This is a genomic window from Pseudomonas sp. MS19 (assembly GCF_013277615.1).
GTDB lineage: Bacteria > Pseudomonadota > Gammaproteobacteria > Pseudomonadales > Pseudomonadaceae > Aquipseudomonas > Aquipseudomonas marincola.
Window position 1 is genome coordinate 571,277 of the sequence record NZ_VBTO01000005.1, and the last position, 56,296, is coordinate 627,572.

Sequence of the window (56,296 nt, forward strand, 5' to 3'; positions counted from 1 at the left end):
TCTCTTCTTCAGATCGACTATGACTACGCAGCGTTTGCTCCTTTTGGCACTTTTGGCCCCCTTACTCGTTGCCTGCGAGCAAGATTCAGCGCCGAAAAAGGTGGTGAAACCGGTCGCGACTGTTCCAGCCGAAAAGCCGCCAGAGCAAACTGTAGTCGTGCAACCGCCGGTGCCTGAAGAGGCAGAGCTGGTGCCCGAGGCGCTGCCAGACCCAGCAGGTGCCATCGAGCCTGAAGTCAGCGAGCCACTGGAACCAGTCGAGGCTGCGGATTCCCCCGAGATCACTTACCAGCCGCCCGTCAAACCCAAGCCGAAAGCGCCGATCAAGCCCAAAGAGCCGGAAAAGCCCAAGCTCGACCTGAGTTTACCTAAAGACCTGCTCAAGGAGCTCAATGAGGCCGCTGTCGATGAGCCGACCGCAGACCCACTGCTGCCACCGTTGTTCGTGCCCGAAGACGATCAACCGAGCAAATATCAGCTAAGCGGCAAGCTGCACACCAACGATGATGACGATGAGTATTTGCACTCGATCGACGGCGCTGAACTGCAAATCGAGATCAAGCAGTAACGCCTTAAGCGTCGCTCTCGCAGAGTTTGTGCTGTGGTTTGCAATTAATTGTGCACACTTTGCTTTGCGTTTTTTCTGTCTTTTCGCGCTTAAATGTCTGATTTGACTGGTAAGTCACGCGAGGTGTATCTCGCGCTGACTCTACTAAGGTTGGGCTCTCAATATTTATTGTATACAAGTGGAAAAAATCGACGCATATTATTGCCAGCGTCGTGAATACAATAAAAAGCGAGAGACTCCCTATGACTACATCTGTAGATAGCAGTACTTCAGCGCCACGCCCGGAAGATGAGAACCTAGGAGCCCCGGCCAATATGGCCTACGGCCTGCAACACGTACTCACCATGTACGGCGGCATCGTTGCCGTACCGCTGATTGTCGGTCAGGCCGCCGGCTTGTCTCCCAGTGATATCGGCCTGCTGATTGCCGCCTCACTGTTCGCCGGTGGTCTGGCGACCATGCTGCAAACCCTCGGGCTGCCATTCTTCGGTTGCCAGTTACCGCTGGTACAGGGCGTTTCATTCGCCGGTGTCGCGACCATGGTTGCGATTGTCACCACAGGGGGGAGTGGCGGCATCCAGGCGATCTTTGGCGCAGTCATAGCCGCCTCGCTGATTGGCTTATTGATAACCCCGGTTTTCTCCCGAATAACCCGGTTCTTCCCGCCGCTGGTCACCGGAATCGTGATTACCACCATTGGCCTGACGCTGATGCCGGTCGCGGCGCGCTGGGCAATGGGCGGCAACAGCCGTGCGGAAGACTTCGGCAGCATGGGCAACATCGGCCTCGCAGCCATCACCCTGGTTATCGTGCTGCTGCTGAGCAAAATCGGCAGCGCAACAATTTCGCGTCTGTCGATTCTGCTGGCCATGGTCATCGGCACATTAATCGCCATGGCGCTGGGCATGGCGGACTTCTCGAAAGTCGCTGAAGGCTCGATAGTCGCCTTCCCGACGCCGTTCCACTTCGGCATGCCAACCTTTCATATCGCAGCGATCATCTCGATGTGCATCGTGATCATGGTGACGCTGGTTGAAACCTCCGCCGACATCCTCGCCGTCGGTGAAATTATCGGCACCAAGGTTGACTCCAAACGCCTCGGCAATGGCCTGCGCGCCGACATGCTGTCGAGCATGCTCGCGCCTGTCTTCGGTTCATTCACCCAGAGCGCATTTGCGCAGAACGTGGGTCTGGTTGCTGTTACCGGCGTTAAGAGTCGCTTCGTGGTTGCTACCGGCGGTTTGATTCTGGTTACTCTGGGCCTGCTGCCGATCATGGGCCGCATTATCGCCGCTGTGCCGACTTCGGTGCTGGGCGGGGCGGGGATCGTGCTGTTTGGTACTGTGGCGGCGAGCGGTATCCGCACGTTGTCCAAGGTTGATTACCGCAACAACATGAACCTGATCATAGTTGCCACCTCAATCGGCTTCGGCATGATCCCGATTGCTGCGCCGACTTTCTATCACGCGTTCCCAGACTGGTTCGCCACCATCTTCCATTCGGGTATCAGCTCGTCGGCCATCATGGCGATCATCCTCAATCTGGCGTTCAACCACTTCACCACCGGTAACTCCGATCAGCAGTCGGTGTTTGTTGCGGGTACTGAACGTTCGCTGCGTTTCACCGACATTGCCTGCCTTAACGACGGCGATCACTTCGTAGATGGCAAGCTGTACGACTGTGAAGGTAACGAGGTGCCGGTGATTGCCGAAGACGATCACGGCGCTGCGACACCACCCGCGCAAGCCAAGGCTCCGGCAGCCGTGCGAACAGACCATGCCTGAGTGACTGGCCTGGGCTAGAAATGAAAAGGGCGGCTCCAGAACAACTGGGCCGCCCTTTTAAATTGCAGCAGGCTTAGCGCTGAGTCACCCAGTAATCGTGCAGGGCAATCGCGGCCGGCTTGATTGCTGCCAGCTGCTGGTTATGCTGATCTGCATCGAAATTGGCTGGCAACTCGAAATTGTCTTCTTCGGCGCACTGGGCAATCAGTTCAAGTTGTGCGGCCTGTTGCGCCGGCAATTCAGGCCAGTTGCTGACGCTGATTCCGCGCAGGTAACCGAAGCACCATTCTTCAGCCAGCGTTACGCTCTGGCCATGATCGTCGGTGGTCTCGAAGCGCGGTTCGAACGCCTGCACATCAGTACCCAGTTGTGCGGCCAGAGTGTTGAGGTGACGTACGCTGAGGTCGATGAATTGCTTGGCTTCGTCCGGGCTTTGCCAGTCCGGATTCTCTCCGCCCCAGATAGCCGGGAACCACTCGGCAATATCCACCTGAACCGGGCCAGACGCGAGTGCGGTCAGGTAGCCATCGAGTTCGGAGACGTTGAGTACGGAGTTGTCGTCGCCGTATTTCAGCAGTGCATCTTCGAGGAACTCGTAATCGTTGGCAGCCAGAGGTGCATTTTGCATAGCAATGATCCTTAACTTATCGGGCGGCGAAAAAACTGCGCGCCGCTAAAGAGCCAAGGATGGCGCTTGCTCGGAATTTTAGCCAGCGCTGCAGGTTGGATAGGGCAAATATATCTGCCTGCAGTGCCGGCTTTTGGCTCAACTGAAATCAGTCGACAAACAAATCAGGGATCAGGTCGCCGCCTTCGGGATCAAAGCGATAGTGCTCGAATTCGGTCTGGCCGTTCTCGCGCAAAATCTCTTCGTCGATCAGCAGGCGGCCGCTGATGCTGCGTTGCTTGCTGTTAAGAATGGCGTAGGCGGCGTCGGCCATGATCAGCGGCGAGCGGGCACGTTTGAAGGCGTCACGGCTGCCCAGTTCAAACTCAATGGCGGCGGTGGCGATCATGGTTTTCGGCCACAGCGAGTTGACGCTGATGGCGTACTTCTTGAACTCGGCGCTCATGCCCAATGTGAGCATGCTCATGCCATATTTGGTCACGGTGTAGGGGCCGTGTTGGGCAAACCATTTTTCGTCGAGATTCAGCGGTGGCGAGAGGTTGATGATGTGCCCGTTACTGCTTTTTTTCAGGTACGGCAACGCGGCTTGGCTGCAAACCATTACGGCCCGGGTGTTGATCTGATACATCAGGTCGAAGCGTTTAGCCGGCAGGTGTTCGACGCCCATCAGCTTGATTGCGCCGGCATTGTTGATCAGCGCATCGATGCCGCCAAAGTGCTCAGCGGCTTTGGCCATGGCCACTGCCACCGCATTTTCATCGCGCACATCGAGTTGCAAGGCCAGAGCCTGGCCACCGGCTGCGATCACTTCCTCGGCAACACTGTGGATGGTACCCGGGAGTTTGGCGTGGGCTTCGGCGCTCTTGGCTGCAATCACGATATTGGCGCCATCGCGGGCCGCACGCAGGGCAATTTCGCGGCCGATACCGCGGCTGGCGCCGGTGATGAACAGGGTCTTGTTATTCAGTGACATAGCGGCGTTCCGTTCGGTAGATGAAGTGATGTGTTTCAGCCGGTAACGGCCTCGGCGTCTGCATGTTCGGGCTCGATCTCAATCAGCACCTGGCGATTGCGTACCTGATCCCCTTGGCGCACCTGAACGCTGCTGATGATTCCGTCGACGCTGGCTTTGAGCGGGTGTTCCATTTTCATCGCTTCCAGCACCAACAGCAGTTGGCCCTTGCTGACGCGACTGCCCATCTCAACCTGCACATCGACGATCGCGCCATCCATTGGCGCCTTGACGGTGCCGGTGGTGGCGCTGGCCGCTGCGGTGACTTGGGCGTGGGTGACGTCGGTGAAATGCAGGTTGCCACTGTGCCCGTAAAGCCACAGGCTGCCGCCCTGCAGATGAAAGGCAACACGTTTGCGCACGCCGTCGATCACAACTGTGGCGCGCCCCTGATGCAGTTCCAGCAACTGGATTTCCAGCTGTTGGTCATTGACGGTGACAGCCAACTGCGCCTGATTGCCGGCTTGCTTAACGGCCACTTGCAAGGCCACGCTTTGCTCCAGCACTTGCAGTTTCAGTTGCAGCGGTGAGCTTGCAACATTGCGCCAGCCAGACAAACCATTAGCGCCGCCGGGTTGCTGTGCGCCTGCTTGAAACAACAACGCGCCAGCCAGCGCGATTTCAGCATTACCTGGCGCTGCAGGGCTCAGGCTTGGGTCCTGTTGAAAATGCTCGGCAATAAATGCGGTGGTGGCATTGCCTGCTGCAAACTCAGGATGCTTGAGTAGATTGGCAAGGAACCGCTGATTGGCATTAACGCCAAGCAACACGCATTGCTCTACTGCGCGCACCAACTTGCGCCGCGCCTCTTCACGGGTTGCGCCGTAAGCGATGATTTTCGCCAGCATGGGATCGTAGAACGCCGAGATTTGCTGGCCTTCGCGCAGGCCGTGATCGATGCGGATACCGTCGAGCAGCTCCGGCGACCACTGCAATACCGCGCCGGTTTGCGGCATGAAGTTATGCGTAGAGTCCTCGGCGTACAGGCGCACTTCCATGGCATGACCGTTGAGCTGGATCTGCTCTTGTTGCAGCGGCAATGCCTGACCTTCGGCGACCATGATCTGCCATGCCACCAGATCCTGCCCGGTAATCAGCTCGGTGACCGGATGCTCAACCTGCAAACGGGTGTTCATCTCCAGAAAGTAGAATTCGCCACTGCTGCTGTCGAGCAGGAACTCGACCGTGCCAGCGCCGACGTAATCCACCCAGCCAGCGGCTTTGATGGCGGCTGCGCCCATGGCGTTGCGCAGCGTTTCGGTCATGACCGGGCAGGGCGCTTCTTCGACCACCTTTTGGTGGCGGCGCTGCACCGAGCAGTCACGCTCACCGAGGTACACCAGATTACCGTGCTGATCGCCAAACACCTGCACCTCGACATGGCGCGGGCGAATCACGGCTTTCTCCAGAATCAGCTCATCGCTGCCAAACGCATTCAGCGCCTCGGAACGGGCCGTGCGCAGCTGCTCGCCGAGCTGCGCCGCAGATTCCACGAGGCGCATGCCACGTCCGCCGCCACCGGCGCTGGCCTTGATCATCAGCGGATAACCAATTGCCTCGGCCTCGCGCGCCAGCGTGGCATCATCCTGCGCGGCACCCTCGTAGCCGGGGATGCATGGCACACCGGCTTCGAGCATGGCGATTTTCGACAAGCGTTTGCTGCCCATCAGGTGAATCGACTCGACGCTCGGGCCGATGAACACAATGTCCGCAGCCTTGCAGGCCTCGGCAAATGCCGCGTTTTCCGAGAGAAAGCCATAGCCCGGATGAATGGCATCGGCGCCGGTTTGTTGGGCAGCACTGATGATCGCGTCGATTTTCAGGTACGACTGACTGACCTGCGCGGGGCCGATACAAACCGCTTCATCGGCCAGCTCAACGTGGCGTGAGTCGGCATCGCTGCTGCTGTAGACCGCGACCGTGCGATAGCCTAATGCCTGAGCGGTATGGATGACCCGGCAGGCGATTTCGCCACGGTTGGCGATGAGAATTTTATTGAAAGCGGGCATGCGTGCGGCTCCTGCTTATTGCGCCCAGCTCGGGGCGCGTTTCTGGACGAATGCCAGGGTTCCTTCGGCACCTTCGGCGCTCACCACCGACTCGGCGAATTGCTCTGCTGCCGCATCCAGCAACTCACTCAGCGGCTCCTGCTCGGTGCGCAGCAGCAAGGCTTTGGTTGCCGCATTGGCGGCCGGTGCGCAACGTTGAATATTCGCCAGTGTTGCCGCCAAACGCTGTTCCAATGCCGCGTTGTCGGGTTCGCTGAAATGCACCAGACCCAGGCTGACGGCTTCTTCGCCGCCGAACCGGGCGGCTGTCAGGGCCAGCCGGCGCGCTTGCGTCAGGCCGATACGCTTGGCCACAAACGGGGCGATTTGCGCGGGCAGGATTCCCAGTGTGGTTTCGGGCAAGCCGAACTTAGCAGCGTGGCAGGCAATGGCGATGTCCGAGACGCACGCCAAGCCGAAACCCCCGCCGAGTACCGCGCCTTCGAGCACGGCAATCACCACCTGTGGCAACTGCTGGGCTTCTTCAAGCATGCTGCCGAACGCCCGGTTCAGCTCGCGGTAGGCATTTACGCCAACGCTGCGTGCTGCCGCCATGTCCTTGATATCGCCACCGGCGCAGAAATGTCCGTCTGCGCCGCGAATTACCACCGCGCGTATTGCAGTCTGCTGGCGCAGCAGACTGAACACCTCGCGCAACTCGGTGACCATTTCCAGACTCATGGAGTTGCGGCTGGCGGGGCGGTTAAGGGTAATGCGCAGGCTGAAGTCGCAGACCTCAAGCAACAGCGTGTTGGTACTCGGCAGCTTCATGGGCGTTCCTTTGACAGAGGGGTTTGCCGTGATTGAGTCATCATCGACTCAAGCCTTCTTCTTGCCGGGCAAAATACCCATCAGCTTGCAGATGATGCCGAGCATGATTTCGTCGGCGCCGCCGCCAATCGAAACCAGACGCACGTCGCGATAGGCGCGCGACACCGGGTTGTCCCACATGAAACCCATGCCGCCCCAATATTGCAGGCAGCTGTCGGTCACTTCACGGCCCAGGCGGCCGGCCTTGAGCTTGGCCATCGATGCCAGCTTGGTGACATCCTTGCCGCTCACATACAGCTCTGTGGCGTGGTAGACGAGGGCGCGCAGGGCTTCGATTTCAGAGGCCAGTTCGGCCATGCGAAAGTGAATGACCTGATTGTCGATCAAAGGATTGCCGAAGGTTTTGCGCTCTTTGCAGTACTCGATGGTGGCGTCTACGCAGTGCTCCAGCCCCTTGATCATGTTGGCCGCACCGAACAGGCGTTCCTCCTGAAACTGCAGCATCTGCATCATGAAGCCCGCGCCTTCGTGGCCGATGCGATAGCGCTGCGGTACACGTACCTCATCAAAGAACACCTGAGCGGTTTCCGAGCTGCGCATGCCCAGTTTGTCGAGGTGCGGGCTCAGGGAAATACCCGGCGTATTCATCGGCACCATGATCAGCGACTTGTTGACGTGTGGCTTGTCGTCCGAAGTGTTGGCCAGCAGGCAGATAAAGTCGGCGCTCGGCGAGTTGGTGATCCACATCTTGCTGCCATTGATCACATAGTCGTCGCCGTCCTTGCGTGCGGTGGTTTTCAAACCGGCAACATCGGAGCCTGCGCCCACTTCGGAGACACCAATACAGCCGACCATGTCGCCGCTGATGGCCGGGCGCAAAAACTCGTCACGCAGCTCGTCCGAGCCAAAGCGGGCGAGGGCGGGCGTGCACATGTCGGTCTGCACGCCAAATGCCATCGGGATGCCGCCGCAGTGAATGGTGCCGAACTCTTCAGAGGCAACAATCGAGTAGCTGTAATCGAGGCCCATGCCGCCAAATTTTTCCGGTTTGGAAATACCCAGCAAGCCAAGATCACCGGCTTTTTTGAAGATTTCCTTGATCGGGAAACGCCCGTCCTTTTCCCACTCCTCAACGTGCGGGTTGATTTCCTTGTCGACGAAGTTGCGTACGGTGCGGCGCAGTTCCTGATGTTCTTGAGTGAAGATCATTTTTTATTATTCTCCGGATCAGAGGCGGGCGACGCCAAAGGTGTTGGATTTGAGCGGGCGCACCTGCGCTTCGGCGCAGATATCCAGCAAGAAACTCAAAAGGGTGCGGGTGTCGCGTGGGTCGATCAGGCCGTCATCCCACAAACTGGCGGTGCCGAACAAGGCTGTAGACTGGCTGTCGAGCTTTTGCGCGGTGACCTGTTCCAGCATGTCGAGCATCTTCGGATCTGCTTCCTTGCCGTCCTTGGCGTGTTTGGCTTCGGTGACAATGCGCAGCACCTTGCCGGCCTGCGCGCCGCCCATGACCGCGGTTTTGCAGTTGGGCCAGCCAAAGATAAAGCGCGGATCAAGACCGCGGCCGCACATCGCGTAGTTACCGGCGCCGTACGAGCCACCGACGACAAGCGTCAGCTTGGGCACCGTGGCGTTGGCGACAGCCTGGATCATTTTCGAGCCGTGCTTGATCACCCCGAGCTGCTCGGATTCGCTGCCAACCATGAACCCTGTGGTGTTCTGCAAGAACAACAGCGGCGTGTTGCTTTGCTCGCACAGCTGGATGAACTGCGCGGCCTTGCTAGCGCCTTGCGGGGTAATCGGGCCGTTATTGCCAATCACGCCACAGGGCTGGCCGGCGATGCTCAGGTGGCCGCAAATGGTCTGATTATCGTAGTTGTGCTTGAAGTCGAGAAACTCCGAGCCATCGGCAATGCGCGCAATAATCTCGCGCACGTCGTAGGGCTTCTTGGCATCGGATGGGACTACGCCCAGCAGCTCTTCTGGCGGATACAGCGGCTCGCGATAGGTGCGTTGCGGGCGCACCGGCAATTGCTGGTTCCACGGCAACATGGCCATGATCTCGCGGGTAATGCGCAAGCCGTCGGCGTCGCTTTCAGCCAGATACTCGGCCGTGCCCGCTACCTCGGCGTGCATCTGCGCACCACCAAGTTCCTCGTCGGTGGCAATCTCGCCGGTGGCGGCCTTGAGCAGCGGCGGGCCGGCCAGAAACATCTTGGCCTTGCCGCGAATAACCACCACGTAGTCAGACAACCCCGGCTGATACGCACCGCCCGCCGTGCTGGAACCGTGCACGACGGTGATCTGCGGCAACCCCATCGCGGACATCCGCGCCTGATTGGCAAAGCCCCGCGCGCCTTCGATGAAAATCTCGGCGGCATAATTGAGGTTGGCGCCGCCGCTTTCGGTGAGGGCGACTACCGGCAGTTTGTTTTCCATCGCGATCTGCTGCAAACGCAGGGTTTTCTTCAGGCCGGTTGGCGAAATGGTGCCGCCTTTGATCGCGCTGTTGCTGGCCGTGATCAGGCAGCGGATGCCGGCGATATAACCAATCCCGGAGATAATCCCGCCGCCTGCCTGGCTGCCATCTTTATCGTCATGCAGTTTATAGCCGGCCAGAGAGGCCAGCTCGAGAAACGGCGCGCCCGGATCAAGCAGCAGATTGAGCCGCTCACGGGGCAGCAACTGGCCGCGCTTTTCGAACTTGGCCTTGGCCTCGCAGGCTTTCTCCAGGCAATTGCGTTCGACTTCGCGAAAGCTCGCAATGGCGCTGAGCATGGCCTCGCGATTGCTCGCAAAGTCTTCGCTGTGCGGGTCTATTTCGGACTGGATCACCGGCATCGGTTATTCCCCTTTGAGAACGTCAGGCATATAGGCGCGATGGAAGCCATTGAACGGCTGGCTTTGCCCTGCTTTGGCTTTGCTCAGCGGGAACGCCCGGCCGCCCTGGCTGGCGGCGCCGTCGATGCGCACGGTGGTGCCGCTGATGAATGAGGCGCCCGGGCTTAGCAGGAAGACGATCGCCGCCGAAACCTCAGATTCAGTGCCGATGCGCTTTAGCGGAACATGCTCGCGCAGCAGCGGAATCGCCGCCTTGAAGGCGCCGTCGTAGGTGTCCATGCCGCTGGAAGCAATCCAGCCCGGCGCGACGGCATTCACCCGCACGCCTGCATGCGCCCACTCGAAGGCGGCGGTTTTGGTGAAGTTTTCCATGCCAGCCCGTGCCGCGCCCGAATGGCCCATGCCGGGCATGCCGCCCCACATGTCGGCAAGCATGTTGACGATGCTGCCGCCGGTTTTATTCATGCTCTGATTGAACACCTCACGGGCCACCAGAAAACCGCCGACCAGATTGGTCTTAACCACGGCCTCGAAGCCTTTGAGGGTGATTGAAGCCAGTGGCGCCGGGTATTGGCCACCGGCATTGTTGACCAGATGATGGATGGCGCCGTGCTCGGCGATTGTCGCCGCGACCATTGCCTTGACCGACTCCTCATCGCGAATGTCGCAGGTGTGCAAGCTGACGCTGCCACCGTCCTGACTGATCTCGCCTGCGGTCTTTTCAAGCTTTTCAAGGTTGCGCCCGACCAACACCACATGTGCGCCGAGCGCCGCCAGTTCATGCGCGGTGCAGCGCCCGATGCCACTGCCGCCACCGGTAACCATGATGGTTTGCCCGGCGAACAACCCTGCTGAGAAGATTGATTGATAACTCATGCTGACAAATGTCCTGTGTTTTGCGCGCGACAAGCTGCGAGCGGGCAACGGGTTAATCGGAAATTGGCAGGGCTTGGCTTTAAGCCAGCTCAGCGGCCAGTTCTGCTGGCACCGGTATTGGAATCTCCAGCAGTTGCTGGGCAAACGCCTTGCCTTGCGGGTCTATCCGCAGGCTGGCAACACCGCCGCCACCGAGGCTGTTTTCAAGCAGGAAATTCAAGCTATGGGTGCCAGGTAAATACCAGCGCGACACTTTGCTGTGCGGGCTGTCGAGTACATGCGAGAACCATTGAGCCACGGCTTCCGGGGTGAGAGCAGCCGCTATCCATGCCAGGTATTCGGGCTTTCTGGCCATGACACCAATATTGCTGTGGTCGCCCTTGTCGCCGGAGCGGGCGACGGCCAGACGCACCAGTGGCACGCGTGTAGTGCCGGTTTCGTTAGGCAACGGCGCAGTGGCTGGCGTTGCTGGCTGGGCGGGCGTTGCGCGGTCTGGCAGCTGCACGGTGTGCTGCTGATCGCCGATGGCCACGTGCAGTTGGCACAGGCTTTTATCGGTCAGGAAGGAGAACAGACGGATCACCGGATACACCGTCGGGCGGCCCCCGACAATCCCGGTCAGGCCTGGCGCCATACCGGTGGCGGCTTGGGCAATCTCACGCGAAAACAACACCAGCGCCTCTTTCTTGGCGTGACGCACACCGATCTTTATTACCACCTCACGCGTATCGTCACGCAGTGCATGGCTGCCATACGTGGCTTCGCTGCCGAGCAATTCGATGCACACCTGTGAATAGTCGCCCCAACCGCGCTCGGCGAACATTTCGCTGGTCTTGTCGATAATTGCCTGACTGACCCGCTGGGCTTTCTTGACCGCATCAATGCCTGCCATCAGGCAGCTGGCGGTGCAGCGGAAGCCGTCTGGATAGGTCGCGCTGACTTTATATTGGTCCGTCGGCGGCAGACCTTTGGCGCCACGCACGGACACCACGTTCTCGGCTGTTTGCTCAAGCGTGACCTGCGAGAAGTCGCAGATGACATCAGGCAGTAAGTAGGCCTGTGGATCGCCGATTTCATAGAGCATCTGCTCGCCGACTGTCCAGGGCGTCACCAGCCCGCCGCTGCCTTGAGGTTTGCTAACGGTGAAATCGCCATTGGCGGCGACCTCGACCACAGGGAAGCCGATGTGGGCGTAATCAGGCACGCTTTGCCAGTCGGTGAAATTGCCACCGGTGCACTGCGCGCCGCATTCAATGATGTGGCCAGCCAGGGCGGCTTGGGCGAGTTTGTCGTAAGCGTCCCAAGGCCAATTGAATTCATGCACCAGCGCGGCGCTGACTACGGCGCTATCGACCACACGGCCGGTGATGACGATGTCTGCGCCATGCTTTAGCGCCTCAACAATTCCCGGCGCGCCCAGATAGGCGTTGATTGATACGCAGAACGGCGGTAAAGGCTCGCCGCTGAACATCTCGCGAACATCACTGTTACGCAGTTCGCTGTGTTTGGGTTGCAGGTTGTCGCCATGCACAACGGCAATTTTCAGCTCGACCCCGGCTTTTTCGCATGCCGCTGCCAGCGCTTGCGCACAGGCTTGTGGATTAACCCCGCCAGCATTACTGATGACCTTGATCTGTTTGGTCGCCAGTATTGGCAGCAGCGGCTCGAGCACCTCGACAAAATCTCGCGCGTAGCCAGCGTCGGGCTGCTTCATGCGTGCGCCGGCCATGATCGACATGGTCACCTCGGCCAGGTAATCGAAAACCAGATAATCCAGTTCGCTACCGTTGACCAACTGCGCAGCGGCGGTGGAGGTGTCCCCCCAAAATGCCGAGGCACAGCCAATGCGGATGGTTTTACTCATGCTCAGGCCCCTGAAACAATTGCGCTAAAAATTGCTGGTTGACGCTGGCGTCTTCAGCTTTGTTGTTATTGCCAGCGGATTTGCGGGTGCAGATACCGGCTGTGCGTTAGCGTTTTGCAATGGTTTCAACACTACCAAGCAAGCGCTTGGTTGAAAAGTCTTTGTGCGCAAATTTCAGAAAATTTAGCCAAGCGCTTGCTTGGTGGGCCTGCGCAGAATAAATTCCTGCCTTACAACTGTTGGGCTGAGAAGGCGCTGCAGGTCATGCAGCAGTGAGCCGGTGGAGAGAATGTCGCGTGAATGAACAACAAGCCCATGCAGTTATGCAGCAATTGGTCGCCAGTGGTCAGGTCACAGACCCTGAAAGTGCTCGCGGTAAATTGCTGCAAATGGCTGCGCATCTGTTTCGCAGCAAGGGTTTTGATCGCACCACAGTGCGTGATCTGGCGGGCGCTGTAGGGATTCAATCAGGAAGTATCTTTCATCACTTCAAGAGCAAGGATGAGATTCTGCGCTCGGTGATGGAGGAAACCATTCGTTATAACACCGCCTTGATGCGCGATGCGTTGGGGCAGGCCGCGAGCACCCGTGAACGCATGCTGGCGCTGATTCGTTGCGAGTTGCAGTCGATTATGGGCGGCACCGGCGAGGCGATGGCAGTGCTTGTGTATGAGTGGCGTTCGCTATCGGACGATGGCCAGCAGTTTATTCTGGCCTTGCGCGACGAGTACGAGCAGATCTGGCTCGATGTGCTCGAAGAGGCGCGCGTGCAGGGCGAGTTCAGTGGCGACCCGTTCATCATCCGCCGTTTTCTTACCGGCGCGCTGAGCTGGACCAACACCTGGTTCCGTTCAGAAGGCCCGATGAGCCTCGATCAGTTAGCCGAACAAGCGCTTACCCTGGTGATTAAACCGGCGTAAGCCTCGCTTATGGCGCAGTGCTGAAATAGCGCTCGAGCAACAACGGATCATCGAAATGCGCACGGCCGATAAAGGCTGTCGCATGCCGGCCCCATTGGCGCATGCTGCCTGGCGCGTGTACGCCGGATGGCCAGAGTACCCAGCGCTCCAGTCGTTCAGTGCCGCTGATTAAGCCGTCCGGTTGATAGAGGCTCTTAGTGCCTTGGCCGTGGTCAAGCTGGCGCAGCTGATCCAGCGAGGCTTGCTGATAGATGATCGGCACGCTGGCGCTGGTTCGCTGGTCCACCCAGACCAGCGCATGCTCTCTGGCGCTTAACCACAATGTCGCGGGCTTGCTGGCGTCAACAGCCACCAACCGATGTGGACGGCTTTCTTCATCCTGCGCTTGGCTGAAGCGTAGGGCAGAGCTTTGCGGCACAAAGAAACTGTGCCAGCAGCCACAGGGGTGAATGCTGTCGTACAACAAGGCAGCGCCTTGATCATCAAGGGTGACGCGCCAGATCAGCCCGTCGAGATCGCCGCCGAGCATGTCCAGCGGATTGGATTTGGGGCGCTCGCGGAACCACATCTGGTAGATCAGTTGCAGATGCCAGCGACCGTCAATCCGGCTCCAGCCCGTATGCTGATAAATCACCGGCAACGGGCTGAACTGGCGCTCGCCTTGCGCATTGAAACGCGGTTGACCGATACGATCCGCCGGGCTTGCTTGTTCAACATTTATCAGCGGCGCGTGCCTGGCAAATAGCGCCTGCAATTGCTCAGCGTCAACTTGCGGCAAGCCCAGTGCGTCAAGCGAGAACTTTATCGGCAGCGCTGAAGTATCTGTGGCCACTGGCTGGTAATTCAGCCAGCGGGCAGAGTCTTGCGGCGCGGTAGTGGTGGCGGCCTCCGCTTGCCACTGGGCAATACCTTTGCGGTACAACGGTTTGAGCAGAGGGTAGAGGCCCAATGCGCGCGCCCAGTGCGAATAGTCATCGGCAACTGCGCTGGCGTTGCGCAGTTGATCCAGCGCCGATGGATCGCTCAAAAGCTGTTGAATCTGATTGTTGCGGCAGGCATTCAATTGCGCTTGGAAGGCCGGATTATCCAGACCGTTGCGCGCAGAGGCGGGCAGGTTGCGTTGCTCAATGGCACTGGCGGCGATGTCGTTGGCGGCCAGTCGTTGCAGCCACAGCCGCTGTTGCTCCGGGCTTATGGCCTCACTTGCGAGTAGCGCATCGAGGCGACTGCTGCGCAGGCCGTAAAAGCCTCTAATCTGCGCAAACTGGCCATCGCGAGTGGCCTGCGTGAGCTGATCGCGCGTGGCAAACAGTTGCTCGCAGGATTGTTCGGACGAGACAGGTTGCTGGCTGCAGCCAGCCCCTGTCAGCAGCAACAGTGACGTGAGCGCGATGCGCAGGCTGGCAGGCGTTATTGCCAGAAACGCTGCGCATTGGCCGGGCTGCGTAGAAACCAAGATGCGCTCAGGCGTCGCGCTGGTCCTTGGCATCTTGTTCGGCATTACGCTCGTGTATCCGTTTCAGTTGCTCTTCATCGAGTGGCAGGGGTTTGGCGGTGTCACGCAACACCATCAAACCGCCAACAATGGAGCCGAGCACCACGATGATTAACAGCCAGATATACCAAGGCATACAGAAACTCCCTTTAGGCTTGAGTCTGCAGCTTACTCCGGCGCTGGCGGGCTGTCAGGTTGTTCGCATGTGCAAGTTGCAGCAAGCGCGCCTCAGGAACTGATTTTCAGCTGGTTGCTGTCATCCTTGAGTGACACGCCGGAGAGTTGCAGGCGCAGCGACTCGCGGGCCAGATAGTCCAGTTTCAGCGCGGCCTGCGCATACGGCAAGCCTTCGGGGCGCACGTTGGAGATGCAGTTGCGTTGGCTGTCCATGCTGCCGTGCGCAGGTTGATAGGTCAGATAAATGCCTAAACTGTCGGGCGAACTCAGGCCGGGCCGCTCACCAATTAACACGATCAACAGACGCGCGCGTAAAGCCACGGCAATGCCATCGCCAATTGCAACGCGGCCTTGTTCGGCGATGACCACGGGCGTGTTGGCCCAGTCGGTGCTGAATCGTTCGCGAAAGGCCTTGAGCAACGGCAGCGAATGACGCTGGGCGGCAATCGAGGACAGGCCATCGCAGATGACTACAGCCAGTTCGGGTGCGGGCAGCGCGTGTTCCAGATAAATGCGGCTTTCATCGTGTAGCTGCCGGCCGTAATCAGGGCGCAGCAAATAGGTTTGGCGATCCTGCGCATTGCTGTGCACGTGCAAGGTGCGAAAGCCTTCGGCATGCAATTCGTGCTTGAGGTGGGTGAAGTCCAGTGGCCGGTGCACTGCATCGCGCGCCTGCGCATGGGCCAGGCCAAATTTGAGTACTTCGCGGGTCGGCAGGCTTGAGCCGACACGGCCCAGCGCGATGCGGGCATTGGTGTGGCTGCGCAGTTCATCCCACGGATTGGCCTGAATCAGGGTTTTATCGTCATTGTGCATGCGTACAACTCCTCAGGCGGCACCGGAAATAAAGGGCAATTGCTTGAGCAGGTGATGGCCGCGGCCAATTTCGCGCAGCTGGCCGGTAGTGTCGGTAATAGCCATTTTGGCCAGCCATGCATCGAACTCGGGGGCGCGTTTGAGGCCGAGCACGCTGCGCAGATACAGGGCGTCGTGGAACGAGGTGCTCTGGTAGTTGAGCATGATGTCGTCCGCGCCGGGAATGCCCATGATGAAGTTGATTCCTGCCGCGCCAAACAGCGTCAGCAAGGTGTCCATGTCGTCCTGGTCGGCTTCGGCGTGATTGGTGTAACAGACGTCGCAGCCCATCGGCAGGCCCAGCAATTTGCCGCAGAAATGATCTTCAAGTCCGGCGCGGATGATCTGTTTGCCGTCGTACAGGTATTCCGGGCCGATAAAGCCGACCACCGTGTTGACCAGTAATGGCTTGAACTCACGGGCCACGGCATAGGCACGTGCCTCGCAGGTTTGCTGGTCGACATCGTGGTGGCCGCCTGCCGAGAGCGCGCTGCCCTGGCCGGTTTCAAAGTACATGAGGTTGTTGCCCACTGTGCCGCGCTTGAGCGACTGCGCCGCGTCGTGGGCTTCACGCAATAGCGCCAGATTCACGCCGAAACTGCTGTTGGTTTTTTCGGTGCCGGCGATGGACTGGAACACCAGATCTATTGGCGCCCCGGCCTCAATCGCCTGTATCTGGGTGGTGACATGGGTGAGTACGCAACTCTGCATGGGGATATCGAAGTGCTCGCGCACCTCATCGAGCATTTGCCACAGGCGCATCAGCGTCGATAACGAGTCGCTGGCAGGATTGATGCCGACCGTGGCATCGCCCGAGCCGTAGAGCAGGCCGTCGAGCAGGCTGGCTGCAATGCCGCGCACATCGTCGGTGGGATGATTGGGTTGCAGGCGCACCGACAGATGACCGGGCAAACCGATGGTGTTGCGAAACGCAGTGACCACGCGGCATTTTTTGGCCACCAGAATCAAATCCTGATTGCGCATCAGCTTGCTCACGGCAGCGGCCATTTCCGGGGTAATGCCGGCAGCAACAGCGGCCAATGCCTGGCTGTCGGTGCTGTCGAGCAGCAGCCAGTCGCGTAAGTCGCCGACGGTAAGATGGCTGATCGGGGCAAACGCGGCCTTGTCGTGAGTGTCGATGATCAGGCGGCTGACCTCGTCCAGCTCATAAGGAATCAGCGCCTCCTGCAAGAACTGCTTGAGCGGCACATCGGCGAGGATGATTTTCGCCGCCATGCGTTCCTCGTACGTGGCCGCAGCCAGACCTGCCAGATAATCCCCGGAGCGCGCCGGGCTCGCCTTGGCGAGTAAGGTCTTGAGGTCGGCAAAACGGTATTGCAGCGCACCTACAGCGGTTTGATAAAGCAAAGCCTGCACTCCAATTGCGAGCGGTTGCGGCTGTAGTGTCTGCCAGCAACCGGCGTAATCAATAGCGCGCCGATGTTGGGGCGCCGCGTTGTTGCAATTACCTGCAGCCAGCATGCCACAGCGCTGCAAGCCAGCGATTGCCTGCCTGCTGCAGTTAAGGCGCAGGTTGAAATCGGTGTTAGTGCTGCGTGCTGGTGCGCGTCGTGCAGCAGCAGTGCATGGCGCCACAGGTAAATGGCGTTCATGCCTACGCTACGCCCGGAGCAGGGCGGTTGGCGAGCACAATCAATTAGAGAGGATGCAGAGAGGCGGACGTGGCGGCGAATAGCAGGGCGCTATTCGCCGTCAGTAATTAACGGCGTACTTGCTTGAGGGTTTCCGCGATCATGAAGGCCAGCTCCAGCGACTGGTCGGCATTCATGCGTGGGTCACAGTGGGTGTGATAACGGTCAGACAGGCCGGCTTCGGTGACAGGGCGCGAGCCGCCGATGCATTCGGTGACGTTCTGTCCGGTCATCTCGATGTGGATGCCACCCGCGTAGCTGCCTTCAGCCTGATGCACGGCGAAGAACTGTTTGACTTCAGCCAGAATCTGCGCGAAATCACGGGTCTTGTAGCCGTTGGACGCCTTGATAGTGTTGCCGTGCATCGGGTCGCAACTCCACAGCACCTGGCGGCCTTCACCCTGAACCGTCTGGATCAGGCGCGGCAGACCTTCTTCAACCTTGCCGGCACCCATGCGCACGATGAGGTTGAGGCGGCCCGGGTCGTTATCCGGGTTGAGAATGTCGATCAAGCGGATCAGCTCTTCGCTGTTCATGCTTGGGCCAACCTTGACCCCGATCGGGTTTTGCACGCCGCGCAAAAACTCGACATGCGCGCCGTCGAGCTGGCGCGTGCGGTCGCCGATCCAGAGCATGTGCGCGGAACAGGCGTAGTCACGCCCCGTCAGGCTGTCGGTGCGTACAAAGGCTTGCTCGTAGTTGAGCAGCAAGGCTTCGTGAGCGGTGAAGAAGCTGGTCTCGCGAACTTGCGATGAGCCATCCATGCCGCAAGCGCGCATGAAGGCGAGGGTTTCATCGATGCGGCTGGCAAGTGCGCTGTACTTCTCTGCCAGCGAGGCGTTGGCGATGAAGTCGAGGTTCCACTGGTGCACCTCATGCAGGTCGGCAAAACCGCCCTGAGCAAAGGCGCGCAGCAGGTTCAGCGAGGCCGTGGACTGGTGATAGGCCTGCAGCAAACGCTCCGGGTCTGGCACACGGCTGGCGGCGTCGAAGTTGATGCCATTGACGATATCGCCGCGGTAAGCGGGCAGGGTAACGCCGTCGAGGGTTTCGTCATTGGCGGAGCGCGGCTTGGCGAACTGGCCCGCCATACGCCCGACTTTGACCACCGGGCAACCGGCCGCGAAGGTCATAACGATGGCCATTTGCAGCAGCACTTTGAACGTGTCGCGGATCTTGCCGGCGCTGAACTCGGCAAAGCTTTCGGCGCAGTCGCCACCTTGCAGCAGAAATGCGCGACCCTGAGTGACCTCGGCAAACTGGCGACGCAGCTCACGGGCTTCGCCTGCAAATACCAGTGGTGGATAGCCCGCCAGCGTTTGTTCGACGCTGGCCAGTTTGGCGGCGTCCGGGTATTGCGGCTGTTGCTGGATGGGTTTGCTTCTCCAGCTGGTAGGGCTCCAGGGTTGCGACATGGTGGCTCTCGGCTCTTCAGTTTGGGCAGACCTGAATGGTAACCGATTGGCATAAGGCTTCAAAAGCATCGCTTTGATAGGCGGACTATATCGACGGTCGTGCTGCACCGGCCGTTGGTTGTAGCAATCAGTAAACAATTGCCTGTGCCAGCAAAGCGCTCAAGCTTGCCCCTCGCCGAGCGCCTGTGCTCGAATGCCCAATCTTCTGCGTTCCCTCGGTTTGCCCTGAATGCCCGGCCGCCTGTTCACCCAGAAATTGCTTCGCGCGCTGAGCCTGGCTTTTTTAACAGTCTGGCTTTGGCAGACCAGTGCCTTGCTCACCGGTATTGAAGCGCCTGTAAGCCTGCACAGTGGCGCCGCTAAAGGCGCGGTGACGTTAAGCTGCATGCTCTGCACCGCCGAGAATCAGGCATCCGCCACAGCCGATCATGCGCACGAGCCGCCATCGCTGGTGAGCGGCTTGCTGCTGCCAGCACAGCCAGGCACTGCACTGCCTGACAGCAAACGGGTCGTGGGTGAGCCGCTACGACCGGTTTATCACATCGAGCGCCCGCCACGGTTCTTGTTGCCGAGTTAACCCTTGGCCGCTTTGCGGCTCCGGACTTGTGCAATTAAGGATCAATCTATGCAATCGTTTTCCCTTTCGCAGGGCGCGGCGTCATGAGCGCGTCCGACACAAGCGCTCACGCGTTCAGTAGCTGGTGCCTGTTGCTTGCAGCCTGGCTGCTGGCGCTGGTGGCCACATTGAGTGCGCTGTTTATTGGCGAGGTCATGGGGCAGGCGCCCTGTAATCTGTGCTGGTTTCAGCGCGCATTCATGTTCCCGCTGGTGATTATTCTGGCAGTGGCCAGCTATCGCTCGGATTTCGCCGTGTGGCGTTATGCGCTGCCCGTTGCGAGCGTTGGCGGGCTTATCGCGCTGTATCACAGCCTGCTCTATGTCGGCGTGTTCGGCGAAAGCATCCAGCCCTGTGGCGCGGGTGGTTCGTGTTCCGGCAGCAACATGACTATTTTCGGCGTTGTGCCGTTACCCGTTCTTTCGCTGATTATTTTTAGCCTGATCAGCGCACTTCTTTTGATTATTTCCCGGAGATCCAGTCAATGAGCAAACGTTTAACTGTGCTCGTCATCGCGATCGTTGTGCTGCTCGGTTTTGCCGGCGCGGCGATTTTCTACAACTCAACTAAAGCGCCAGAACCCAGCACGGCAGAGGTTCCGAAATCGAGTTCGCTGGTGCGTTTTCACTCACCGGTAATTGGTGTTGCCAACGCACCGGTGACGATTGTCGAGTTCTTCGACCCGTCGTGCGAGGCGTGCCGGGCGTTCTTTCCGCTGGTGAAAAAGCTGATGGCTGACAACCCCGACGATGTGCGCCTGGTCCTGCGTTATGTGCTGTTCCATGACGGTTCGGAAACCGCCGCGCGAATTCTCGAGACCGCGCGCAAGCAGGGCATTTATGCGCAGGTTTTAGAGGCCGTAATGGCGGCGCAGCCGCAGTGGCATGATGACCCGCAAGTGTTGCAGGCGTGGGCCGCCGCAGAGCGTGCCGGGCTTGATCTCGAGAAGGCACATGCCGAGTTGATGTCCGCAGACATCAGCGCAACGCTGGAGAAGGATGCTGCCGATGCCAAGGCTATTGGCATCCGTCAGACGCCAACGTTCTTTGTCAATGGTCAGCCGCTGGAGAGTTTTGGCGCCAAGCAGCTGATTGATCTGGTCAACCAACAAGTGGCGCAAGCCAAGTAGGCTGACCCAATTCCCGCACCTTCAGGCGCACTGCCTGCAGGTGCGGTTTAGTTGCTGGCTCAGGCAACGGCCGGATTGAAACCCTGCGCCTGTTGGCGTTCAAGCACCTCGCGGCTCTCGAGGAACTGGCCAAAGCCTTGTTCCTTGCCGAGTTCAGCGACGAACTCACTGCCGCGCCGGTAAGCGACGCGGCCATTGATAATGGTCGCTTCCACGGCCTCATCATTGCGCTTGACCACGCGTTGCAAGCCGAGCACGTCCATCGGCGCTTCAGTGAACTCATCAACCGCCTCAGTCAGCCCTTCTGGGTTGATGATCACCACGTCTGCACGGTCGCCGACGCGAATGTGCCCGGCATCAATACCCAGCCAGTCGCCCAGCTCACCGCTGACCCGATGCACACCGCGCGCAGTGGACATGAACGGTTTGCCAGCGATTTGTGCATCACGCACATATTTGAGCAAGCGCAGTGGAAAGTTGTATTGGGCAATCGAGCGCAGGTGCGCACCCGAATCGGCAAAGCCCGGATGGGTCCATTCACTGGCCAGGAGCTTGTGCATCACTTCCGGGCGATGGTTGCCGTAGCAGGTTTGCCACTTCAACGCGTCGCGGTATTGGCTGGCGATATCAAAGTAGGCATCCACTGCATCGACGCCACGTTCTCGGCCGAGCTGTTCGAAGTTCTTGCCGACCATGCTCGCGTCAGGACAGGCCGTTACCCAGCAGTCCGAGAAGTCGCGGTGCCACAGGCCGATGGTGAAAATCGCTTTGACGTGCTTCTTGAACAGCGCACGGAATTGCGGGTCGTTGACCTTGGCATAGATTTCGTCCGGGTCTTTCAGATTACGCAGGATCTCCCCGGCACCAAACTCCTCGAAGGCATTGACGTTGAGCCCTTCAAGGTTGAGCAGGAACGGTGCCGGCAGGGTCTGCCAGCGGAAATTGCCGCGCAGCAGTTTGTTGGCGATCCAGCCGGATAAACGCGTGAAGCGATGCAGCATCGGCTGCGATTTAAGGTCGAGCGCGGTGAGCATGGTGCTCTTCAGCGGACGGCGGAACCAGCCGTGAGCCTGCCACAAGAATGCAAATACGTTGACCTTGGTAACCGCGTCCGGCGCGCCCTGCATGATTGCGTTGCGTTTGCGCAGCACGGCAAACAGGCGCGAAAACTCTTTCCAGTTGGCGAAAGTCGAGGGCAACGGGCTGGACCATGCCCGGTCGCCGTCCATTTTGTCGAGGCGTGTAGTCATCACCGACAAGCCCAGGCAGCCGGCGTCCAGCGCTTCTTCGAGCAGTTGCTCCATGCGCTGCAATTCGGCCTCGGTCGGGGTTACTTTGCTGGTTGCGCGCTCAAGCCCCATCACCGCAACGCGCAGTTCGGAGTGGCCGAGGAACGAGCACAGGTTCGGGCCCAGCGGATGCTTGTTGTAGAAGGCGCGATAACCGGCGGCATCGTTCCAGGTTTTGCGTTCTTGAAGGATCGGCAGCACGTATTCGCGCGGCACGGCTTCTACGCGGGTGAACAGGTCTGAGCAGTCTTCGGCATCGGCCAGCACCATGCTGATCGAGCAGGAGCCGACAGTCACCGTGGTTACGCCGTGGCGCACGGACTCTTTGAGCGCGGGTGCGGCGATCACTTCGGCATCGTAGTGCGAGTGGATTTCAATGAAGCCGGGCGTCAGCCACTTGCCGCTCGCGTCGATGACTTCGGGGCAATCCGTTTCGTCCAGCGGGCTGAGGCTGACGGCGTCGATGCGGCCATCGTTGATTCCGACATGACGAATCTCTCCGCCTTGGGCGGAACCGTCGAAGTACGCTGCATTTTTTATGATTATTTGATACGGCATAACAATCTCCAGTGCTAGCGCGGGAAGCTGAGCAACGCGCCGGTGGTCAGAAGAAGGAGGTAGATGGCGATGCGAAAGTGTTTTTCGTCGACCCGTTTATGCAAGCGTTCGCCCAGCCAGACACCCACCAACAACAAAGGTGCATAGCTGAGAACTTGCGGTAGCGCGGGTTGCAGTCGGCCATCCAGAAAGAACGCAATGGTCAGCAGGCTGTTCATGCTGAACCAGACACTGATCAAGGTTGCGCGAAAGCGTGATTTATCCAGATTGGTGCCTGCCAGCGCATGCACCAACAGCGGGCCGCCCGAGGCGAACAGGCCGTGGGTTACGCCAGCGGCCAAAGTGATCAGGCGGTTGACCCAGAGCGGGCGCGGGCGCGCAACTGCGCTGTGGCGCAGGCGCCAGAGTTCGCGGCTGGCGAACAGCAGCACGAAAACGCCAAATAGTTGTTTGGCCAGATTGGCGTCGAGCCACGGCAGCAGGAAGTAACCGATTAGCGTGCCGGCAGCCATGCCGGGCAGGATCATGCCGAACAGCAAACCGCGGTCGATCAGTTTGCGGTAGCGCAGCGTCATGTAACCGGTCATGCAGATGTTAAGCGGCACTAATACCGGCAGCAGTTGTTCAATCGGCAGCAGCAGGGCGCCCAGCGACAGCGCGATAACAATGCTGCCAAAACCGGTAATGGCCTCAAGGGTGTACGCCAGCAGAATGAAAGCGCCGAGCGCCAGCCAGATAAAGTCGATCAAGCCATTTCTCCACCGAAGCGTGCACTCATCTTGCGGTAGTAAAACGCCGGGGCGATGCGCCACAGCAAGCTGGCCAGCCAACTGCCACGGTCGGGAAACAGGCGTTGCTGGCGGTTATCCAACGCCTCGATGATTTGGCTGGCCATCCAGTCGGCACCGCGAATATTGCCGATGGTTGAGCGGGCATGGTTGGCCGGCTTGCCATCGGCGCCGAGTGCATTGCGATCAATCGGGGTGTCGAGAAAGCTCGGGTAGACCATGAGCATGCCGATCCCGTCGCGGGCCACTTCTGCGCGCAGCACTTCGAAACTCTGGCTCAGGGCACTTTTTGCCGCGCAGTAACCGGCGCGCCCCAATACGGGCATCCAGCCAGCCATTGAGCCGATTGCGGCAATTTGCCCGCCGGCCTTGCGCAGCAGCGGCAGAGCGCTGAGGGTCAGTTCCAGCGGCGCGTGATAATCAACCGCCATGACTTTGCGAAACACTGCCGGATCGGTTTTGACCGTGGGCGAACGATGGGTAATCCCGGCGTTGTTGATCAGTACGTCGAGTTTGCCAAAGCGCTCGCTGCAGGCGGCGATGAGCTGCTGGTGCAATTGCGGGTCGGTTATGTCGCCGGCAATGCCGATGATCTGCTCGTTACCCAGTTCAGCCATGCGCTCGTGCAGACCAGCCGCATTGATGTCGGTGAGGACCAATGCATCGCCACGGGCGTGACACGCGCGCGCAAGCTCCCAGCCGAGGCCGCTGGCAGCCCCGGTAATCAGTACCACATTCATCATTTCTCTCCGATTGGGCTCAACGGTTGCAGGGTTATGCTCGGGGTGGGCGGACGCCGTGACCAGAAAAACGCCAGGCTCAGGCCGGTGACCAGATGCCAGCAACCCCAGAAGGCTGCAATCAGCAGCATTCCGGTCGCCTGCGGGAAGAAGGTGAAGATAATTACCAGCCCCAGCGCCGAGTTCTGGATGCCGACTTCAAGGGTAATCGCCCGGCGATCGGCGGCGGGCAGGCCGCTGAGGCGTGCGCTCAGGTAGCCCGTACTCAATGCCAGCGCGTTATGAATAACCACCAGCCAGAAGAACAGATGGAAGTGTGCAATGAATTGCGCGTAGTTCTTGCCAAAGGCCAGGCCGACAAAACTGAGCATGACCAGCAAGGCAAAGACCCGTAGTGGTTTTTCGATGCGTTTCGACAAGCCCGGATAGCGTTTGCCAACGTACATGCCGACCAACAGAGGCAAGCCCAATACCATCAACACCATGAGCAGCAGGCTCAGCGGGTCCATCGAGATTTCAGTGAGCAGCGGTCGGGTGTGTGGATTAAGCCAGGCGTATAAACCGAAGTTGATCGGCGTCAGTACGCTTGCCGCCACGCTGGATACAGCGGTCATGCTCACCGACACCGCGACGTTGCCGCGGGCCATCCACGTCATGATGTTTGAAAAGCTACCGCCGGGGCAGGCGGCGACCAGCGACATGCCCAGCGCCAACATCGGCTCGACATTGAATGCCCAGCAGCCCAGACAAGTCAGGGCAGGCAACAGAATGAACTGCGCAATCAGGCCGATTGCCGGGGCCTTGGGCGAGCGCAGGATGCTTTTGAAGTCATCTGCGCGCAGTTCCAGCGAGACCCCGAACATCATCACCGCGAGGATCAGATTGAGCAGCACCAGGCTCGATGGGTCGAATTGAATGTTTACCGTTTCCATGCTGATCCTTACACCGCGCTACGGGTGGCGTAGGTAGCGCCATTGTGGTCGAGATCAGCGTTGAGTTGCGCTGTGTGTTCGGCAATGCTGGCGCGATAGGTGTCTTTGTGCACGTAGTAGGCCATGCGTTCCAGGTCCAGATAGTTGTAGCCGCCGTCGAGGCGCATACTGGCGCGCTCGCGCTTGGTCTGTTGCAGTGCCTTGGCTGACGCCGCGCCTTGCTGCAACTGACGTATGTACAGGGCCACTAATTCGGCCTGTTCATCGCGACCTTGCCAGCCCAGGCCTGAGGCCTCAACCATGCCCATCATGAACAGGTCATCGTATTGCGGATGGAACACGTTGAGGTAAAGCTGCGGCGCACCGGCCTTTTCCGGCCAGTTGAGATGGGCGCGGTCAATAAACGGGTAGTCGAGCTTATAGCCTGTGCCTTGCAGGATCAGGTCATATTCGCCCTGTTCGCCGTCGGTGAAGGTCACCTGTTTGCCGTCGACCTTACTGATGTCGCGGCGCGCCTTGATGTCGCCATGACCTAAGTAATGCAACACCAGTGAATTCATCACCGGGTGCGATTCATAGAGTTTGTAATCCGGGTCGGGCAAGCCATAGTTCGATGGCTTGCCTACCAGCGCACGCACCAGCAGGCCGTCGAGACGCTGTTTGAGTGGGCGCGGCAATTTGATTGCGCCGCCAAAGGTGTCGGTGGGTTTGCCCAGAATGAATTTGGGCAGGAAGTAGTAGCCGCGACGAACCGAGATGTCGACTGAGGCAGCGCGGTGCACGGCATCGACGGCAATGTCGCAGGCAGAGTTACCACAACCGACAACCAGCACGCGCTTGCCTTCGAATACGGCGGCGCTGCGGTATTCGCTGGAATGCATGACCTGGCCGTCGAAGTCGCCGGGCAGGCTGACGCTGTTGGGTTTGTGCAGTGTGCCATTGGCGATCAGCACCCCGTCGAACTGCCAGTTGCGGCGCACGCCGTTCTGCTCGCTGATCAACTGCCAGCCACGCTCCAGACGGTTTACCTCAACCACGCGGGTGTTGAATTGGTAGTGCGTCTTGAGTTGGAAGTGGTCGGCGTAATCACGGAAATAGCGGCGCATTTCGCTGTGGTGCGGGTAGGGCGCTACCTCGTCACGCATCGGAAATTCGCTGAATTGGGTAGTCGACTTGGAGGAAATAAGATGAGCAGAGTTGTACATGGTGCTGTGCGGATTATCGATGTCCCACAAGCCGCCGACATCACTGTTCAGCTCGAAACCGACAAAGTCGATGCCGTGCTTCTTTAGCTGACGGGCTGTGCACAGCCCCATTGGGCCTGCGCCGATAATGGCGTACATAACTTTCCTCATTGATCATTGCGCAGTGTTTGCGGCGCATTGCGCGGCATTCAAACAGGGCGCTTATTGTTATTTTGGCACGCTGGTTTTGGGGCCAGTCGTCGATGGTTAATTATTGCGTGACCTTGGGGGTTCGGTTCAATGACAATTGACGCCTTTCCCGGGTGACCTGTGGTCGCCTTTGTCACGGTGGAGTCAATGCAATGCCGGGTTTGCCCCCAGTCGAAGAAATGCAGGATGAGGTGTTGCTTGCCGAGGTCAAGGACGCGTTTGGAACCATTCGCGTGGTTGAGATCGGTGCCTACCGTTTTCTGGAATTTGGCGATGCAATCGAGCAAAGCTGTGTATTCATGGCAGACCCCAGCTGGCTTGAGTACGACTATACGCGCGCCATGTTTATTGGCGCGTTGTGTCATCCGCAGCCAGAGAGCGCGCTGTTTCTGGGGTTGGGCGCCGGTAACCTGACCCAGGCCTGCCTCAAGTACTTGCCGCTGGATGATGTCGAAACCATCGAGTTGCGTCCCGATGTACCGCGCCTGGCCATGGAGTATCTCGGCCTTGAAGATGACCCGCGTCTGACTGTGCGCGTGGGTGATGCGTTGGATTTGTTGCCGAGTGCCGAGACAGCCGATTTGATCTTTGTCGACCTTTATACTGATCACGGCCCCGGCGTGGCGCATCTGGCATGGCGCTTTCTGGAGGACTGTCAGCGTAAACTCAACCCGGGTGGCTGGCTGGTGATCAATCAGTGGGCCGGTGACGATGGCAAACCGCTTGGCGCTGCCTTGCTGCGCGGGCTGTATAACCGTCATTACTGGGAGTGCCCGGTGAAGGAGGGCAATGTCGTGCTGCTGGTGCCGGCCGACCTTGAGCAAACGCTGGATTTCGGCGAGTTGCAGTGGCGCGCCGAAATGCTTGCGCCGACACTCGGCTATTCATTGCAGCCGCTGATCGAGCAGATTCGCCCGGCGACCTGAGCCTGTTCTTTCTAATAACGGTGCGCTACTTGCCGGTGAACAAGCCTTCGCGCCGCTCCAGCATGGCATTCAAGCCTTCGCGGGCATCCTCGCTGGCCATTAATTTGGCTGCTGTGGGGTGCAAGTCAGCGGCCGCTGCGGCTTCACCTTCTTTGAGCGCCTGACGCGCTGACGCCAGCGTTGCCTTAACACCGAGCGGCGCCTGCTTGGCGATTCGCTCGGCTAACCACAAGGCGCGCGGTAATAAGTCTTCCGAGGCCATGACCTCTTGCACCAGATTACAGCGCTGAGCTTCGTGAGCATCGAATTCGTCACCGGTCAGCAGCCAGCGCATGGCGTTGCCCCAGCCGGCAACGCGGTGCATGCGCAAAGTGGCGCCGCCAAAAGGGAAGATGCCGCGTTGCACTTCAAGCTGGGCGAAGCGCGTGTTGCTGGCGCAGAGGTTAATGTCGGAGGCCAGCATCAGTTCGATGCCGATGGTGTAGCAGTAGCCCTGTACGGCGACGATTACCGGTTTGCTGACCCGTGGCCCGCCGAATACGCCCCACGGATCGCAACCGCCAGCCGGTATTTGCCAGCCAGCGGCAAATGTCGCGGCAACCTTGGCCAGATCCAGCCCCGCCGTGAAATGTTCGCCGTGAGCAAATACCAGGGCAACCCGTAGCGCAGCATCGCGCTCGAACTCGCCATAGGCGAGGCAGAGGTCGTTGAGCATCTCAAGGTCAAATGCATTACGTTTGCTGGCGCGATCCAGCCCGATAAGCATGACGGCACCATGACTTTCGCGACTGACTCGGCCTTTGCTGCTGGCATTCATTGGTGGGCTCTCGGCGGGTAAAGGTCCTGCAAACGGTATAGCGTCACTGGCAAGCCTTGTCCAAACGCAGGCGGGGATTGATCAAGTTATGACCGTTTAGCGGTAGCTTATTAATAAATAGACGAAAATCATCACATTGATCAGCTTTTCCGGTATAGTGCGCGCCGGTCAATTTATGGCCACGTTCAGGTAGTGCAACGCGCCCGAAGGCTATCTTCGGCAGCCAGTCCGCAAAGTGCGGGCTATCCTAGACGATTCACTTTAATCATTACGTTTTCGCAAATCCCCGCCGACAGGGCTGCCAGGGTGACTTCACGGTCTTACACGGCATGCGCAGCTTTGGAACATGGGTCTTTGCGGATGCACTTAGAGGCAGACCCATGACCCAGGAAATCGGCGGCTTCGCCGCGCTCGGACTTCACCCAAGTATTCTTGCAGCACTGACTGCAGTGGGCTACGAAGAGCCATCGCCAATTCAGCAACAAGCCATCCCAGTTATTCTCGCCGGCCAGGACATGATTGGTCAGGCGCAGACGGGTACCGGTAAAACAGCCGCATTCGCTTTGCCGCTGCTCAGCCGTATCGACATCAGCAAGCGTGAGCCGCAGGCTCTGATTCTGGCGCCGACCCGCGAACTGGCTCTGCAGGTTGCAACGGCATTTGAAACCTATTCCAAGCAATTGCCTGGCCTTAACGTTGTTGCTGTTTACGGTGGCGCCCCGATGGGCCCGCAGTTGAAAGCAATCCGTCAGGGTGCCCAGGTTATCGTGGCAACGCCGGGTCGTCTGGTTGACCACCTGCGCCGCGACGAGAAAGTACTCTCGACCATTCAGCACCTGGTGCTCGATGAAGCCGACGAAATGCTCAAGCTGGGCTTCATGGACGATCTGGAAGTTATTTTCCAGGCCATGCCAGCGACTCGCCAGACAGTACTGTTCTCGGCCACTCTGCCGCACTCGATTCGCGCCATTGCTGAAAAGCACCTGCGCAATCCGCAGCACATCAAAATCGCTGCCAAGACCCAAACCGTTGCGCGTATCGAACAGGCTCACCTGTTGATCCACGCTGACCAGAAGGTTAACGCCGTACTGCGTTTGCTCGAAGTTGAAGAGTTTGATGCGCTGATCGCATTCGTGCGCACCAAGCAAGCCACTCTGGATCTGGCCAGCGCGCTGGAAGCCAAAGGCTACAAGGCTGCTGCACTGAACGGTGACATCGCCCAGAATCAGCGTGAGCGCGTAATCGACTCGCTGAAAGACGGTCGTCTGGACATCGTTGTAGCAACCGACGTAGCTGCTCGTGGCCTCGACGTGCCGCGCATCACTCACGTGTTCAACGTAGACATGCCGTACGATCCAGAGTCTTACGTTCACCGTATCGGCCGTACTGGCCGTGCCGGTCGCGAAGGTCGCGCATTGCTGCTGGTAACGCCGCGTGAGCGTCGCATGCTGCAGGTTATCGAGCGTGTTACCGGCCAGAAAGTTGGCGAAGTCAAGCTGCCAAACGCTCAGCAAGTTCTCGATGCACGCATCAAGAAGCTGACCACCAGCCTGGCACCTCTGGTCGCTGACGCTGAGGCCAGCCACGGTGATTTGCTTGATCGTCTGACTGCAGACATCGGTTGCTCGCCGCGTGCTCTGGCTGCCGCATTGCTGCGCAAGGCCACCAATGGTCAGGCGCTGACTTTGGCTGACGTCGAGAAAGAGCAGCCATTGGTTCCTAACAGCGGTCCGCGTGAGCGTAGCGATCGTGGCGGTGAGCGTGGCGAGCGTCCGGTTCGTTCCGATCGCGAGCGTCGTGCGCCAATGCCGCTGGGCGAAGGCCGTGCACGTTGCCGTACCGCGCTGGGTGCGCGTGACGGTATTGCTGCCAAGAACCTGCTGGGCGCAATCCTCAACGAAGGCGGCCTTGCGCGTGACGCTATCGGTCGCATCCAGATCCGCGAGAGCTTCAGCCTCGTTGAGCTGCCGGAAGACGGCCTGGAGCGCTTGCTGGCCAAACTCAAGGATACCCGTGTTGCTGGTAAGCCGTTGAAGCTGCGCCGTTATCGCGAAGACTGATTCAGTTCAGTCCTCGCGCAGGGCCAGCTAATCCGGCCCGCGTAAGCTAACGAGAAAACCCGAATCGAATGGTTCGGGTTTTTTTATGGCTGCATGAAAGGCGCCGCAGGTTGGGGTTGGCGCGACGCGCTTGGGATTGTCTGTGCGAAGGAGGGCAGTTGGCCGCTATCAGCTTGTGCTTTCCTGCAGGCAATATAAAAGCCACAACAGCGAACTGTTATGGCTTATGGCTGGCGGAATCAGGCTATGTGATAGCTGAGAACGCTGTCTTGCTCTTTCAAGGATTTACGCAGATCTGCCGGAATATTGCCGGAGCGTACGGCCAGTTCCAGGCGGATCTCTTCGAGGCTCTGGGCGAAAGCCTGTGTGTCATTCAATTGAGCTGCACCCAGTACACGGCTGTAAACGGTGGTTTCGCTGTCATCGATGAGCGATAGCACAATGCTGCTATCGGGTCGTGGCAAGCTGAAATTGGCCTTGAGGGGTGAAAACAGTTGTTCGACAAATTCGCGTTTGGTGCTGTCCATTCACTGGGCTCCATCCTGGGGGTAACAAACAGACCCCCAGTCTACGCCTAAAGTTCAGCAGGCCATAATTTAGGCGCTGAGTGACTGGCGCGCCTTGGCAATTACCTGCTCCAGCGAGTCAGCCGAGTACTGGCCCGGATACAGGCGCTGGCTGTGCTTGGCGATGCCGGCATTGTCGACGATGGTGAAGCTGAAACTGCCTTTGCGTGCAGCAAGGATATGGCAGTCGAGTGGCGCAAATGCGCTGGCTAGGGTGCTAATGGCAACCTGAATTTGAGTTTGTGTATTCATTTTTTGGGTGTTTCCTAAAGCAAAAGCGCTTCGTGCGCAGAGTAAAGCTCCAGAGCACTGACGGTTTCTGGTCAGATACTTTTTTTCATATGGAGCGAAGTTACACGACCATTGGGCGAAATCGCCGGGATCGGGTCAGTACTTCGGATGCAGGTTTGCGTCGTCGCTGAGGCGAGACATCCTGAATAGTCATCAGATTGGGTCAGGTAGAAAGCTGTGCGGCATCGCTTGATAGGCGTATGCGCTTTTTACCAGGGTTCCATCGGAGGGGGTGGACAGTGTTGTTGAGTTTCAACAGCAGTATCCGGTGCCTTATTGACTTACAGCTTGGTACGAACAGGCGGATTGTACGTGTCTGTGTAAAAAATAGCCAGTTGTATTTTCTGTGAATCAAGAAGCGGCTGATTGGATGCAATTTGCGGGTCGCTCCGTTAGGATTAGCCCACTTTTGCTTTCATCTCATGACGGGTTTCGATGAGTTATCAGGTTCTTGCACGCAAGTGGCGTCCGCGCTCCTTCCGCGAAATGGTTGGCCAGACGCATGTGCTCAAAGCACTGATCAATGCCCTGGATAGCCAGCGGTTGCACCACGCCTATCTTTTCACGGGCACCCGCGGGGTGGGTAAAACCACGATTGCGCGGATTATTGCCAAATGCCTGAACTGCGAAACCGGTATCAGCTCCACGCCGTGCGGAACCTGCTCGATCTGCAAAGAGATTGACGAGGGCCGCTTTGTTGACCTGATCGAAGTCGACGCCGCGAGCCGGACCAAAGTCGAAGACACCCGTGAGTTGCTCGACAACGTGCAGTACTCGCCGAGCCGTGGGCGCTTCAAGGTCTACCTGATCGACGAAGTGCACATGCTGTCGTCGCACTCGTTCAATGCGCTGCTGAAAACCCTGGAAGAGCCGCCGCCGCACGTTAAATTCCTGCTGGCGACGACCGATCCGCAAAAACTGCCGGTCACCATCCTGTCGCGCTGCCTGCAGTTCTCGCTGAAGAACATGCCGCCCGAGCGTGTGGTCGAGCACTTGAGCCATGTATTGACGGCTGAAACCATTCCGTTCGAAGAAGACGCGCTGTGGTTGCTCGGCCGTGCTGCCGATGGCTCTATGCGTGACGCCATGAGTCTTACCGATCAGGCAATCGCCTTTGGTGAGGGCAAGGTGCTGGCTGCTGATGTGCGGGCAATGCTCGGCACACTCGACCACGGTCAGGTGTATGGCGTGTTGCATGCATTGCTTGAGGGCGATGCGCGCGGCGTTATTGACGCGGTTCGGCATCTGGCTGAACAGGGGCCGGACTGGAATGGCGTACTCAGCGAGATTCTCAACGTCTTGCACCGCGTAGCAATCGCCCAGGCGCTGCCGGATGCGGTCGACAATGGCTACGGCGACCGTGATCGGGTGCTTGAGCTGGCGGGTGCATTACCGGCCGAAGATATTCAGTTTTACTACCAGATGGGCCTTATCGGTCGCCGTGACTTGCCCTTGGCGCCGGACCCGCGCAGCGGGTTTGAGATGGTCCTGCTGCGAATGCTCGCTTTCAGGCCCGCTGATTCAGCGGACGCCCCCGGGCTTTCGCTAAAGCCGCTCGGGATTAGCCAGGCCACTGCTAATCCCCCAAGCGACTCAGTGGCCGGCGCTGCTATTGCGGCGCCGGCTGCCGTACCGCCTCAGCCAGCAGCTGCTGCGCCTGAGCCTGCGCCCGTTGCTGCTGCGAGCGTGGCGGCTTTAGCGCCGGCGCCAACCGTGGCGGCACCGCAACCCCTGCCAGAAGCGTCTGCGCCAGTGGTTGATTTGCCTTGGGAAGAGCCGGCGGCGGTTGCAGCGCCTGTTATTCCAACGCCAGCAGAGGCTGTTCAGGAGAGCGTTTCTGAGCCAGAGCCTGCTGATGTTAGCGTTGCAGCTAAAGCGTCTGAGATCGTCGCTGAGGCTGCGAGCGAGCCGGTTGCAGAGCTGCACGTCGAGACTGTCGCGGTTGTCACCGAAGAAGCCGTAGTTATCGAGGCTGCACAATTGCCAGACAACGATGCGGATGACGAGCCGCCGTTGGGTGATTACGACTACGTCGAGATGGACGCAGAATCAATGGATTATGACTTCGGCGCGATTGAACCCGAAGTGATCGAGGCGCCTGAGCCATCAGCGGCTGCGGTGCCCGCCACTGGTCTTGCCGCTGAGTGGCTGGAGCTGTTCCCCAAGTTGGGCCTGGCCGGCATGACCGGCAGCATTGGCGCTAACTGCACGCTGATTTCGGTTGAAGGCGACAACTGGCTGTTGCACCTGGATCCTGCGCACAGCGCGTTGTTTAATCCGACCCAGCAACGCCGCCTGAATGACGCGCTCAACCAGCAGCAGGGGCGCGAGCTCAAGCTGCACATCGAATTGATTAAACCTGAACAGGAAACACCTGCTCAGGCGGCTTCGCGCAAACGTGCCAATCGCCAGCGCGAAGCAGAGGAGTCGATCCATAACGATCCGCTCGTCCAGCAAATGATTGAGCAGTTCACTGCGGTCATTCGTGCCGATAGTATTGAACCCATAGACCCTATTATTACCCCCTGATTACGAGGACAACACCATGATGAAAGGTGGCATGGCCGGCCTGATGAAGCAGGCGCAGCAGATGCAGGAAAAAATGGCGAAGATGCAGGAAGAACTTGCTAACGCCGAAGTCACCGGTCAATCCGGCGCCGGCCTGGTCAGCGTTGTCATGACTGGTCGTCACGACATCAAGCGCGTGAGCCTGGATGACAGCTTGATGCAGGAAGACAAGGAAATCCTTGAAGACCTGATCGCCGCTGCAGTCAACGATGCCGTGCGCAAAGTTGAAGCCAACAGCAAAGAGAAAATGGGCGGCATGACCGAAGGCATGCAACTGCCACCCGGTTTCAAAATGCCGTTCTAAAAAGTGCTACGGGTGTGGCTGCCACGGCAGCCGCACCTGTATCTGGCACAAGCGCGGCGGATTCACGCCGACCACTTGTGCAGCGTGTCGCCCTGACACGAACAATGCTGCAACGCGATTTTCATACTTCCCCTGTGACCGAGAAACTGCATGAGCTTCAGTCCCCTGATTCGTCACCTGATCGATTCACTGCGCATTCTGCCCGGCGTTGGCCAGAAAACGGCCCAGCGCATGGCCTTGCAGATGCTCGAGCGTGACCGCAGTGGCGGCTTGCGCCTCGCTCAGGCGCTGACGCAGGCGATGGAAGGCGTAGGGCACTGCAAACGTTGTCGTACGCTTAGCGAAGACGAGGTGTGCGAAATCTGCCTCGATCCGCGCCGCGACGACAATCTGCTGTGCGTTGTGCAAGGCCCGATGGATGTCTACGCCGTTGACCAAACAGGGTTTCGCGGGCGCTACTTTGTCCTCAAAGGGCATTTGTCGCCGCTGGACGGTCTTGGGCCTGAAGCCATTGGCATCCCCGAGTTGCTGGCGCGTATTGAGCAAGGATCTTTCGTCGAGATCATTCTGGCCACCAACCCGACAGTGGAAGGCGAGGCTACCGCGCACTACATCGCACAGTTGCTGGCCAATAAAGGCCTTGTCACTTCGCGTATTGCCCATGGCATGCCGCTCGGTGGTGAGCTTGAATTGGTCGATGGCGGTACGCTTGCCCACGCATTCTCCGGTCGCCGCCCAATCGTTCTGTAACCAAAACCCGGCATCTGCTTTCGCCAGCTTGGCAACTGCGCCACTGAAGCCTGCGCTTCAGCGTGCGTTCAGCCAGGCTGTGTCTGTGAAAAACAGCGGGGCATCTGGCCGTTTTATCATCTTGCTAACCAAGCAAGCGCTAGGTATGGTCTGGAAAACCTCAGCGAGCAGCCGCCATGCCAGCCTTGCAAGATTATTTCGATGACTCCCACACCCTCGTGCGCGACTCGGTTCGCCGCTTTGTTGAGCGTGAAATCCTGCCGCACGTAGACGATTGGGAGGAGGCCGGTGGCTTCCCGCGTGAGCTTTACCACAAGGCGGGTGCTGCAGGGATTTTGGGTATTGGTTACCCCGAGCGCTTCGGCGGCAGCCACGAAGGCGATATTTTTGCCAAGGTGGCCGCCAGTGAAGAACTGATGCGTTCAGGTTCTGGTGGGCTGGTTGCGGGCTTGGGATCGCTGGATATCGGCTTGCCGCCCGTTCTCAAGTGGGCCAAACCGGCCATTCGTGATCATGTGGTGCCGCAGGTGCTGGCGGGTGAGAAAATCATGGCGCTGGCGGTGACCGAACCCTCTGGCGGCTCCGATGTGGCAAACCTGAAAACCCGCGCCGTGCGTGACGGTGAGTTTTATCGGGTCAGCGGCAGCAAGACTTTTATTACCAGTGGCGTGCGCGCCGACTATTACACCGTCGCGGTGCGCACCGGGGGCGAGGGATTTTCAGGTGTCAGCCTGTTATTGATCGAGAAAGGCGCGCCAGGTTTCACCGTGGGCCGCCAGTTGAAAAAGATGGGGTGGTGGGCGTCTGATACGGCGGAACTGTTCTTCGATGATTGCAGGGTGCCGGTCGATAACCTGATTGGTGCCGAGAACATGGGATTTGCCGGAATCATGGCGAATTTTCAGAGCGAGCGACTTTCATTGGCGATCATGGCCAACATGACCGCGCAACTGGCCTTTGAAGAGTCGATGGCGTGGGCGCGCGAGCGGCAGGCGTTTGGTAAGCCGATCGGCAAGTTTCAGGTGCTCAAACATCGGCTGGCAGAGATGGCCACGCAGCTTGAAGTGTCACGCGAGTTCACTTACCGGCAAGCGGCGAAAATGGCGGCGGGGCAAAGCGTGGTCAAGGAGATCTCCATGGCCAAGAACTTTGCCACCGATATTGCCGACAAGATTACCTATGACGCCGTGCAGATTCTCGGCGGCATGGGTTACATGCGCGAGAGTCTGGTCGAGCGCTTGTACCGTGACAATCGGATTCTCTCGATTGGCGGCGGCTCACGCGAGATCATGAACGAGATTATCAGCAAGCAGATGGGGCTCTAGCGCTGACGCGTCTGCACAGATCACTGGACCATTAAAAAACCGGCACAAGGCCGGTTTTTTATGAGCAGCAAACGCATAAGTCGAGCTATCAGCGCTCGTCCAGGGCGAAGGCTGTCAGGGCGAATGTTGGTACGCCGCTGTCCTGCAGCTTTTGCGAACCGCCAAGCTCTGGGAGGTCGATAATGGCTGCGGCTTCAATGACGCTGGCGCCCAGACGCTTGACCAGTTGCACGGCTGCGAGCAGCGTGCCGCCAGTGGCGATCAGGTCATCGACGATCAGCACTTTGTCGCCTTGTTTCAGGCTGTCTGCGTGAATTTCCAGGAACGCTTCACCGTATTCGGTCTGGTAGCCTTCGGTGACAACGTCGGCCGGCAGTTTGCCTTGCTTGCGGAACAACACCAGTGGTTTGTTCAGCTCATAGGCGATGATCGATCCGATCAAAAAGCCACGTGCATCCATTACCCCGATGTGACTGAAGTCGGCGTCGATGTAGCGTTGGATAAAGCTGTCGATGACCATGCGCAGTGCGCGCGGTGATTGGAACAGTGGCGTAATGTCACGGAAAACCACGCCTGGCTTGGGGAAATCTATAACCGGGCGGATCAGCGTTTTAACGCTGAATTCGTCGAAAATCATTGCAAGGATCCTGCATGTAAGCGTTTAGGGGTAAAGCTGCGCCGCCATGACCGGCGGCGCGGGGGATCAGTTGTTGATTTGGCCACCGGCCAAGGCGCACAACTCGATAGGGTCGATAATGTTGATTTCCTTGCCTTCCGCCTCAATCAGGTTGTTGTGTTGAAAGCGGGTGAATACCCGGGAAACAGTTTCAACCGCCAAACCCAGGAAATTACCGATGTCGTTGCGCGACATAGCCAGGCGAAATTGATTCGCCGAGAAGCCACGTGCACTGAACCTCGAAGACAAGTTGACCAGAAAAGTGGCGATGCGCTCGTCTGCCGTCTTCTTCGACAGAAGCATCAGCATCTGCTTATCGTCACGAATTTCGCGGCTCATGATGCGCATCAACTGACGACGTAACTGTGGCAGTTGCAGGGCCAGATCATCGAGGCGCTCGAACGGTATCTCGCAAATCGAAGTGGTTTCCAGCGCTTGCGCAGAGGACATATAGGTTGACGTATCCATGCCCGACAAGCCAACCAGCTCGCTCGGCAAGTGGAAGCCGGTGATCTGCTCTTCTCCGCTGTCGCTCACGCTGAACGATTTAAGCGCCCCGGAACGCACGGCGTATACTGATTGAAAGGCATCGCCCTGACGGTATAAAAACTCGCCACGCTTGAGCGGACGCCCGCGCTTGACGATGTTGTCGAGCGCGTCCATATCTTCAAAGTCGAGTGACAAAGGCAAACAAAGTGCAGCCAGGCTGCAATCCTTGCAGTGCACCTGATGAGGAGTGCGTAGCTTGAGGCTATCAGACATCGAGTCGGTTCCCGGGAATACACGCAGATAACGTAAGGTTACATCACGCGTGCATTCTCGGCCAGCGGGATTACTGTAACCCGCATGCTGAAGGGGTTACAGCAACTGGCGGACTCGATCGGTTTAGCCCGTATCCATGGGCATACACCCTGTGAAACTTTAAATGCTCGGTACTCGGTAAAGTGTTGCTGCGCGTCAGATGACGCGCGAATAACGCTGCGTGTTGGTCGAATGCAGGTAGTGGTCAAAGACCATGCACACCGAGCGCACCAATAGCCGCCCAGCCGGCAAGACTTCGATGGCTTTATCGTCAAAGCGGATCAAGCCGTCCTCATGCATGTCGTGCAGTGCTGGCAGGCAATCGCTGAAGTAGTCGAGTACGTTGATGCCGAAGCGCTGCTCGATGTCGGCAAATTGCAGCTCGAAGTGACAAATGATCTGTTGGATAACCGCCTGGCGAATATGGTCATCGTCGCTGCTGGTGAGCCCGCGTTTGGTCGCGAGCTGGCCCAGAGCGAGACTTTGCTGATACTCATTGAGATCGCTGTTGTTCTGGCTGTATAGCGTGCCGATCTGGCTGATGGCTGAAACGCCGAGGCCGATCAGGTCGCAATGGCCGTGCGTGGTATAGCCCTGAAAGTTGCGGTGCAGGCTGCCATCTTCCTGAGCGATGGCCAGCTCGTCATCCGGCAGGGCGAAATGGTCCATGCCGATGTAGCGGTAGCCAGCGGCCAGCAGCTGCTCGATGCTGCCCTGTAACATGGCCAGTTTGGTGGCGGGCGAGGGCAGATCCTGAGTGTTGATGCGCCGTTGCGGTTTGAACCGTTCCGGCAGGTGCGCGTAGTTGAACAGCGACAGGCGATCCGGCTGCAAGGCAATTACCGCGGCCACGCTCTCGGCGAAACGCTCGGGGGTTTGCAGCGGCAGGCCGTAGATCAGGTCGATATTGACTGAGCGAAACTGCAGGGTGTGCGCGGCGTCGATGATTGCCTCGGTTTCTTCGAGGCTCTGCATCCGGTTGATCGCGCGCTGCACTTGCGGGTCGAGATCCTGTACGCCAAGGCTGACCCGATTAAAACCCAGCTCGCGAAGCAAACCCATGGTCGCCCAATCTGCCTCACGTGGGTCGATCTCGATGCTGTAGTCGCCGCTGTCATCATCGAGCAGGTTGAAGTATTTGCCGATCATTGCCATCAGCTCGCGCAGCTGGCTGTGGCTGAGGAAGGTCGGTGTGCCGCCACCGAAATGCAGTTGTTCGATTACCTGATCAGGGTGCAGATGCCGGCTGATGATCGCCATTTCCTGTTCAAGGGCCACCAGATAAGCCGCCGCACGGCTGCGGTCCTTGGTGATGACCTTGTTGCAGGCGCAGTAGTAGCAAATGTTGGCGCAGAACGGAATGTGCACATACAGCGACAGTGCGCGGCTATGCTTGGCGCTCTCACGCGCAGCCGCGAGCACGTTAAGCGGGCCTACCGAGTCGTTGAATTGCACGGCTGTCGGGTAGGAGGTGTAACGTGGACCAGCCTGATCGTAGCGCTGGATCAAGGCTGTATCCCACTGGATGCTGTCGAGCATTGGCTGTTCCACGGTCTGTTAAATCAGTAACAGACAGTCTATTGGCGATACGCCAGCATCTCCTTGACACAGATCAGTCAGGACGCTTTGAGTGACTCAGCCCCAACTTAAAGCCTTGCTTAGTGACCCATCAGCCAGTGTTGGTGCGGGCCGGGCAGCGTCCACAGGCCAAACAGCACGACCATGATGCCGGCAGCAACACGCACGCCACGGTTACGCAGAAAACCGTTGAGCCGCTCGGCAGCGAGCCCTGTCGCAAGCAGCACCGGTATGGTGCCAAGCCCAAAGGCCAGCATCAGTGCCGCGCTGTCGAGCGCGTTGCCCTGGCTGGCGGCCCACAGCAGGGTGCTGTAGACCAGACCGCACGGCAACCAGCCCCAGAGCGCACCCAAAATGACGGCGCGAGGCAGGCTGGTGACTGGCATAAAGCGTTTGGTGAGAGGTTGGATGTAGCGCCACAGCCCGCGTCCCAGCGCTTCAATGCGCGTCAGGCCGCTCCAGATCCCGGCCAGATACAAGCCCATGGCAATCAACAGGCCGGCGGCAATCACCCGCAAAATCATGGCGCCAGGGCTGTTGGCGACGGCAAAACCGGCAAGGCCAATGATCAGGCCGGCGCAGGTATAACTGAAAATGCGTCCGGCGTTGTAGGCGATGAGCAACTGCAAGCGCTTGCCGCGCTGCTCGGGTGGTATTGCCAGGGTCAGGGCCCCCATCAGGCCGCCACACATACCAAGGCAATGCCCGCCGCCCAACAGGCCAAGAATCAACGCCGACGCCAGCAGTGGAGCCAGCTCAAGCATCGCGCTTGTCCTTATCATCGGTACCTGGCGCGTCTTCGCTGGAGTGTTGCGCCTCGTCGATGCCGGCTTTGTGCATCGGGTCTTCGTCGTCGAACAGGATGCTGTGCGCAGGGCCGTCGAGGTCATCGTACTGGCCGCTGTCTACCGCCCAGAAAAATACCCAGATGGCCAGCGCAACAAGGGCCAGCGCAACGGGGATTAAGATATACAGTGCAGGCATGCGGATTCCTGATTAAGTCGATTTAGCCTCATGCGCGGGTGAGGCGCAGGGCATTGAGTACGACCAGCAGCGAGCTCAGGGACATGCCCAGCGCTGCCCATAATGGGGTGATCAGGCCAAGTGCCGCAAACGGCAGAATCGAGCTGTTGTAGAGACCGGCCCAGACCAGGTTCTCGATAATGATACGCCGGGTGCGACGAGCCAGCTTGAATGCTTGCACCAGGCTGCTCAAACGATTGGACAGGAGCACGGCGTCGGCACTGGTTTTGGCCAGATCGGTTGCGCTGCCCATCGCCACGCTGATGTCTGCACCCGCCAGCACCGGCACGTCATTCACGCCATCACCGAGCATCAGCACGCGCTTGCCCTGATCATGCAGCTGTTGCAGTTGCGCGAGTTTATCCGCCGGCGACATGCCGCCCTGATAGGTGTCGATTTTAAGGGTTTGGGCAATTTCGCCAACCATCGGCGAGGTATCACCCGAGAGCAACATGACCTGCCAACCGCGCTGTTTGCAAGCGGCAACCAGCTCCGGCGCATCTTCGCGCAGTCGGTCATTAAGGACAAACCAGGCCAGCGGCCCTTGCTCATCGCCCAAAAGCAGCCATTGGCCATTAGTGCCGGGGATTGCCGGGCAGGGTTGCTGGCTTAGCTGACAGACATAGGCGGCTTGCCCGATGCGCAGCAGGCGGCCATTGACCCGACCCTGCAGGCCATGACCCGGCGTGCTCTCGACTTCCTCGGCAGCAACCGTGGCACGGCCAAAAGCTTTGGCGATCGGGTGCTCGGAGCGGTTCTCCAGCGCGGCGGCGAGCATCAGGCATTCGTCGCTGCTCTGGTCTGCCAGCGTGCGGATCTCACTGAGGGTCAGCTTGCCTTCGGTGAGGGTGCCAGTCTTGTCAAAAATGACCGTGTCTATCTGGTTCAAGCCTTCGAGAACATGCCCGCGGGTTAACAGAAGGCCCAAGCCATGCAACGTGCCGGTGGCGGCTGTAAGCGCTGTCGGCGTTGCCAGCGCCAGTGCGCAGGGACACGTGGCGACCAGCAGCGCGAGAACGACCCAGAAGGCGCGAGACGGGTCGATCTCCAGCCAGATGATGCCGACCACGGCGGCTGCAATCAGCACGAATAGCAGAAACCATTGCGAGACTTTATCGGCAAGCTCAGCCAGGCGCGGCTTGTCGGTTTGCGCGCGTTCCAGCAGTCGCACAATGGCCGAGAGGCGGGTGGCATCGCCCAAGGCCTCAACCTCAACGGTGAGCGGGCCTTCGACGTTCAGCGTGCCGGCGGTGACGCTGTCGCCCACCGCGCGTGCTTGCGGCAGATACTCGCCGGTGAGGACAGACTCGTCGACGCTGGATTGACCGCTGACGATGCGCCCGTCTGCTGGTAATAGCGCGCCGGGTGGCACTTGCACGCGATCACCGCACTTGAGTTCCTTGAGCAAAATGCGCACGGTCTGGCCGTCCGGTTCCAGGCGCAAGCATGAGGCTGGCAGCAGGTTAACCAACTGCGCCGTCGCGGCGGCGGTGCGTTCCCGGGCGCGGCGCTCGAGGTAGCGCCCGGCAAGCAGGAACAGTGCGAACATGCCCACGGCATCGAAGTAGAGTTCGCCAGTGCCGGTGACGGTCGACCAGATACCTGCGATGTAAGCACCGCCAATCGCCAGTGACACCGAGATGTCCATGCTCAGGTGACGGGTGCGGATATCACGCAGCGCGCCACGGAAGAACTGGCCGCAGCAGTAGAAAACAATGGGCGTGGTCATAAACAGGCTGACCCAGCGCAGAATCTTGTCCAGCTCTGGCGTCAGGTCGATGTTGAACTCGGGCCATGTCGCCATTGCCGCCATCATGACCTGCATCCACAGCAACCCGGCTACACCGAGTTCGCGCATTGCCCGGCGATTTTCCTTGGCCAGTTGCTGCGCGGCGCTGTCGGCTTGCCAGGGGTGGCCGGCATAACCAATGCTGCGCAGTTCTTTGAGGATGTCGCTGAGCGGTAATTGGCTATCCGCCCAGCGAACCTGTAAGCGATGGTTCGATAAGTTAAGGCCGGCTGAGGCAACGCCAGGCATGCTGCGCAGGTGCTTTTCGATCAGCCAGCCACAGGCGGCGCAGCTGATGCCTTCGATCAACAGGCAGGTTTCGCTGAGTTCACCCTGATGCTCAACGAACGGCTGCTGGATTTCTTCGCGGTCGTAGAGCGCCAGTTCATCGGGCAGTAATTGCGGAAGATTATCCGGGTTGGCTGCGGTTTCGGTGCGGTGCTTGTAATAGTGTTCAAGCCCGCCAGCCACGATAGCTTCGGCCACAGCCTGGCAGCCAGGGCAGCACATTTCGCGCTCTTGGCCTAAAACGCTGGCGTGGAAGTGGCCGCCAGTGGGTACCGGCAGACCGCAGTGATAACAGGGGGTAGGGCTAGCCATGGATCAAGGATCTTGTGCCGTGTGCGTGTGGCCTGAGGCGGGAGTGCCGGCAGGCCAGCTTGGCAGAAAGGCGCGGTAGCCGCGCCGCAAAAGTAAGTCGGGATTACTTGGCATCGCCAAGACGAATAACGCTGCCGGATGCGAGCACTTCTTCGTCAAACAAACGCCAGTCCTTGCCACCTTCCTGACCGATCAGCTCAACAAAACGGCGACCCTCTACTGCGTCTTCCATTTGGCCGGTGTAGTGGCCGTCACCAACCTTCTGCATGGTGATGCGCCGGTCACGCTCCGGTTGGGTAGGGGAGATCACGTTGAGTTTGAGCGTTGCAGGGCCACTGAAACCGGAAAGCTGCATGTCTGCAACACCGGTTTCGTTGTTGAAGGTCACCTTGGCATTGATCTTCAGTTGCTTGGCCAGGTTCTCGCGATCCAGCGACTGGTTAATGCCTTTGCCTACTTCGTAGTAGTCATCGGAGATCAGGCCTGGCGGGTTGAGCGTGGCAAAAATCAGCATCGAACTGCCTTGGACAACAGACAAGCCAAGCAAGCCAATGATGAACCACGGCCAGAATTGCTTGTACCAAGGCGAGACTACAGGTTGTTCGGTCATTCTATGTTTTGCCTAAATGTTAGCGGATGCTTGGGCCATTGAAACGGCTGTCAGCGTCAGAATTAATGCTCGGATCATCCATGGATTTGACGTGGAACATGATCTTGTTCGCGCTTGATGGCAGCTTCTCAGGCGGGATGGACAACTCCACCGGCACCGAAAGCACTTCACCCGCAGCGGCTTTGATCTCAGTGTTGCCCTCAAACTCAAGGCCTTCAATGCCGTCGGCACTGATCACCACGGTCATGTCGTGCTGGGCTTTGTTCATGATCTTCAGGGTGTAGACGTTTTCGATGTGCCCATCCTGATTTTCACGGTACATGACCCGATCCTTGATCACGTCGAGACCGACTAGCGAGCGCGCGCTTACGGCCCAGACAAATACACTCATCATGGCGATCAGCGCGATAGCATACCCAATCAGGCGTGGACGAATAAGGTGTGTTTTGTGTCCGGTCAGGTTGTGTTCAGTGGTGTAACTGATCAGACCTTTGGGGTAATCCATCTTCTCCATGATGCTGTCACACGCGTCAATACAGGCCGCGCAGCCAATACACTCAAGTTGCAGACCGTCACGAATGTCGATGCCGGTCGGACATACCTGTACACACATTTTGCAGTCGATGCAGTCGCCCAGACCCTGGGCTTTGTAATCGGCATCCTTTTTACGCGGTCCGCGAGCTTCACCACGACGCGGATCGTAAGAGACGATCAGGGTGTCGGCGTCGAACATCACGCTCTGGAAGCGCGCGTAGGGGCACATGTAAATGCACACCTGCTCGCGCAGCCAGCCCGCGTTTCCGTAAGTCGCGAGGGTCAGAAAACCAACCCAGAACAATGCCCAGCCGCTGGCACTGAGGGTGAAGAGGTCCGGGATAAGCTCGCGGATCGGGCTGAAGTAGCCAACAAAGGTGATGGCGGTAGCCAGTGAAACGCCAATCCAGATGCCGTGCTTGGCAAGCTTGCGCATGAACTTGTTGGCGCTCATGGGCGCTTTGTCGAGCTTCATGCGTTGGTTGCGATCACCTTCAGTGACTTTTTCGCCCCACATGAATACCCAGGTAAATACGCTCTGGGGGCAGGTGTACCCGCACCAGACGCGACCGGCAAACACCGTAATAAAAAATAAACCGAAGGCGCAGATGATCAGCAGCGCTGATAGCAGGACGAAGTCCTGAGGCCAGAAGGTTGAGCCAAAAATATAAAATTTGCGTTCTGGCAGGTTCCACCAGACAGCTTGGCGGCCGTCGTAATTGAGCCAGACGGTGCCGAAATAGAGAAGAAAGAGAAGGGCGCCACCCATTCTGCGCAGATTGCGGAAAACGCCAGAGAAGGCACGGGTGTAGATTTTTTCAGAACTTGCGTAAAGGTCAGTTGACTGGCCTTTGGGGATGTTCGGGGTAACGTTTTTTACCGGTATCTGTTGGCTCATCAGTTTGTACCACAGCGGTTGGATTGGGTGCTTTGGCTGATACGTGCCAGCCAAAGTCATTTCTCTATACCGCTATGTTACGCCTGAGGTTGCAAATCAGGGTGCGACTGTGAGTCGCGCCCTGATTGGCGGAGAGCTAGTTACTCCGCGGTCTTGTGCGACAGGCTGTACACGTAAGCGGCCAGCAGGTGGACTTTATCGTTGCCCAGGAAGGCTTCCTGAGCTGGCATACGGCCATGACGGCCATAACGAATAGTCTGCTGTAGCTGAGCGTAGCTGGTGCCGTAGATAAATGCTGCAGGGTTGGTCAGGTTCGGTGCACCCATTGCGTGGGTACCCTTGCCGTCAGCCCCGTGGCAAGCGAAGCACGTGGTGCTGAAAACTTTCTGACCTGCAGCAATATCCGCCTCAGTGCCTTCCGGCAGCTTGCGACCCGCCAGCTCAGTGAGGACGTAAGCAGCTACGTTCTTGACGCCGTCTTCGCCGATGATCGGACCGTGAGCTGGCATAGCGCCTTCACGACCGCCAAGAATGGTCTTCTTGATTTCAGTTTCCGGATCACCGCCCCAGCGCCATTCGTTGTCCGTCAGGTTAGGGAAGCCATAAGCGCCCTTGGCATCAGAACCGTGGCAAACCGAGCAGTTCGAAGCAAACAGGCGGCCGCCCATTTTCAACGCTTGTTCGTCCTTGGCCACTTCAACGATTGGCATAGCAGCGTACTTGGCGTAGATCGGTCCATATTTGGCGTCGGCCTTGGCCATTTCCTTTTCCCACTCGTGAACGCCAGTCCAGCCACCATTACGCTCTTTGCCATTGGCAATGTCGACGTTGGTTGCAAAAGGCGTTTTGGCCTCGTTGTCCAGGTAGTCATAACCTGGCAGCAGGCCTTTCCAGTTACCCAGGCCCGGGTAAAGGACGAGGTAGCCGAGTGCGAAAATGATGGTGCCTACGAACAACATGAACCACCACTTTGGCAGCGGGTTGTCATATTCCTCGATGCCGTCGAAGGCGTGGCCAACAGTTTCGTTGGTCACTTCATCGTTAGGCTGGCTTTTACGGGTACCAAAAATAAGCCACGTCAGCGCGAAAATCGTGCCGAGTGAAAGAATTGTTACGTACCAACTCCAGAAAGTGGTCATTGGTTATTGCTCCTGGAAGATTGCTCGTCGCGCTCGCTGGTTTTTTTGGGTTCGTCGGCAAAAGGCAGATTGGCAGCGTCGTCAAACTCCGATTTGCGCTTGCTGCTGAATGCCCACAGCAGCAAGCCGATGAAGGCAACGAATACCAGTGCTGTACCTATACCGCGAATAGTCCCGATTTCCATCGTGCGTTACCGTTTGCTCGTGATAGAGGTGCCAAGAACCTGCAGGTACGCAACGATCGCGTCCATTTCGGTTTTGCCTTTAACTGCTTCGCGTGCGCCAGCGATGTCTTCATCGGTGTATGGCACGCCAAAGCCGCGCATAACTTCCATCTTCCTCGCGGTGTCCTTACCGTCCAGTTTCTTCTCAACCAGGAACGGGAATGCCGGCATGATCGACTCAGGCACCACGTTGCGTGGGTTGTACAGGTGAGCACGCTGCCACTCGTCCGAGTAACGGCCGCCTACGCGGGCCAGATCCGGGCCAGTACGCTTGGAGCCCCACAGGAATGGGTGATCCCAAACGCTTTCACCGGCTACGGAGTAGTGACCGTAGCGCTCGGTTTCAGCACGGAACGGGCGGATCATCTGCGAGTGGCAGCCGACGCAACCGTTGGCGATGTATACGTCACGGCCTTCCAACTCAAGCGCGGTGTAAGGCTTGAGGCCCTCAACCGGATCGTTGGTCACATCCTGGAAAAACAGCGGGACGATCTGAGTCAGGCCACCGATGCTGACGCAAAGCACCATCAGCAACGCCATCAGGCCAATATTCTTCTCGATGATTTCGTGTTTCATCAGTGAGCTACTCCAACGGGAATCTGTGCAGCTGCATCGTATTCAGAAGCTTTGGCGGCACGTACTGTGCGGTAGGTGTTGTAAGCCATCAGCAGCATGCCGAGGACGAAGAATGCACCACCGAGTGCACGCACAACGTAGCCAGGGTGGCTGGCTTCGAGGGCTTCAACGAACGAGTAGGTCAGGGTGCCGTCTTCGTTCACTGCACGCCACATCAGGCCCTGAGTGATGCCGTTAACCCACATCGAAGCGATGTACAGAACGGTGCCGATAGTAGCCAGCCAGAAGTGAGTGTTGATCAGTGTGACGCTGTGCATCTGCTCGCGACCAAACACCTTCGGAATCAGGTGATAGAGCGAACCGATGGAGATCATCGCAACCCAGCCAAGAGCACCGGCGTGTACGTGGCCGATAGTCCAGTCAGTGTAGTGAGACAGGGCGTTGACGGTCTTGATGGCCATCATCGGGCCTTCGAAGGTCGACATGCCGTAGAACGCCAGCGATACCACCAGGAAGCGCAGGATAGGGTCGGTGCGCAGCTTATGCCATGCGCCAGACAGGCTCATCATGCCGTTGATCATGCCGCCCCAGCTTGGAGCCAGCAGAATGATCGACATGGCCATACCAAGCGACTGAGCCCAGTCCGGCAGAGCGGTGTAGTGCAGGTGGTGAGGACCAGCCCAGATGTACAGGGTGATCAGTGCCCAGAAGTGCACGATAGACAGGCGATACGAATAGATCGGACGCTCAGCCTGCTTCGGTACGAAGTAGTACATCATGCCGAGGAAGCCGGTGGTCAGGAAGAAACCTACGGCGTTGTGACCGTACCACCACTGGATCATCGCATCGGTTGCACCGGAGTACATCGAGTACGACTTGAACAGGGTGACTGGCATTTCGGCACTGTTGACGATGTGCAGCATGGCCGTAACCAGAATGAAGCCACCGAAGAACCAGTTACCGACATAAATGTGCTTGGTTTGACGCTTGACGATGGTGCCGAAGAACAGCACTGCGTAACAAACCCAGACTACGCCGAGCAAAATGTCGATCGGCCATTCCAGTTCTGCGTACTCTTTCGAGCTGGTCATACCCAAAGGCAGGGTGATGACGGCCAGGACGATGACAAGCTGCCAGCCCCAGAAAACGAATGATGCCAGAGAGTCAGAAATCAGACGCGCCTGACTGGTGCGCTGCACCACATAGAGTGAGGTTGCCATCAGCGCGCATCCGCCGAAAGCGAAGATCACTGCGTTAGTGTGCAGTGGACGTAAACGACCGAAAGTCGTCCATTCCAAGCCAAAGTTGAGTTCAGGCCACACAAGTTGTGAAGCGATGAAAACGCCTAGGCCCATGCCTATGACCCCCCAAATTACCGTCATGACGGCGAATTGGCGGACCACCTTGTAGTTATAAGCAGTCGGACTGATTGCTGTGCTCATTGCTGGGGTTCCACGGTTAATGGATTTTTTAGGGATAAAAATCGGCGGCAAGTATGTATAAAGCGGATAACCATTGCAACGATACATGCCAACGCGATCAAGCTTTCAAGGGCATTTCAGTGCCTTTCGGGTGCACGCCGAAGGGCCTTTGAACGCAAACATCACCATGCACGAACCGGCACGACGAAGACGGGAATCGCCTTAGAGTGTGGACAGTGGCGACTGCAGACAAGATTAGCTCAACTGGAGCAGGATGAAAGCCGTTTGTCGGCGGGGTGCGACTTTGGGTCGCACACCTCAAGCCTCGCTCTAGTTTGCAGGTCTGCGGGCCTTCAAATGCACAGAAAATCCTATCAGCGCGTCACGTGTGTGCCTGATCTTCAATGGTTGGGTTTGTAGGTTTTTGGGCTGGGTTGGCGTTGGCGCATTGCAACACCTGACGACTCCTTTCGCTGTTATTGTTTGGCATGCTCCAGTTTGTCCACTCACAATAGTGCGGACATAACTTTACGTGAGCCAGTATGAGCAGTCGCAAAACTCAAGAACTTGATCAAGATCAACAGGCGCTGCCGCAGTCGACGGTTTCTTTATTAACTGATAACCCCGTCGGCCCTGCGCGCGCCACATTCATTCTGGCGCACGGTGCCGGTGCGCCAATGGACAGCGAATTCATGCAAAGCATGGCCGCGTTGCTGGCTCAGCGTGGTATTCAGGTGGTGCGCTTCGAGTTTGCCTACATGGCTGCGCGGCGCACCGACGGCAAAAAGCGCCCGCCTAATCCGCAAGCGCTACTGCTGGAACAATGGCGCGATGTCTATCGCCAGGTCCGTGAGCAGGTTGCCGGGCCGCTGTTGATCGGTGGTAAATCAATGGGCGGACGCATGGCCAGTTTGCTGGCGGACGAATTGGGCGCAGATGGTTTGGTTTGTCTCGGTTATCCGTTTTATGCCGCGGGCAAGCAAGACAAGCCACGTACCGCGCACCTTGCCGATTTGCGTACCCCAACCCTGATCGTTCAGGGCGAGCGCGACATCATGGGCAACTCTGAGGCTGTTGCGGGCTACTCTTTATCTGATTCTATACGCCTGCATTGGCTGAAAGCGGGCGACCATGATTTGAAACCGTTGAAAAGCTCTGGCTTCAGCCATGCCGATCATATGCTTGGCGCCGCGCAGGCAATCAGTGACCTGGTTGATGAACTGGCGCAGGCACAAAAAACCCAGCCGTAGCTGGGTTTGGGTCAGGCAGGCATGCTTGGCTGGGCGCTTAAATACCCATATTGGCCAAGCTCTGCAGAATATTGCGCAAGCTTCCGGCGAGGGTCGGGTGGCTCACTTCAAAACGTTCAACCGCGAGGTTGACGCCGTCTACCAAGGTTGCATCGGGAGCAGCTGCAGCGTCTTGCGCCAGTTGCAGCTCGATTTCCTGAGTGAGGATGTACAGCGACGCGCGATCTTCTTCAGTCAGCGCAGGTTTTTGCGCCAGTTGCGCGCGCAGGTCTTCCAGTTGCTGCCGCAGTTCGTTTGCAGGCATGAGACGCTCCCTTAATAGATACACAAATAGATTGACCCTCGGCAGGCCGCAAAAATCCCTGCCTGATTAAAGATTAATCCATGGATGCGTCTTTTGCCTGTTTTATCGCTATGTGCGCGCCGCTTTTAACTGGCGCTTATGCAGCCTGCTCGTGAGCTACTAACAGGTTTTCTATCAGGGGATAGAAATGGCTCAATGGCGGCGTTTGCATGTGTGGATCCTTACCCAGGTCGTCGAGGCGTCTGAGGGTCAAGGCGTCCTTCGCGAACGGCGCGCGTAAGAAAGCGTTGGCGGCGCTCGGGTCAAAGGGGCCGCCCTGTAAGGCCAGGCTGTCCCTTGAGGCGCTGGAAAGATCCGCGTGATAGGCAGGATCGACGGCGCAAAAATAGCGTTTAGCGGCTACATGCAAACGAATGGGCTGCCATACGCTCTCGGGCAATACACTTCGCAGCAGGTTGGCCGCCTGCTCCTCGTGGCGCAGGTCGTGTGCGGCACTTGCTTCGGGTGACTCGTATAAATGCCCGATGTCGTGCAGCAGCGCTGCAACTATCAGGCTTTCACTGCAGCCTGATCGCTGCGCAAGGGTCGCGCATTGCAGTGCGTGCTGGGTCTGGCTGATATCTTCACCGTATTGCGCCTGGCCTTGGTTGGCAAACAGTTGCTCTACCTGGGCAATAAAGTCCGTGCGGCTCAGGGTCATGGTCTTTCACCTTTGCTGTAGCGTTTATAGAGTTCAGCCAGACACGATTGCGCGTCGGTCAGGTCGTCTATCACTGAGTGCACGCCCAGCCGATAGAGCTGCAAGGTTGCATCGGCGCGCAGTTTTTCACGGGTTTGCGCGTCGAGGCGGTGCCACTCTGCAAGGCTCTTTCCACAGGCTGCGCCACAGGCAGCCAGCCCCACTGTCCAGAAGCCAGCATTCAATGCGGCCTGGAGCATTTGCGGATCACTGCCAATCAGAATACAGCCCGAGTGCTGCTCAGCCTGCAAATCAATCAGGGCCTGCCAGCACGCATCCGGCGCCGGCCACGCGCGTTTGGCCAGGCAGCCGTCGAGCCAGTCAGGTAGTTCCTGAGTCAGGGCGCTCGCTGTTTGTGGTGCTAGATCATCAATCCAGGCGCAGGTGATATTTTTGCGTTGTAAGGCAAACAGTAGCTCAAGCGCGCCGGGTGTTGGTTGGGTTTGCTCGCTGCTGATTGGCTGAGTCTCAGCCCAATCCGGCTCAAGGCGGGTAGCAGCGGCGCCTTGACTGAAAGGATGAACGGGGGCGGGTGTTGCGGTTTTACCGCGCGCGCCAAAATCTACAAGGCATCCGGAGAGTCCCAAAAGAACCGCTGTGAAGTTTGAGGGCGGGGTTGGCATAACGGTCATCCTTGGTATGGTCTAGTCCAACATAGGGGCTAAACATGACCAAACAATGACCGTGAAATGACAGCTTCTGAACAGCTGATGACTAGCAGCTAACAGCGCGCAGAGGCCCTGTGCGGGCTTGGATGATTAGTGTTTGCTGCCTTCGTCCGGCATGCTCAGCAATTGACGCTCTTGGTTCCAGTCAAACGGCTCGCCGTTCTCCTCGGCTTCAAAACGGCGCTCATCGAGTCGCTGGTAAATTGCGATTTCTTCATCCGGCATAAAGTGCAGGCAGTCGCCGCCGAAGAACCACAGCAGGTCACGCGGGACCAAGTGGGCAATTTGCGGGTAGCGCTGGAAAATCTGACTGATCAAATCCTGGCCCAGATACAGGCTGCCTTCCTGATCTACCGGCAGGGCGGCGACCAGTTCATCAAAGCGCTCCAGAAACAGGGCGTGGCTGGAGTCGAGAATCTGTTCAGCTTCACCCAGGGCAACCAAAATCTTGCGCAGATGATCGAGCAGGGCAAGGTGGTGATCGAGGTTTGTGTTGGCCATGGGTTGGATCCTGAAAACAAAAAACGGGCGCCGGAGTATAAAGCTCGCGGCGCCCGCTGTCGTGCGGTTGATCAAATTAGCCGTTAGTGGCTGTTACCGGTGCAGCATTAACGCACTTTGCTGCGGCTGAGTTTCAGTTCGTCCTTGCTGAAGTCATCGACATCGATCACTACGCGTCGGGCGTTTTCAGCCTGTTGCAACTGCTCGGCTTGCTCCTCGGTGAAAACCCCGGCCGAAACAGCCGCTGCAATCAGGTTCTGCCCGGGGACTTCTTCGACTTCGCCTGCTTTCAGCGCTTTGTGCAGTTGCTTGTGCAACGGCTTGGCCGCTTCCAGTTGGTCAAGTGCAAACTGCAGCGCGCCGACTGCATCCTTGTTGTCTTGTGGGCGGAAGCAACCCTCTAGCACTTCCTCTAGCGCCGGATCACCTTTGTTGCGACCCAGAATCTCGGCAATCTCTGCATCCAGAGCATCGCTTGGGCCTTTGTGCTGGCGACCCAGTGGGAACACGATGATGCGCAATGCGCAGCCCAGCCACTTGTTCGGGAAGTTGCTGAGTATGCCGTCGAGTGCTTCTTCGGCTTTGCTCAGGCTCTCTTCCAGTGCCCAGGTTACGAATACGCGGGAATGCTCCGGGTAATCCAGATCGTGGTAACGCTTGAGTGATGCCGATGCCAGATACAGATGGCTCAGTACATCGCCAAGACGCGCAGACAAACGCTCGCGGCGCTTCAGCTCACCACCCAGCAGCATCATGCTCATGTCTGCGAGCATGGCGAATGCGGCCGACAGACGATCCAGTGAGCGGAAATACCTGGCGCTGAGGCCATCGCCCGGCTGGGTTTTCAGGGCGTCAAGCTTGAGGCCCAACACCAGCGTGCTGGCAAAGTTGCCGACTGCAAACCCAATGTGCTGCATGAGCAATTCATCGAACTCGACCAAGGCCTGGTCTTGATCCGGTTCATTGGCCAGCTGCATTTCCTTGAGTACAAACGGATGGCAGCGAATGGCGCCCTGACCGAAGATCATCAGGTTGCGCGAGAGGATGTTGGCCCCTTCAACCGTGATGAAGATCGGCGCACCTTGCCATGAACGGCCCAGATAATTATTCGGCCCCATGATGATGCCTTTACCGCCGTGCACATCCATTGCGTGGCTGATGCATTCGCGGCCGCGCTCAGTCAGGTGATACTTGAGAATGGCCGAGAGAACGGACGGCTTCTCGCCAAGATCGACTGCGTTGGCGGTCAGGATACGGGCACTGTCCATCATCCAGGCGTTGCCGCCAATGCGCGCCAGAGCTTCCTGAATACCTTCAAATGCGCTGATCGGCACATTGAACTGCTCGCGAATCTCTGAATATTGGCCCGTCACCATGCTGGTGAACTTGGCTGCGCCAGTGCCGACAGCAGGTAGCGAGATTGAACGCCCGACAGACAGGCAGTTCATCAGCATCATCCAGCCTTTACCCAAATACTCCGGGCCACCGATCAGGTATTCGAGCGGCAGGAAAACATCCTTGCCCGAGTTCGGCCCGTTCATGAAGGCGGCGCCCAAAGGCAGGTGACGGCGACCAATTTCAACGCCCGGCGTTTCGGTCGGAATCAGCGCAAGGCTGATGCCGAGGTCTTCCTTGTCGCCAAGCAAGTGATCGGGGTCGAGTGCCTTGAACGCGAGGCCAAGCAGGGTCGCAACCGGCCCGAGGGTGATGTATCGCTTCTCCCAGGTCAGGCGCATGCCGATGACTTCTTTACCTTCCCATTCACCCTTGCAGATGATGCCAACATCCGGCATCGCGCCCGCATCGGAGCCGGCGAGGGGGCCAGTAAGACCGAAGCAGGGAATATCTTCACCGCTGGCCAGACGTGGCAGGTAATGGTTGCGCTGCTCTTCAGTGCCGTAGTGCAACAACAGTTCGGCGGGGCCGAGAGAGTTAGGCACCATAACAGTGGAGGCGAGGTCACCGCTGCGGGTCGCAAGCTTCATTGCCACTTGCGAGTGTGCGTAGGCCGAGAAGCCCTTGCCGCCATATTCTTTAGGAATGATCAGGGCGAAGAAGCCGTGCTCCTTAATGTGTTGCCAGGCTTTTTCCGGCAGGTCCATCTGCTGGCCGATCTCCCAGTCAGTGACCATGGCGCACAACTCTTCAGTCGGGCCATCAAGAAACGCTTGTTCCTCTTCAGTCAGCTTGGCCTTCGGGTAAGACAGCAGTGTGTCCCAGTCCGGACGACCGCTGAATAGTTGGCCATCCCACCACACCGTGCCGGCTTCGATAGCCTCGCGCTCGGTGGCGGACATGGGTGGGAGAACTTTCTTGAACCATTTGAACAGCGGTTTGGTCAGCCACTGGCGGCGTTGTTCGGGCAACGCCAGGGGCAGGGCAACCATCAGCCAGAGCACCCAGAACACTGCCATCAGCAAAGTAGGTGCGTGGCTCCATGTCGCCATGGCCAATAGATAGGCCGCGACAATTGCCAGAGCAATTAAGGGTGGGGTGCGCCGGTGGGCGATATAAGCCACACCTACGACTAAAACGATCAACCAGACTACAAGCATTCTGACTCCTCCATGATGGCGCAATGCGTACTGCGCTCTACGAGCTTAGCCCTCATCAGCGCCGGTGTGGCGATAAGCGCGGCGAACTTGGCCGGTTTGCCGTTTTAACGGCGAATATGCCATGGGTAAACTCTATAAAAACCAGAGTGAATGCCATGAACGACTATTTACTGCCCGGCCGATTCATTAATAGTGACCACCCAGCCGTGGTTGAGTTCGCTGAACGGGCACGCGGTGCCACTCGTGACCCTGTGCAGGTGGCGATTAATCTGTACAACGCTGTACGCGATGGTATTCGTTATAACCCCTATGTGCTGAGCCTTGATCCCCAAAGCCTGACTGCCAGCTGCGCGGTAAACCAGCCCGAGAATTACTGTGTGCCCAAGGCGATTTTGCTTGCGGCATGCGCGCGCCACTGCAACATCCCCTCGCGCATAGGCTTGGCTGATGTGCGCAATCATCTGGCGACTGCCCGCCTGCTTGAGGCGCTGCGCACCGAGGTGTTTGCCATGCATGGTTACACCGAGTTGTATTTGCATGGCCGCTGGGTCAAGGCCACTCCTACGTTTAACCGCGAGCTGTGCGAGATATTTGGGGTGGCCGCGCTTGAGTTCGACGGCATCAATGACAGCGTGTTTCACCGGTTCAACGCTCAGGGCCAGCGCTACATGGAGTACCTGACCGACCACGGCCAGTTCGCTGACTTGCCGGTGGATTTGTTCTATGCGCATTTGCGCAAGATCTACCCGCATTTGTTCAATGGCGAGACGTTGAACATACGCGGAGATTTCGCCCAAGAGGCCAGCCTTGCGAGTGTTCCATGAATCTCGGTGATGGATAACATCAGCTTCAAGGCCTTCACTATTTCGCTGGCAGTGCTAGTCTGGCAACCCTCCAAAGGTTGCTTGATGATTGCACGTGCAGTGCCAATCAGACTCGACTCTTGTTCAGCAATCACTGCGTTCAAGTTTGCTTAGCGCTAGACTTGGCTGGTTTTGTTGCTGCGCATTGCATGGCAGCCGATGTTTTCCTTCTTATCAGGCGTGCACATTTTTTATGACTACCGCTCTGTCCATCCGGCAGTTGACCAAAACCTACGGCAACGGATTCCAGGCCCTGCATGGCCTGGATCTGGATGTTGCCGAAGGCGATTTTTTCGCATTGCTCGGCCCCAATGGCGCCGGTAAATCCACCACCATCGGGATTCTCTCGACCCTGGTTAATAAAACCAGCGGCAGCGTGAAAATCTTCGGCAATGACCTGGACACCAATCCGGCGCAACTCAAGCGCAGCATTGGCGTGGTGCCGCAAGAGTTCAACTTTAACCAGTTTGAAAAGGTCTTCGACATCGTCGTGACCCAGGCGGGTTACTACGGCATTCCACCGCGTCTGGCCAAGGAGCGCGCTGAGCAGTACCTCAAGCAGCTGGGCTTGTGGGACAAGCGCAACGTGGCTTCTCGCGAACTTTCGGGCGGAATGAAGCGCCGTTTGATGATTGCCCGTGCGCTGGTCCATGAGCCGCGCCTGCTGATTCTCGATGAGCCCACTGCGGGCGTCGATATCGAGTTGCGTCGTTCCATGTGGTCGTTTCTGACCGGGCTTAACGAGCGCGGCATTACCATCATTCTGACCACCCATTACCTCGAAGAAGCCGAACAGCTGTGCCGCAACATCGGCATCATCGACCACGGCCGTATCGTCGAAAACACCAGCATGCGTGAACTGCTGCAAAAGCTGCATGTCGAGACTTTCCTGCTCGACCTGACCACAACGTTGCAAGCCGCGCCGCAGTTGCAGGGTTACCCGACCCGTCTGATTGATGATCACACCCTCGAAGTTCAGGTTGAGAAAACCCAGGGCATGACCGATCTGTTCCAGCAGCTCTCCGCGCTGAATATCGATGTTTGCAGCCTGCGCAACAAAACCAATCGCCTGGAGGAGCTGTTCGTTTCTCTGGTAGAGAAAAATCTGGTAAAGGCCCCTAAATGAGTGCTCCGCAAATGACCTCGGAACTGGCCGCCAATATGGTGGCGCTGCGCACAATTGTCGTGCGCGAGATACGCCGTTTCACCCGCATCTGGCCGCAGACACTGCTGCCGCCGGCGATTACCATGGTCCTGTATTTTGTGATCTTTGGTAATTTGATCGGCCGTCAGATCGGTGACATGGGCGGCTTCAGCTACATGGAATACATCGTTCCGGGGCTGATCATGATGTCGGTGATTACCAACTCGTACGGCAACGTGGTGTCGAGCTTCTTCGGCAGCAAGTTCCAGCGTTCAATCGAAGAGCTGATGGTGTCGCCGGTGTCGCCGCACATCATTCTTATCGGTTATGTCATCGGCGGCGTTGCGCGTGGTTTGCTGGTCGGCTTGATCGTCACGTTGTTGTCTCTGTTCTTCACTCACCTGCAGGTTCATCATCTGGGCCTGACCGTTCTGGTGGTTC

At 58.2% G+C, this 56,296-nt stretch carries 53 protein-coding genes and 1 pseudogene (1 of these 54 only partly in view); 16 read left to right on the forward strand and 38 right to left on the reverse strand.

Annotated features, from left to right (window positions below):
- Window positions 1–103: 103 nt before the first annotated feature.
- Window positions 104–568 (forward strand): hypothetical protein, encoded by a 465-nt coding sequence (locus FEZ62_RS05050; RefSeq protein ID WP_172927019.1) that lies wholly within the window; start codon window positions 104–106, stop codon window positions 566–568.
- A gap of 242 nt (window positions 569–810) precedes the next feature.
- Window positions 811–2,352 (forward strand): nucleobase:cation symporter-2 family protein, encoded by a 1,542-nt coding sequence (locus FEZ62_RS05055; protein WP_090511207.1) that lies wholly within the window; start codon window positions 811–813, stop codon window positions 2,350–2,352.
- Window positions 2,353–2,425: 73 nt separating this feature from the next.
- On the opposite strand, the gene FEZ62_RS05060 is transcribed toward FEZ62_RS05055, so the two are convergent.
- The 8 genes from FEZ62_RS05060 to FEZ62_RS05095 form a co-directional block, all read right to left on the reverse strand.
- Window positions 2,426–2,980, reverse strand: coding sequence for a UPF0149 family protein (locus tag FEZ62_RS05060; protein WP_172927020.1), 555 nt, complete (start codon window positions 2,978–2,980; stop codon window positions 2,426–2,428).
- Between the two features lie 148 nt (window positions 2,981–3,128).
- A complete protein-coding gene (locus FEZ62_RS05065; protein WP_172927021.1) occupies window positions 3,129–3,953 on the reverse strand; it encodes an NAD(P)-dependent oxidoreductase in 825 nt (274 codons plus the stop codon).
- A 35-nt stretch (window positions 3,954–3,988) separates the two neighbouring features.
- Window positions 3,989–6,001 (reverse strand): acetyl/propionyl/methylcrotonyl-CoA carboxylase subunit alpha, encoded by a 2,013-nt coding sequence (locus FEZ62_RS05070; RefSeq protein WP_172927022.1) that lies wholly within the window; start codon window positions 5,999–6,001, stop codon window positions 3,989–3,991.
- Window positions 6,002–6,016: 15 nt separating this feature from the next.
- On the reverse strand, window positions 6,017–6,811 hold the full coding sequence (locus FEZ62_RS05075) for an enoyl-CoA hydratase/isomerase family protein (RefSeq protein WP_172927023.1): 795 nt from the start codon (window positions 6,809–6,811) through the stop codon (window positions 6,017–6,019).
- Between the two features lie 48 nt (window positions 6,812–6,859).
- The gene (gene atuD / locus FEZ62_RS05080; RefSeq protein WP_069899870.1) at window positions 6,860–8,020 is read right to left on the reverse strand and encodes a citronellyl-CoA dehydrogenase; all 1,161 of its coding nucleotides are present in this window, start codon (window positions 8,018–8,020) and stop codon (window positions 6,860–6,862) included.
- Between the two features lie 18 nt (window positions 8,021–8,038).
- Window positions 8,039–9,655: a geranyl-CoA carboxylase subunit beta gene (gene atuC / locus FEZ62_RS05085; protein ID WP_069899869.1), complete on the reverse strand. Its 1,617-nt coding sequence runs from the start codon at window positions 9,653–9,655 to the stop codon at window positions 8,039–8,041.
- Between the two features lie 3 nt (window positions 9,656–9,658).
- Window positions 9,659–10,531 carry an SDR family oxidoreductase gene (locus tag FEZ62_RS05090; RefSeq protein ID WP_172927024.1) on the reverse strand — a complete coding sequence of 291 codons (873 nt, stop codon included), beginning with the start codon at window positions 10,529–10,531 and terminating at the stop codon, window positions 9,659–9,661.
- Window positions 10,532–10,610: 79 nt separating this feature from the next.
- Window positions 10,611–12,395: an acyclic terpene utilization AtuA family protein gene (locus tag FEZ62_RS05095; RefSeq protein ID WP_172927025.1), complete on the reverse strand. Its 1,785-nt coding sequence runs from the start codon at window positions 12,393–12,395 to the stop codon at window positions 10,611–10,613.
- 296 nt (window positions 12,396–12,691) lie between these two features.
- Here FEZ62_RS05095 and FEZ62_RS05100 point away from each other — a divergent pair, with 296 nt between their 5' ends.
- Window positions 12,692–13,315 carry a TetR/AcrR family transcriptional regulator gene (locus tag FEZ62_RS05100; protein WP_069899866.1) on the forward strand — a complete coding sequence of 208 codons (624 nt, stop codon included), beginning with the start codon at window positions 12,692–12,694 and terminating at the stop codon, window positions 13,313–13,315.
- Window positions 13,316–13,322: 7 nt separating this feature from the next.
- On the opposite strand, the gene FEZ62_RS05105 is transcribed toward FEZ62_RS05100, so the two are convergent.
- From FEZ62_RS05105 to FEZ62_RS05125, 5 genes are all read right to left on the reverse strand, one after another.
- Window positions 13,323–14,771 (reverse strand): hypothetical protein, encoded by a 1,449-nt coding sequence (locus FEZ62_RS05105; RefSeq protein WP_172927026.1) that lies wholly within the window; start codon window positions 14,769–14,771, stop codon window positions 13,323–13,325.
- A 7-nt stretch (window positions 14,772–14,778) separates the two neighbouring features.
- Window positions 14,779–14,946, reverse strand: coding sequence for a DUF2897 family protein (locus tag FEZ62_RS05110; protein ID WP_069899864.1), 168 nt, complete (start codon window positions 14,944–14,946; stop codon window positions 14,779–14,781).
- Window positions 14,947–15,038: 92 nt separating this feature from the next.
- Window positions 15,039–15,803: an ethanolamine ammonia-lyase subunit EutC gene (gene eutC, locus FEZ62_RS05115; protein ID WP_069899863.1), complete on the reverse strand. Its 765-nt coding sequence runs from the start codon at window positions 15,801–15,803 to the stop codon at window positions 15,039–15,041.
- A 12-nt stretch (window positions 15,804–15,815) separates the two neighbouring features.
- On the reverse strand, window positions 15,816–17,210 hold the full coding sequence (locus FEZ62_RS05120) for an ethanolamine ammonia-lyase subunit EutB (RefSeq protein WP_172927027.1): 1,395 nt from the start codon (window positions 17,208–17,210) through the stop codon (window positions 15,816–15,818).
- Window positions 17,211–17,562: 352 nt separating this feature from the next.
- Window positions 17,563–18,909: a 3-deoxy-7-phosphoheptulonate synthase class II gene (locus FEZ62_RS05125; protein ID WP_069899862.1), complete on the reverse strand. Its 1,347-nt coding sequence runs from the start codon at window positions 18,907–18,909 to the stop codon at window positions 17,563–17,565.
- Between the two features lie 229 nt (window positions 18,910–19,138).
- Between FEZ62_RS05125 and FEZ62_RS05130 the strand changes: the two genes are divergently transcribed.
- The 3 genes from FEZ62_RS05130 to FEZ62_RS05140 all read left to right on the forward strand — a co-directional run bounded on the left by FEZ62_RS05130 (window position 19,139) and on the right by FEZ62_RS05140 (window position 20,654).
- Window positions 19,139–19,486: a hypothetical protein gene (locus FEZ62_RS05130; protein ID WP_172927028.1), complete on the forward strand. Its 348-nt coding sequence runs from the start codon at window positions 19,139–19,141 to the stop codon at window positions 19,484–19,486.
- An 83-nt stretch (window positions 19,487–19,569) separates the two neighbouring features.
- A complete protein-coding gene (locus tag FEZ62_RS05135) occupies window positions 19,570–20,013 on the forward strand; it encodes a disulfide bond formation protein B (RefSeq protein ID WP_172927029.1) in 444 nt (147 codons plus the stop codon).
- A complete protein-coding gene (locus FEZ62_RS05140) occupies window positions 20,010–20,654 on the forward strand; it encodes a thioredoxin domain-containing protein (protein WP_172927030.1) in 645 nt (214 codons plus the stop codon). Before FEZ62_RS05135 ends, FEZ62_RS05140 begins: the two co-directional genes overlap by 4 nt.
- 59 nt (window positions 20,655–20,713) lie before the next feature.
- On the opposite strand, the gene FEZ62_RS05145 is transcribed toward FEZ62_RS05140, so the two are convergent.
- Genes FEZ62_RS05145 through FEZ62_RS05165 form a run of 5 tightly spaced genes read right to left on the reverse strand, consistent with a single transcriptional unit; the run spans window position 20,714 to window position 26,304 of the window.
- Window positions 20,714–22,501, reverse strand: coding sequence for an amidohydrolase family protein (locus FEZ62_RS05145; RefSeq protein ID WP_172927031.1), 1,788 nt, complete (start codon window positions 22,499–22,501; stop codon window positions 20,714–20,716).
- A gap of 14 nt (window positions 22,502–22,515) precedes the next feature.
- Window positions 22,516–23,247, reverse strand: a complete 732-nt coding sequence (locus FEZ62_RS05150; protein WP_172927088.1) for a TSUP family transporter — start codon at window positions 23,245–23,247, stop codon at window positions 22,516–22,518.
- Window positions 23,247–24,029: an SDR family NAD(P)-dependent oxidoreductase gene (locus FEZ62_RS05155; RefSeq protein WP_172927032.1), complete on the reverse strand. Its 783-nt coding sequence runs from the start codon at window positions 24,027–24,029 to the stop codon at window positions 23,247–23,249. The genes FEZ62_RS05150 and FEZ62_RS05155 overlap by 1 nt, the downstream gene beginning before the upstream one ends.
- On the reverse strand, window positions 24,029–24,961 hold the full coding sequence (locus FEZ62_RS05160; RefSeq protein WP_172927033.1) for a bile acid:sodium symporter family protein: 933 nt from the start codon (window positions 24,959–24,961) through the stop codon (window positions 24,029–24,031). Before FEZ62_RS05160 ends, FEZ62_RS05155 begins: the two co-directional genes overlap by 1 nt.
- Before the next feature lie 8 nt (window positions 24,962–24,969).
- Window positions 24,970–26,304: an NAD(P)/FAD-dependent oxidoreductase gene (locus FEZ62_RS05165; protein WP_172927034.1), complete on the reverse strand. Its 1,335-nt coding sequence runs from the start codon at window positions 26,302–26,304 to the stop codon at window positions 24,970–24,972.
- 203 nt (window positions 26,305–26,507) lie between these two features.
- On the opposite strand from FEZ62_RS05165, the gene FEZ62_RS05170 reads away from it, so the two are divergent.
- Complete coding sequence (locus FEZ62_RS05170) at window positions 26,508–27,281, forward strand: spermidine synthase (RefSeq protein WP_172927035.1); 774 nt, start codon at window positions 26,508–26,510, stop codon at window positions 27,279–27,281.
- 25 nt (window positions 27,282–27,306) lie between these two features.
- Here FEZ62_RS05170 and FEZ62_RS05175 read toward each other — a convergent pair whose 3' ends face one another.
- On the reverse strand, window positions 27,307–28,098 hold the full coding sequence (locus tag FEZ62_RS05175; protein ID WP_172927036.1) for a crotonase/enoyl-CoA hydratase family protein: 792 nt from the start codon (window positions 28,096–28,098) through the stop codon (window positions 27,307–27,309).
- A gap of 346 nt (window positions 28,099–28,444) precedes the next feature.
- On the opposite strand from FEZ62_RS05175, the pseudogene FEZ62_RS05180 reads away from it, so the two are divergent.
- Window positions 28,445–30,158, forward strand: a pseudogene (locus FEZ62_RS05180) (DEAD/DEAH box helicase).
- 239 nt (window positions 30,159–30,397) lie between these two features.
- On the opposite strand, the gene FEZ62_RS05185 reads toward FEZ62_RS05180, so the two are convergent.
- On the reverse strand, window positions 30,398–30,685 hold the full coding sequence (locus FEZ62_RS05185; protein ID WP_069899851.1) for a DUF3509 domain-containing protein: 288 nt from the start codon (window positions 30,683–30,685) through the stop codon (window positions 30,398–30,400).
- Window positions 30,686–30,754: 69 nt separating this feature from the next.
- Window positions 30,755–30,976: a hypothetical protein gene (locus FEZ62_RS05190; RefSeq protein ID WP_069899850.1), complete on the reverse strand. Its 222-nt coding sequence runs from the start codon at window positions 30,974–30,976 to the stop codon at window positions 30,755–30,757.
- 474 nt (window positions 30,977–31,450) lie between these two features.
- Here FEZ62_RS05190 and dnaX point away from each other — a divergent pair, with 474 nt between their 5' ends.
- The 4 genes from dnaX (at window position 31,451) to FEZ62_RS05210 (ending at window position 35,962) form a co-directional block, all read left to right on the forward strand.
- The gene (gene dnaX, locus FEZ62_RS05195; protein WP_172927037.1) at window positions 31,451–33,544 is read left to right on the forward strand and encodes a DNA polymerase III subunit gamma/tau; all 2,094 of its coding nucleotides are present in this window, start codon (window positions 31,451–31,453) and stop codon (window positions 33,542–33,544) included.
- Between the two features lie 16 nt (window positions 33,545–33,560).
- Entirely contained in the window at window positions 33,561–33,887 is a 327-nt protein-coding gene (locus tag FEZ62_RS05200) for a YbaB/EbfC family nucleoid-associated protein (RefSeq protein ID WP_069899848.1), read from the forward strand.
- Between the two features lie 150 nt (window positions 33,888–34,037).
- Window positions 34,038–34,637, forward strand: coding sequence for a recombination mediator RecR (gene recR / locus FEZ62_RS05205; protein ID WP_172927038.1), 600 nt, complete (start codon window positions 34,038–34,040; stop codon window positions 34,635–34,637).
- Window positions 34,638–34,813: 176 nt separating this feature from the next.
- On the forward strand, window positions 34,814–35,962 hold the full coding sequence (locus FEZ62_RS05210) for an acyl-CoA dehydrogenase family protein (protein ID WP_172927039.1): 1,149 nt from the start codon (window positions 34,814–34,816) through the stop codon (window positions 35,960–35,962).
- 88 nt (window positions 35,963–36,050) lie between these two features.
- Here FEZ62_RS05210 and FEZ62_RS05215 read toward each other — a convergent pair whose 3' ends face one another.
- From FEZ62_RS05215 to ccoN, 12 genes are all read right to left on the reverse strand, one after another.
- On the reverse strand, window positions 36,051–36,599 hold the full coding sequence (locus FEZ62_RS05215) for an adenine phosphoribosyltransferase (protein ID WP_069899845.1): 549 nt from the start codon (window positions 36,597–36,599) through the stop codon (window positions 36,051–36,053).
- A gap of 66 nt (window positions 36,600–36,665) precedes the next feature.
- Window positions 36,666–37,400, reverse strand: coding sequence for a fumarate/nitrate reduction transcriptional regulator Fnr (gene fnr, locus FEZ62_RS05220; RefSeq protein ID WP_069899844.1), 735 nt, complete (start codon window positions 37,398–37,400; stop codon window positions 36,666–36,668).
- Window positions 37,401–37,595: 195 nt separating this feature from the next.
- Window positions 37,596–38,978 (reverse strand): oxygen-independent coproporphyrinogen III oxidase, encoded by a 1,383-nt coding sequence (gene hemN, locus FEZ62_RS05225; RefSeq protein WP_069899843.1) that lies wholly within the window; start codon window positions 38,976–38,978, stop codon window positions 37,596–37,598.
- Between the two features lie 119 nt (window positions 38,979–39,097).
- A complete protein-coding gene (locus tag FEZ62_RS05230) occupies window positions 39,098–39,781 on the reverse strand; it encodes a sulfite exporter TauE/SafE family protein (RefSeq protein WP_172927040.1) in 684 nt (227 codons plus the stop codon).
- A complete protein-coding gene (ccoS, locus tag FEZ62_RS05235; RefSeq protein ID WP_172927041.1) occupies window positions 39,774–40,001 on the reverse strand; it encodes a cbb3-type cytochrome oxidase assembly protein CcoS in 228 nt (75 codons plus the stop codon). Before ccoS ends, FEZ62_RS05230 begins: the two co-directional genes overlap by 8 nt.
- A gap of 28 nt (window positions 40,002–40,029) precedes the next feature.
- Entirely contained in the window at window positions 40,030–42,429 is a 2,400-nt protein-coding gene (locus FEZ62_RS05240) for a heavy metal translocating P-type ATPase (RefSeq protein ID WP_172927042.1), read from the reverse strand.
- A gap of 103 nt (window positions 42,430–42,532) precedes the next feature.
- Complete coding sequence (locus tag FEZ62_RS05245; RefSeq protein WP_069899839.1) at window positions 42,533–43,039, reverse strand: FixH family protein; 507 nt, start codon at window positions 43,037–43,039, stop codon at window positions 42,533–42,535.
- Between the two features lie 19 nt (window positions 43,040–43,058).
- Window positions 43,059–44,471, reverse strand: coding sequence for a cytochrome c oxidase accessory protein CcoG (ccoG, locus tag FEZ62_RS05250; RefSeq protein WP_172927043.1), 1,413 nt, complete (start codon window positions 44,469–44,471; stop codon window positions 43,059–43,061).
- Window positions 44,472–44,611: 140 nt separating this feature from the next.
- Window positions 44,612–45,610 carry a cytochrome-c oxidase, cbb3-type subunit III gene (gene ccoP / locus FEZ62_RS05255; RefSeq protein WP_172927044.1) on the reverse strand — a complete coding sequence of 333 codons (999 nt, stop codon included), beginning with the start codon at window positions 45,608–45,610 and terminating at the stop codon, window positions 44,612–44,614.
- Window positions 45,607–45,795: a CcoQ/FixQ family Cbb3-type cytochrome c oxidase assembly chaperone gene (locus FEZ62_RS05260; RefSeq protein ID WP_069899837.1), complete on the reverse strand. Its 189-nt coding sequence runs from the start codon at window positions 45,793–45,795 to the stop codon at window positions 45,607–45,609. The genes ccoP and FEZ62_RS05260 overlap by 4 nt, the downstream gene beginning before the upstream one ends.
- Before the next feature lie 6 nt (window positions 45,796–45,801).
- Complete coding sequence (ccoO, locus tag FEZ62_RS05265) at window positions 45,802–46,410, reverse strand: cytochrome-c oxidase, cbb3-type subunit II (RefSeq protein WP_069899836.1); 609 nt, start codon at window positions 46,408–46,410, stop codon at window positions 45,802–45,804.
- Window positions 46,410–47,852 carry a cytochrome-c oxidase, cbb3-type subunit I gene (gene ccoN / locus FEZ62_RS05270; protein WP_069899835.1) on the reverse strand — a complete coding sequence of 481 codons (1,443 nt, stop codon included), beginning with the start codon at window positions 47,850–47,852 and terminating at the stop codon, window positions 46,410–46,412. Before ccoN ends, ccoO begins: the two co-directional genes overlap by 1 nt.
- Before the next feature lie 521 nt (window positions 47,853–48,373).
- On the opposite strand from ccoN, the gene FEZ62_RS05275 reads away from it, so the two are divergent.
- Window positions 48,374–49,081 carry an alpha/beta family hydrolase gene (locus FEZ62_RS05275; protein WP_242454883.1) on the forward strand — a complete coding sequence of 236 codons (708 nt, stop codon included), beginning with the start codon at window positions 48,374–48,376 and terminating at the stop codon, window positions 49,079–49,081.
- A 37-nt stretch (window positions 49,082–49,118) separates the two neighbouring features.
- Here FEZ62_RS05275 and FEZ62_RS05280 read toward each other — a convergent pair whose 3' ends face one another.
- The 5 genes from FEZ62_RS05280 to FEZ62_RS05300 all read right to left on the reverse strand — a co-directional run bounded on the left by FEZ62_RS05280 (window position 49,119) and on the right by FEZ62_RS05300 (window position 53,848).
- Window positions 49,119–49,385: a DUF4404 family protein gene (locus tag FEZ62_RS05280; protein ID WP_069899833.1), complete on the reverse strand. Its 267-nt coding sequence runs from the start codon at window positions 49,383–49,385 to the stop codon at window positions 49,119–49,121.
- A gap of 136 nt (window positions 49,386–49,521) precedes the next feature.
- Window positions 49,522–50,085, reverse strand: coding sequence for a phosphonate degradation HD-domain oxygenase (locus tag FEZ62_RS05285; RefSeq protein ID WP_172927045.1), 564 nt, complete (start codon window positions 50,083–50,085; stop codon window positions 49,522–49,524).
- Window positions 50,082–50,747 (reverse strand): HAD family phosphatase, encoded by a 666-nt coding sequence (locus FEZ62_RS05290; RefSeq protein ID WP_242454884.1) that lies wholly within the window; start codon window positions 50,745–50,747, stop codon window positions 50,082–50,084. The genes FEZ62_RS05285 and FEZ62_RS05290 overlap by 4 nt, the downstream gene beginning before the upstream one ends.
- A 135-nt stretch (window positions 50,748–50,882) precedes the next feature.
- On the reverse strand, window positions 50,883–51,293 hold the full coding sequence (locus FEZ62_RS05295) for a PA2817 family protein (RefSeq protein WP_069899830.1): 411 nt from the start codon (window positions 51,291–51,293) through the stop codon (window positions 50,883–50,885).
- A 107-nt stretch (window positions 51,294–51,400) separates the two neighbouring features.
- Window positions 51,401–53,848, reverse strand: a complete 2,448-nt coding sequence (locus FEZ62_RS05300; protein WP_172927047.1) for an acyl-CoA dehydrogenase — start codon at window positions 53,846–53,848, stop codon at window positions 51,401–51,403.
- A 155-nt stretch (window positions 53,849–54,003) separates the two neighbouring features.
- Between FEZ62_RS05300 and FEZ62_RS05305 the strand changes: the two genes are divergently transcribed.
- From FEZ62_RS05305 to FEZ62_RS05315, 3 genes are all read left to right on the forward strand, one after another.
- Window positions 54,004–54,672 (forward strand): transglutaminase family protein, encoded by a 669-nt coding sequence (locus tag FEZ62_RS05305; RefSeq protein WP_172927048.1) that lies wholly within the window; start codon window positions 54,004–54,006, stop codon window positions 54,670–54,672.
- 232 nt (window positions 54,673–54,904) lie between these two features.
- Window positions 54,905–55,837, forward strand: coding sequence for an ABC transporter ATP-binding protein (locus tag FEZ62_RS05310; protein WP_069899827.1), 933 nt, complete (start codon window positions 54,905–54,907; stop codon window positions 55,835–55,837).
- A gap of 11 nt (window positions 55,838–55,848) precedes the next feature.
- Window positions 55,849–56,296, forward strand: the 5' portion of a protein-coding gene (locus tag FEZ62_RS05315; protein ID WP_069899883.1) for an ABC transporter permease. Its footprint extends 332 nt past the window's final position; only the first 448 of its 780 coding nucleotides appear in the window; the start codon lies at window positions 55,849–55,851; the stop codon falls past the right edge of the window.

Excerpts from the sequence above, each read along its gene's own strand:
- FEZ62_RS05055 (WP_090511207.1), top strand. The coding sequence starts at position 811 with ATGACTACATCTGTAGATAGCAGTACTTCAGCGCCACGCCCGGAAGAT.
- FEZ62_RS05060 (WP_172927020.1), bottom strand. The coding sequence starts at position 2,980 with ATGCAAAATGCACCTCTGGCTGCCAACGATTACGAGTTCCTCGAAGAT.
- FEZ62_RS05065 (WP_172927021.1), bottom strand. The coding sequence starts at position 3,953 with ATGTCACTGAATAACAAGACCCTGTTCATCACCGGCGCCAGCCGCGGT.
- FEZ62_RS05070 (WP_172927022.1), bottom strand. The coding sequence starts at position 6,001 with ATGCCCGCTTTCAATAAAATTCTCATCGCCAACCGTGGCGAAATCGCC.
- FEZ62_RS05075 (WP_172927023.1), bottom strand. The coding sequence starts at position 6,811 with ATGAAGCTGCCGAGTACCAACACGCTGTTGCTTGAGGTCTGCGACTTC.
- atuD (WP_069899870.1), bottom strand. The coding sequence starts at position 8,020 with ATGATCTTCACTCAAGAACATCAGGAACTGCGCCGCACCGTACGCAAC.
- atuC (WP_069899869.1), bottom strand. The coding sequence starts at position 9,655 with ATGCCGGTGATCCAGTCCGAAATAGACCCGCACAGCGAAGACTTTGCG.
- FEZ62_RS05090 (WP_172927024.1), bottom strand. The coding sequence starts at position 10,531 with ATGAGTTATCAATCAATCTTCTCAGCAGGGTTGTTCGCCGGGCAAACC.
- FEZ62_RS05095 (WP_172927025.1), bottom strand. The coding sequence starts at position 12,395 with ATGAGTAAAACCATCCGCATTGGCTGTGCCTCGGCATTTTGGGGGGAC.
- FEZ62_RS05110 (WP_069899864.1), bottom strand. The coding sequence starts at position 14,946 with ATGCCTTGGTATATCTGGCTGTTAATCATCGTGGTGCTCGGCTCCATT.
- eutC (WP_069899863.1), bottom strand. The coding sequence starts at position 15,803 with ATGCACAATGACGATAAAACCCTGATTCAGGCCAATCCGTGGGATGAA.
- FEZ62_RS05125 (WP_069899862.1), bottom strand. The coding sequence starts at position 18,909 with ATGTCGCAACCCTGGAGCCCTACCAGCTGGAGAAGCAAACCCATCCAG.
- FEZ62_RS05130 (WP_172927028.1), top strand. The coding sequence starts at position 19,139 with ATGCCCGGCCGCCTGTTCACCCAGAAATTGCTTCGCGCGCTGAGCCTG.
- FEZ62_RS05135 (WP_172927029.1), top strand. The coding sequence starts at position 19,570 with ATGAGCGCGTCCGACACAAGCGCTCACGCGTTCAGTAGCTGGTGCCTG.
- FEZ62_RS05140 (WP_172927030.1), top strand. The coding sequence starts at position 20,010 with ATGAGCAAACGTTTAACTGTGCTCGTCATCGCGATCGTTGTGCTGCTC.
- FEZ62_RS05145 (WP_172927031.1), bottom strand. The coding sequence starts at position 22,501 with ATGCCGTATCAAATAATCATAAAAAATGCAGCGTACTTCGACGGTTCC.
- FEZ62_RS05155 (WP_172927032.1), bottom strand. The coding sequence starts at position 24,029 with ATGAATGTGGTACTGATTACCGGGGCTGCCAGCGGCCTCGGCTGGGAG.
- FEZ62_RS05160 (WP_172927033.1), bottom strand. The coding sequence starts at position 24,961 with ATGGAAACGGTAAACATTCAATTCGACCCATCGAGCCTGGTGCTGCTC.
- FEZ62_RS05165 (WP_172927034.1), bottom strand. The coding sequence starts at position 26,304 with ATGTACGCCATTATCGGCGCAGGCCCAATGGGGCTGTGCACAGCCCGT.
- FEZ62_RS05170 (WP_172927035.1), top strand. The coding sequence starts at position 26,508 with ATGCCGGGTTTGCCCCCAGTCGAAGAAATGCAGGATGAGGTGTTGCTT.
- FEZ62_RS05175 (WP_172927036.1), bottom strand. The coding sequence starts at position 28,098 with ATGAATGCCAGCAGCAAAGGCCGAGTCAGTCGCGAAAGTCATGGTGCC.
- FEZ62_RS05185 (WP_069899851.1), bottom strand. The coding sequence starts at position 30,685 with ATGGACAGCACCAAACGCGAATTTGTCGAACAACTGTTTTCACCCCTC.
- FEZ62_RS05190 (WP_069899850.1), bottom strand. The coding sequence starts at position 30,976 with ATGAATACACAAACTCAAATTCAGGTTGCCATTAGCACCCTAGCCAGC.
- dnaX (WP_172927037.1), top strand. The coding sequence starts at position 31,451 with ATGAGTTATCAGGTTCTTGCACGCAAGTGGCGTCCGCGCTCCTTCCGC.
- FEZ62_RS05200 (WP_069899848.1), top strand. The coding sequence starts at position 33,561 with ATGATGAAAGGTGGCATGGCCGGCCTGATGAAGCAGGCGCAGCAGATG.
- recR (WP_172927038.1), top strand. The coding sequence starts at position 34,038 with ATGAGCTTCAGTCCCCTGATTCGTCACCTGATCGATTCACTGCGCATT.
- FEZ62_RS05210 (WP_172927039.1), top strand. The coding sequence starts at position 34,814 with ATGCCAGCCTTGCAAGATTATTTCGATGACTCCCACACCCTCGTGCGC.
- FEZ62_RS05215 (WP_069899845.1), bottom strand. The coding sequence starts at position 36,599 with ATGATTTTCGACGAATTCAGCGTTAAAACGCTGATCCGCCCGGTTATA.
- fnr (WP_069899844.1), bottom strand. The coding sequence starts at position 37,400 with ATGTCTGATAGCCTCAAGCTACGCACTCCTCATCAGGTGCACTGCAAG.
- hemN (WP_069899843.1), bottom strand. The coding sequence starts at position 38,978 with ATGCTCGACAGCATCCAGTGGGATACAGCCTTGATCCAGCGCTACGAT.
- FEZ62_RS05230 (WP_172927040.1), bottom strand. The coding sequence starts at position 39,781 with ATGCTTGAGCTGGCTCCACTGCTGGCGTCGGCGTTGATTCTTGGCCTG.
- ccoS (WP_172927041.1), bottom strand. The coding sequence starts at position 40,001 with ATGCCTGCACTGTATATCTTAATCCCCGTTGCGCTGGCCCTTGTTGCG.
- FEZ62_RS05240 (WP_172927042.1), bottom strand. The coding sequence starts at position 42,429 with ATGGCTAGCCCTACCCCCTGTTATCACTGCGGTCTGCCGGTACCCACT.
- FEZ62_RS05245 (WP_069899839.1), bottom strand. The coding sequence starts at position 43,039 with ATGACCGAACAACCTGTAGTCTCGCCTTGGTACAAGCAATTCTGGCCG.
- ccoG (WP_172927043.1), bottom strand. The coding sequence starts at position 44,471 with ATGAGCCAACAGATACCGGTAAAAAACGTTACCCCGAACATCCCCAAA.
- ccoP (WP_172927044.1), bottom strand. The coding sequence starts at position 45,610 with ATGACCACTTTCTGGAGTTGGTACGTAACAATTCTTTCACTCGGCACG.
- FEZ62_RS05260 (WP_069899837.1), bottom strand. The coding sequence starts at position 45,795 with ATGGAAATCGGGACTATTCGCGGTATAGGTACAGCACTGGTATTCGTT.
- ccoO (WP_069899836.1), bottom strand. The coding sequence starts at position 46,410 with ATGAAACACGAAATCATCGAGAAGAATATTGGCCTGATGGCGTTGCTG.
- ccoN (WP_069899835.1), bottom strand. The coding sequence starts at position 47,852 with ATGAGCACAGCAATCAGTCCGACTGCTTATAACTACAAGGTGGTCCGC.
- FEZ62_RS05275 (WP_242454883.1), top strand. The coding sequence starts at position 48,374 with ATGAGCAGTCGCAAAACTCAAGAACTTGATCAAGATCAACAGGCGCTG.
- FEZ62_RS05280 (WP_069899833.1), bottom strand. The coding sequence starts at position 49,385 with ATGCCTGCAAACGAACTGCGGCAGCAACTGGAAGACCTGCGCGCGCAA.
- FEZ62_RS05285 (WP_172927045.1), bottom strand. The coding sequence starts at position 50,085 with ATGACCCTGAGCCGCACGGACTTTATTGCCCAGGTAGAGCAACTGTTT.
- FEZ62_RS05290 (WP_242454884.1), bottom strand. The coding sequence starts at position 50,747 with ATGCCAACCCCGCCCTCAAACTTCACAGCGGTTCTTTTGGGACTCTCC.
- FEZ62_RS05295 (WP_069899830.1), bottom strand. The coding sequence starts at position 51,293 with ATGGCCAACACAAACCTCGATCACCACCTTGCCCTGCTCGATCATCTG.
- FEZ62_RS05300 (WP_172927047.1), bottom strand. The coding sequence starts at position 53,848 with ATGCTTGTAGTCTGGTTGATCGTTTTAGTCGTAGGTGTGGCTTATATC.
- FEZ62_RS05305 (WP_172927048.1), top strand. The coding sequence starts at position 54,004 with ATGAACGACTATTTACTGCCCGGCCGATTCATTAATAGTGACCACCCA.
- FEZ62_RS05310 (WP_069899827.1), top strand. The coding sequence starts at position 54,905 with ATGACTACCGCTCTGTCCATCCGGCAGTTGACCAAAACCTACGGCAAC.